This window comes from Streptomyces sp. NPDC030021 (assembly GCF_055574035.1).
This window is the reverse complement of sequence record NZ_JBVIAH010000004.1, coordinates 1-54012: the sequence shown is the minus strand read 5'-3', so window position 1 is coordinate 54012 and position 54012 is coordinate 1. Positions and strand designations below refer to the sequence as shown.

Sequence of the window (54012 nt, the reverse complement as noted above, 5' to 3'; positions counted from 1 at the left end):
ACGGCTCCGGCGCTGGCTCCGGCTCCGACGCAGTCACGACCCTGGGGCCGAACTCGGCCGTCCCGGGCCCCCGGCACGGCGGAGCCGCCGCTTCCGGGGCGCCGGCCGCAGACGCGGCGGCGGCCGTCACCTCCTTCGTGCCGTACTCCTTCGACCTGCTCGACTCCCGTTCCGGGTACCCCGCCGGGATCCGGGACCCCCGCTGGCAGCAGGCCGTCCTCGAAGCCGGCGGTGACCCCGGCCGGGTCCGCGAGGCCGCCTCCGTCGCCGTCACCGGGCTCTGCCGGGAGCTGCGCCGCGCCGGGCACACCGCCGGCACCGGCGAGGCCGCCGAGACCCTGCGGCTCGCCTGCGACCTCGCCACCCTGCGCGCGCTGCCCGCGCCCGGCCGCGGCGAGCTCCTCGAAGCCGTCACCACCGTCCTCGGCCAGGGCGAACCGCTCGGCCGCGGCCGGGCGCTGGCCCGCGCCCTCGAAGCCGTGCTCGTCGGCACCGCCCGCGGCCGGATCACCCCGCACGCCCCCCGCTCCGGCCTCGGCCCCTCGGTCGAAGCCGAACTCGCCGCCCTGCGGCTGCCGTCCCCCGAGGACCCGGCGCCCCGCGAGATCCGCCTCGACCCGCTCCGCTCCGCCCTCGACGGCCGTCGCGAAGTCCTGCTGCAACGGCTCCTCGTGTGCGGCGCCTCCTACGGGGAGCCCCTCACCGTCGCCGCCACCGGCGACGGCACCGCCCTCGGCACCAAGTGGCGGCTGTCCTGGACGCCTTCCGTCCCGGCCCGGCTGGATCTCGCCGGGGTGCGCGGAGTCACCGCCGCCCAGGCGGCCGCGGGCACGCTGCGGGACACCGCCCGCCGCGCCGCCGCCGACGGCGGGCCGACCCCGGCGCAGATCCTCGCCGGGCTGGCCGCCGCCGCGCGGTGCGATCTGCCCGAGCTGGTCGGCGTACGCCTCCACGAGGCGGCCACCGCCCTGCCGCAGACCGCCACCCTGCCCGAACTCCTCGACGCCCTCGACCTCCTGGAGGCCCTGCACCGCGGTCACCTGCCCGGCACCTCCGCGGCGGCCCGGACCGCCGCCGCGGACCTCGCCGGAGACCTCCTCGAAGCGGCCGTGCGCTGTCTGCCCGGCCTCGCCGGGAGCGAGGACCCCGCCGACGCGGCCGCCCTCGTGGCCCTCGCCGACCGGGCCGCCGCCCACCACCTGGGCCTGCGCACGGACGACGCCCTCGCCGAACTCGCCGCCGCCGCGGCGCCGATGATGCAGGGCGCGGCCCTGGCCGTACGGGTCCTGCTCGACCTCGACGCGGCCGCCGAGCTCGGCGGCCGCGCCGCCGGATGGATCGACGGCGCGGGCACCGCCGACAGCCGGCGCGCCCTGACGCGGCGGCTCGGCGGACTCCTCACCGCCGCAGGGCCCCTGCTGCAGTCCTCGCCCGCCGCCCTCACCCCGCTCCTCGACCGCGTCGAACACCTCGCCGACCAGGACTTCCTCGACCGGCTCCCGGCACTGCGCGGCGGCTTCGACACCCTGTCGCCCGCCGCCCGGGACCGGCTGCTCGACACCGTCACCGAGCGGCTCGGCGACCGGATCGATCTCGCGCTCGACGCGTCACCCGCCCTGCTCGCCCTCTGGGCCGCGGCCGACGCGGCCGGACTCGCCGCCCTCAAGGCCCTCCCGCTGCCCGGGACACAAGCGCCGGCGCCGGTTCCGGCCGCCGAGGCGTTCGAGGCCCCGCGCGCGCCGTCCGCCCGGGCCGACGGCCCGCGGCTCGCCCCCGCCGACCGCTGGCGGCTGCTGCTCGGCCGCGAGCGGGACCGGCTCCCCGCCGGCGCCCGGCGCTACGCCCACGCGCTGGACGAGCTGTATGGAGCGGGGCGCGGCGAAGGCGCCTCCGACCTCGACCTCGGCCAGGGGCGCGGCCAGGAGGCCTCCTTCCCCACCGCCCGGGAGTGGTCGCAGGAGCTGGAGGCGCTGTTCGGCGCCGACGTACGGGAGGAGGTGCTGGCGGGAGCGGCCGAAGCGGGCCGCACCGACGTCCTCACCCAGCTCGATCCGGCGGCCGTGCGGCCCTCGGTGGAACTGCTGAGCTCGGTACTGTCCCTCGCCGGCGGGCTGCCGGAGGCCCAACTCGCCCGGCTGCGCCCCCTGGTCAGGCGGCTCGTCGACGAACTCGCCAAGGAGCTCGCCACCCGGCTGCGCCCGGCCCTCTCCGGCCTGGCCACGCCGCGCCCCACCCGGCGGCCGGGCGGCAAGCTCGACCTGGCCCGCACCCTGCGCGCCAACCTCGCGCACACCCGGCGCCGGGCCGACGGCAGCGTGGTCGTGGTCCCGGAGCGGCCCGTCTTCAGCACCCGGGCGAGCCGCGAGGCCGACTGGCGGCTGATCCTGGTCGTCGACGTCTCCGGCTCCATGGAGGCCTCGGTCATCTGGTCGGCCCTGACCGCGGCCGTGCTGGGCGGCGTACCGACCCTGTCCACCCACTTCCTCGCCTTCTCCACCCAGGTCGTGGACCTCACCGACCAGGTCGAGGACCCCCTCTCCCTGCTGCTGGAGGTCCGGGTCGGCGGCGGCACGCACATCGCCGCCGGTCTCGCGCACGCCCGCTCCCTGATCACCGTCCCGAGCCGCACCCTGGTCGTCGTGGTCAGCGACTTCGAGGAGGGCGCGCCGATCGGCGGGCTCCTCGGCGAGGTCCGCGCGCTGGCCGCCTCCGGCGCCCACCTGCTGGGCTGCGCCGCGCTCGACGACGAGGGGACGCCCCGGTACTCGGTCCCGGTCGCGCGGCAACTCGTGGCGGCCGGTATGCCCGTGGCCGCCCTCAGTCCCCTCGCCCTCGCCCGCTGGGTGGGCGACCGCCTCCGTGGAGAGTCCCGTTGAGCACCGAACTGCCGCCTGTCGCCCCCGAGGTGCTCGCCGAAGCCGTCGAGCACCTCACCCCCCGCCTGCGCAAGAAGCTGGACGCCGCCACCGAGGCCTGCGCGACGGGCGCCGTCCTCGCGGCCGACGGCACGGTCACCCTCCGCTTCGGCGAGGACGCCCTCGTCACCCTGAGTCCCGGTCCGGCGGGCACGATCACCACGGCGGAACAGGCCACGTGCAGCTGCCTGCTGGCACCTCGCTGCCTGCACCGGGCCGCCGCCCTGGGCGCGGCCCCGCTCGCGGACAGCCCGCCGGAGCCGACCCCAACGGCCGATCCCGCCGATCCCGCCGATCCCGCCGATCCTGCCGGTCCTGCCGATCCCACCGGGACCGCCGATCCCGCCGATCCCACCGGTTCCGCGGAACCCGTCCGGCCCGTCGGGACCACCGCGCCCGCTCCGGACCTCACCGCGGCCCAACTGCGCGCCGCCGGCGCCCTCTGGCACGCGGCCGCCGAAGCCCTCGCCGCCGGGGTCACCGCCGGGGGAGCGGTGGTCCAGGCCGAGCTGCTGCGCGCCGCCCACACCGCCCGCCTCGCCGGGCTGCCGCGCGCCGAAGCGGCCGCCCTACGGGTCGTACGCGGCCTGCGCGCCGCCCGCGAACGCCGGGCCGGCCAGCGGCTCGGCGACCTCACCGGGGCCTTCCGCGAGCTCCTCCACACCGCCGGGATGCTGGCCTCCGGCGCGGCCGACCCCGCACTGACCGGCACCGCCCGCCGCGCCTACACGCCCGGCGGCAGCCTCCAGGTGCACGGCCTGTGCCGGGAACCCGTCCTCTCCGCCACCGGATACGGAGGCGTGGTCACCCACCTGCTGGCCCCGGACGGCACCCCCTACTCGGTCTCCGACGTCCGACCGGGCGGCCTGGCCCGCGCCCGCGGCGCCGGTTCGGCCTCCGTGGCCCTCGGCGGCGCCACTCTCGACCATGCCGGCCTCGCCCGCGGTGGCCTGCGCGTCGTCGGCGCCACCGTCTCTCCGGAAGGCCGGCTCGGCGCCGGACGCGGGGTCAGGGCGACCCCGCTGCCCGGCATCTCCTGGACCGAACGGCCCGCCGCGCCGCTCTTCGCCCGGCCGGCCGCCGAGGCCGTCGCCGAGCTGCTCGCCGCCCCGGACGCAGCCGAGTCCGCGCTGCTCGGCTGCGACGTCACCGTCGTCGGCGCGGCCGGTGAACACCTCCTCGTGCGCGAGACGCGCCCGGACGCGCCCCTGCTGCGGCTGCTGCCCGCGCATCCGCATCCGGAGCTGGCGCACACGGAGAACCTGCGCCGCATCGGCTCGTACCCCGGGCTCCTGCTGCGCGTCCTGGGCCGCCCCGACCTGGACCGCACCGCCACGCTGCGCCCCCTGGCCGTGGGCCCGGTGCCGGACGCGGAGCACACGCTGCGGCTGCCCGAGGAATGGCTGGGCCGGGCCGACCTCGGCTACGACCGCCTCCAGGGAGCGCACTTCCCGCAGGGCGCCGCCGCCCCCGTACCGCCCCCGGCGGCCGAGGGCCCGGACCCGCTGGCCGACTCCCCGCTGTGGCGGGTGCGCCGTCTCCTGGAGACCGGGGTCGCCGGCGGCCGCCGCGCCGTCGCGGAGGCGGCCCGCGGCACGGAGTCCCTGGCCGCCGCCTCGTACGGCCCGCTGCGCCGGGCCGGGCTCACCGGGGCGGCGGACCTGGCCGCCGCGCTCGCCGCCGAGGCCGACCGCCGTCCCCGCGATGTGTTCGGCCGGCTGGCCGACCCCTCGCCCGACGGTTACGCCTGGGCCTGGCTGGCCGCGGCCACCCACCTGGCGGCGGCGGAACGCTGCCTGATCGCCGCGTCCTGGGCGGCGGTCCAGTGCGTGTCTCTTTGACCGGTGAGTCAGTTGATAGGACGTATCCGTCCGATTAGTGATCACTGATGCGATGCGGGACCGGATCGAGCCGCTGATGCCGGCCGATCCGGTCCGCGGTCGGCCATGGGCCGATCACCGCCGAACCTTGGAAGCCATCGCGTGGAAGTACCGCACCTGCTCTCCCTGGCGGGACCTTCCGGACGAGCTCGGCCCGTTCCAGACCGCCCGCCGACCAGATCGGCCACCGTCTGCGGCGAGGCCGCGCCGGCGGCCGACCGCCGGCCTTCGACGCCGAGGCCTGCAAGCAGCGCAACGCGGTCGAGCGATGCATCAACCGGCTCAAGCAGTGGCGCGGCCTGACCATGCGAACGGACAAGCTCGCCATCGCCTACCAGGCCGCACTCCACCTCGCGAGCATCCTCATCTGGGCACGGCGATAGCCCGCTCAGCGATCGACCACCCAGCGCGCGTCCGTCGGCCAGGATCCCGTGCCCACGATCTGCTTCACGAGCCTGAACGCCTCGTGCATGGGGACTGTGTCCTCATCCGGGTACTCGTCGTCCTGCCCGTTGGAGAGGACGAACCCGTCGCCCGAGCCGTGAGCCCCGGGGTCCACGGCATGCTCGCCGGGATCACACTCGTCTGTCTTCGAGCAGCATCACCATCGCGCGCTCGGTATTCGTCACGAAGGCCAGCGATCGTCCGGAAGAGCTGGTCAGCCACGTCTCAAGCTGACCGCTGTCGATCCTCGACCGAAGGGCCTCCAGCACCATCTCGGACGACACAGGCACAGGGCTGTCGTCACTGATGACCCAGGACTCGATCACGAGCACGACGATCTCACGGACGGTTCAAAGAGACAGTCCCCAGAGGAGTTCGTCGCCAGCCACCGGGATCGGGCCGGCTACCGCTCCGAAGCACTTCAGGACGCGCGTACCGGCTGGTGCGCGTTCGACCCGTACCGAGCTGTGCGTGGCGTCGTCGCTCTGGAGGCCACCGCAGCGGCCATGCTCGCCACGGCGACCGTGACCGGCTCTCTGCTCGGCGTCACAGTGGCGGTCTGGATGGTGCTGTGCGCTGGGGTCGTGGCCTTCCGATGATCCTCAGGAAACGGCCTCGTTCAGAGAAGTGACCGGCCCGCACGATATGGCCCCTTTCCCTGTCGCCCTCACGCCACGCTCCGGGCCACGGATATGCGTGGCGGAGGTCGACTTGCCGGTGCTGCGGGCTCTGAGTTCGGGGGTGCCGGTCGGTGCCGGCCCGGTGGGACCCGGCGGAGGACGCCGGGATGCCGCTGCCGTTCGTCGGCCGTGCGGCGGGAGTGGTCCGGGGGAACGGTGGTGGCCTGGCGACGTCAGCGCCAGTGCCGCTTCACCTGGGCGAGAGACCGCGACCACACGCCGTCGGCCCCGCACCTGCGGCGCTCTCCGGCGACCTGAGTCAGCCGGTCATCCTCGTCACCCATCGAGTGGTCTTCTACGAATTTCGGCATCGGTCCGGGGTCCCTCACAAGGACATCGTGCCGAGCTGGCGGGCTATGCGGACGAACGACCGGACCATCGGGCTGTCGTTGTCCGAACGCCAGACCAGTCCCCACCGCAGGACGGGCATGTCACGAACGGACACGTACGTGACGTCGGGGCGGACGTAGAAGCGGGTGACCTGATTGCCCAGGAGGTGGATGACCTCCCCGTCGGCCACGAGCGTGTACAGCTGGTCCAGCGTCGTGACCGGGAACTTCCGTTCGATGGCACGACCGCTGGCCGCGGAGAACGGGACGAAGGCGTCCTCGAAGTACTCGGGCTGGAGTCCGTCCGGCCCCACCACGCCGTGGTCCGCGAACGCTTCCAGGGTCACGGACGAGCGCCCGGCCAGCCTGTGGTCGGAGGCCACCAGTGCGACCCTGGGCTCCACGAAGAGCACCGGCCCCACGGTCAGATCGGGTTCTTCCACCGGAAGCCATGACAGCAGCAGGTCGATCTCTCCGTTGCGTAGCGGCGCGAACGGGTCGATGTAGCCGTTGTGGTTCAGCCGCAGTCCCCACTGCGGATGCTGCGAACGGAAGGCGTCCCAGAAGGGCCGCAGTTCGTGGCCGTTGGTGACCATGAGGCCGATCCGCAGGATGTCCGTCTGGCCCCGGGCGGTGAGCCGCGCCCGGTCCATGCTCGCCTTCAGGCTTTGGAACACCGGCCGCAAATCCCCGAGCAACTGCTCACCCACCGGCGTCAGCCGTACCCGCCGGCTGGTCCGCTCGAATAGTTTCGCCCCGATCGACCGTTCCTGCTTCTTGATCGCCTGGCTGATCCGTGCCGACGAAACGTGCAGCCGTTCCGCTGTCCTTCCGAAGTGCAGCTCCTCCGACAAGGTCAGGAAGATCTCGATGTCGCGCAGTTCCACGCGCCCCCACGCCCACTCTCGTTCGTTACCCCTGCTTGACCGGCGTTGCATGATCAGCCGTCGGTCATCATCTTGTCCAACCCGGATGCTCAGTGGATGAACGTCGTCACTGCCAAGGTGTCGCTGACCGTGGAGGACCTGACCCTCACGGATCTCGCGACCGAGTACGAACGGCTGCGCCGCGAGGGGGCCCTCGTCAAGCCCACGATCTGCTCCACGAGCCTGAACGCCTCGTGCATGGGGACTGTGTCCTCATCCGGGTACTCGTCGTCCTGCCCGTTGGAGAGGACGAACCCGTCGCCCGATCCCTGAGCCCCGGGGTCCACGGCATACTCGCCAGGATCACACTCGTCTGTCTTCGAGCAGCATCACCATCGCGCGCTCGGTATTCGTCACGAAGGCCAGCGATCGTCCGGAAGAGCTGGTCAGCCACGTCTCAAGCTGACCGCTGCCGATCCTCGACCGAAGGGCCTCCAGCACCATCTCGGACGACACAGGCACAGGGCTGTCGTCACTGATGACCCAGGACTCGATCACGAGCACGACGATCTCACGGACGGTTCAAAGAGACAGTCCCTGGCGCTGTCCCGGTCAGCGGGCGGTGACGGACGGGATCAGCCTGCGGGCCAGGAGGTCCAGGGCCGCCGTGACCTCGCGGACGGTGTCCGGGTCCGGGGCGGTTCCGTCGGGACCGGCCAGCGCCGTGGCAAGAGCGTCGTCGATGGTGGTGGCCCGGACCTCGGCGACCCGGGCGGACGGTTCGGCGGCGGGCCGGATGAGCCGGCGGCGCCGGTCGGCGGGGTCGGGCTCCGTGTCGACCGAGCCCGCCTGCTCCAACCGGGCGACGGACGTGGAGACCTGACTCTGCGGCAGGCCCGTCCGCGCGGCGATCTCGCCGACCGTGGTCCCGGGGTGGGAGACGATGTCGCCGAGGACGACGACCACCGAGCGGACCGATCCCGGTGGTCCGGACTTCGGCTGGGGCATCGCCTGTTCGCCGATCTTCATGAGGGCGCGTCCCAGGAGGAACGCTTCGACTCCGTTCATGAGCAGCAGAGTACATCTCAATAGATGCATCTATCTTGATGTATCTATTGAGATGGATTACTGTCGTGTCGTCAGCCGGACCTACCGGTGACACCTCAGCAAGGGGGACTCACCATGCCCACGACCGCCGCCTCCACCACCGCTGTCACCCGCACCCTCGCCGTCCCGGGTGCCACCCTGCACTTCCGGGTGGAGGGCCGCGGCCCCGTCCTCCTCCTCTCCCAGAGCGGCGAGGGCGACGCGGACCGCACGGTCGACCTCGTCCCGCACCTGACCGACACCTTCACCGTCGTCACCTACGACCGCCGCGGCCTGTCGCGCAGCACCCTCCACGACCCCGCCGGGCCCGTCACCATGGCCGAGCACGCGGACGACGTCGCCCGGCTGCTCGCCGAGGTCACCGACGGGCCGGCGCTGATGGCCGGGTTCAGCATGGGTGCCGCGATCGGCCTCCAGGCCGTGGCCCGCCACCCGGGCCTGCTGAGCACCCTGATCGCACATGAGCCCGTGATGCCGAGCCTGCTGGCCGAGGCGGACCGCGCCGAGCACCTCGCCGAGCTGAGGGTCATCCAGGACGTCTACGCGGCCGGGGGCCTGACGGCGGCGTTCCCGGCGATCGCCCGGCACCTGGGCATCGACCCGGCGCACGACGAGAGCGAGAGCGGCCTCACCCCCCAGCCGCTGACCCCGCGCCGACGTGCCAACTTCGGCTTCTTCATCGGAACGGAGTTCACGGCCGTCACCACGGACGCCCTGGACCCGGCAGGGCCCGTACGGGCCGCGGCCCGGGTCGGCGCGAGGATCATCGCAGCGACGGGACGGACGACCCGGCCGGCGGTCCACACCTACCGCTGCGCTCTGGCGCTGGCGGCGCGACTGGGCACGGAGCCGGTCGAGTTCCCCGGCGGCCACAACGGGAACACTGCGTTCCCCCGGGCCACGGCGCAGACGCTGAAGACCGTCCTCGGCCGGTGATCCCCTGCGATGCCCCGGTGATCTCCTGGCGCGGCGCGGGGGAGCTCCGGTCGGCTACTGCGAGCCCAACCAGGCCCGCAGCACGCCGAGGTCGCCCTCGGTCAGGCCCCGCCCCGGATCGACCCGGTGCAGGAGCGCCCGGCCGGGGTGGCGGGCGGCCACCCAGGCCCGGTCGGCGCCGGTGATCTCGTCGTCGACCCAGATGAAGGTCCGCCCGGCGGCGTGGTCGAGGAGTGCGGGGGTCTTCCAGTGGACCCCGCCCCGCCCGTCCTCCTCGGAGGGCTCCGGCCAGAGCACCACGGGCAGTTCCGGCAGGCCGAGCCGGGGCGCCACGCACGCGTTGGCGTCCGCCATCCAGGTCGTGGCCCACACCAGTTCGCAGGGCAGCGCCGCCAGCCGGGGCCCGAGCGTCGGATCGACCCGCGAGAGCAGGGGATTGGCCTCGTCGTCCGCGCCGGACGGGTAGGGGCCGGCCCCGAAGGGGATGAGCGGTCCGTCGACATCGAGGTAGAGCAGCACAGGGCGGGGGGAACCGGTCATGAGGCCAGGGTAGTCCTCATGTGCATGAAGAATGATCTTGATGGGCGGACGTCGGGGCGGTGGCGGGGAACGTGGGCGTGATCGAGCGGCTGTGGCGGTACCCGATCAAGTCGACCGGCGGCGAACGGCTGTACAGCGTGGACGTCGACGAGCGGGGCCTGGTGGGCGACCGGCTGTTCGCCGTACGCGACGCGGAAGGCAAGTTCGGCTCGGGCAAGAACACCCGGCGCTTCCGGCGGATGGACGGCCTGCTCCAGCTGAGCTCCCGCTACCCGCGCAACACCCCGGAGCCCGGTCCCCCTGAACTGCTCGACCCGCACGGGAACGTGGTGGCCGACCCCACGGCGTACCTGCGCACCCACCTCGGCCGTGACGATGTGGAACTCGCCCGCGAGGGGGAGATCTCACACTTCGACCAACTGCCGCTCAGCGTCCTCACGACGGCCACCCTCGACTGGATCCGCCGCGAGGTGCCGGGCGTTCCGGTCGACGAGCGCCGGTTCCGCCCGAACATCCTCGTGCGTACCCCGCCCGGCACCCCGCCCTTCGTCGAGGACGAGTGGATCGGGCGCGGGGCCACCGTGGGGGACACCCTCCGTATCGAGTTCCTGCGCTCCAGCGAGCGGTGCGTGATGACCAACCAGGCCCGGCAGGACCTGCCGCACTCGCCGCTGATCCTGAGGACGATCGCCAGGGCGCACGACAACCGGCTCGACGCGCTCGCCAGGATCGTCACACCGGGAACGGCCCGGGTCGGGGACCGCGTCGTGCTCGGCTGAGAGCGCCGGCCCGCGCCCGCGCCCGCGCCCGCGCCCGCGCCCGCGCCCGGGCCCGGGCGCGACGTAGCTGGAACTGGTAGTAGTTGCCGAAGTCGACACCGGCGATGTTGAAGGCGCTGTCGTTGCTGTCGCACTTGTAGAGCTTGATCTCGGCGCCGACCGCGCCGCCGCTGGTCCAGTTGTTCAGACAGCACTGCGGCCACGCGGCGCTCTGGATCTTGAAGTGGTGGGCGCCGGCGTCGACGTGGTTCCACTTCTGGGCGTTGGTGCCGTTGCACCACCACTGCTGGACGACCTGCCCGTTGTAAGGGTTGCTCTGCGGGATGTCGAGGCAGAGACCGTCCCCGATGTTGATCGTGATGTTGTTCTGCGTGACGGCCTGGGCCGGGGCCGCGTGACCGCGAGGTGGAACCCGGACCGCCGCGATCGCCTCTTGCTGGCCGAAGGGGGGATGGACATGACGAAGACAGCGGTGTCCGTGACCGGGCGGCTGGTGGTGGCGGGGCTCCTGTGCGCCGCCCTGGCAGCGTGCGGCACCACACGGGCGGGACAGGCCGCGCCACCCGCGGGCGTACCCACGCTCGCAACGGCGGAGTGCGATCTCGACGTGCCGACGGATGAGGAGACGGGCGGGTACGCGGGTCCGCCGACGGATGAGGAGACGGGCGGGTACGCGGGTCCGCCGACGGATGAGGAGACGGGCGGGTACGCGGGTCCGCCGACGGATGAGGAGACGGGCGGGTACGCGGGTCCGCCGACGGATCAGGAAACCGGCGGGTACGCCGGTCCGCCCACCGATCAGGAGACCGGCGGGTATGTGGGCCCGCCGACCGACGGTCAGATGGCCAACGGCGGTGGCCCCTGCGGCCCGGCGGACTGGTTCGACATGACCCGCGACTTCACCGCCTACTACGTGAAGCACCGGGCCGACGACGGGTACGCGGGCTCCGAGGTGATCAAGGAGGTCCGCGTCCGCAAGGTGCGCACGGTCGGCGAGGCGAGGATCACCTTCACCACCAGGGAAGTGGGCAAGGGCCAGGGTGATGCCGCACGCGCGATCGCCAAGGTGTTCGCCGCCTGGCGGCACGAGGTCTACGGGGACACGGGCACGGTGACGCTCCAGACCTCGACGGGGCCGCGGCTGAACATCACCGAGTCCTGGTGATCCCGGGCCACCGCGCGTCCCAGAGCGCGCAGTGGTGCTCCGCCCGGGCGTCCACCGTACGGATCCCGCCCGCCCCCGGCGCCAGCGACAGCACCGAGGCCGAAGTCCGGTCGCGCGGCCACCGCGGTGCTCCCGGCGCCGCCGGAACCCCCGTGCGGGCGAATCCGGTCCAGTAGCCGGTCATCCGGTCCGCGAGCTGCCGCTGCGGTCCCGTCAGCGGCGCGATCGTGAACAGGTAGGGCAGTTCGAAGCCGTGGGCCGCGCCGTACGGCAGGTCCGCCGGCTCCGGCTGCCCCGTGAAGTCGGGCGCGCCCCGGTCGCTGAACCGGTACGCGTACACCGGCACGTGCCGGCCCAGTGCCGCGCCGTCCCGCAGCGTCGGGCAGGCGAACGACGCATCGGTCAGTACGGTGGCCCACGCCACCGCCGGGGTGGCGAAGGCGGACACCGGATAGTCGGCCTCCACTGCACGGGCGGTCGGCGCGTCGAAGGACAGCTCCAGCCGGGCCCGGTAGGCGGCCTCGTCGGGGATCGGATACGCCGCCAGGGTCTGCGCGAGGAAGAGGCGCATCTCGTCCTGGGTGGTGCCCTGGACGACCGGCACCCGGTGGAACCGGCCGGCCTCCAGGGCCCGCCGGGGCTCCAGCGGCAGCACGCTGTTGCCGTAGGAGACCAGCGAGAAGCGCTGCATCAGTTCGGCGGTGGCCAGGGCGTCGGTGTCCAGTCCGCGCAGGCAGTCCAGCACCGCGCCGGGCCGGCCGCAGCCGAGCCGGGCCGCCGCCAGGGCGCCGTCCGCGACCGTGCGCCGCTCCGGCACGAAGGGCTCGTACGTGCCGAGGCCGGGCAGCAGGGACCACGGCGGCGCCGTGGTCGAGCACGATCCGCTCTGCACGATCGCCCGGTGGAACAGGCCCGCCGAGGCCGGGGAGGTGAGGTGCGCGCAGACGCTGAGGGCTCCCGCCGATTCGCCGAAGACGGTGACGTTGCCCGGGTCCCCGCCGAAGCGCGCCGCGTTCGCCCGCACCCAGCGCAGCGCCGCCCGCTGGTCCGCGAGGGCGAAACCGGGCGCCCCGCCGAGCTCCGGATGGCCGAACAGGCCGAAGACGCCGAGCCGGTAGTTCACGGTCACGACCACGACGCCGCCCTGCGTGGCCAGCCGGTCGGGCCGGTACGCGTCGCCCGCGCCGCTGAAGAAGCCGCCGCCGTGGAACCAGACCATGACGGGCCGCGGCCCGCCTCGGGCGGTGCGGCCCGCCGGAGCCGTGACGTTGAGGTACAGGCAGTCCTCCGAGCCGGTCGGCCCGGCCGGCCAGCTCGCGGGCAGTTGCACGCAGCGCGAACCGGGCGCCCCGGCATCGCGTACGCCCTTCCAGCGCGGCGCCGGCTCCGGCAGCCGCCAGCGCAGCGGACCGGTCGGGGGAGCGGCGAAGGGGATCCCCTCGAACGTGTCGTACGCGCCGTGCCCGAGGCCCCGCACCGGACCCCGGTCGGTGTCCACGGCGGGCCGGTCCGGACCGGGCGCGGCGCCCAGCAGCAGCAACACGACGGGCAGCAGCAGGGCCCAGCGGCGACGGAACCGGCGAAAGTCGGTCACGGCCGACGCCCTTTCCCCTTCGGAGCCCGGGTGGAGACCCCCGTTTTGCCCGCCCCGAATGGCGCAGTGAGCGGAAGTGACACTCAATGTAACAAAGCGTGCGCTTCCCATGACGCACGATGACCGGCGCGCGATTGCGTAGACCCGCGCGTCGGCGAACGGAGCTTTCCATGAATGACCCCATACCCCTCGCGGCGGAACAGCACGAAGACCGCCACGGGGCCCCCGACCCCATAGCACCGGACGAGCCGGCCACGCCGCCCATGCGGACCCTGCTGGAGACGGCGGCCACCTGCCGTCCGGTCGAGGAGGTCACCGCACTCGTAAGCCTCCTGAAGGAGGGCGGTCCGCTGCCCGACGCCGGACACGACGCGCTGGGCACGGCCGCCGTGACCCGACCGGTGCAGGACGTACGACGGATGGTCGCCCTCCTGGGCGAGTCGCCGCACGAGGTGGCCGAGGCGGACCTCACGCTGCGCGCCGCCGCCGTCGGACGGTCCATCGAGGACGTCGCCCTGCTGGTGACCGTCCTCGGCAAGGAGGACGCGGCCGAGGCGGAGCGCCGGGGCCGTGCCGGGTCCGCCGGTCCGGCCGACCCGTACGCCGCCCCGTCCGACCCGCACGCGGAGCCCTCCGCCGAGCCTTGCGCGGAGCCGTGCGAGGAGAGGTACGAGGAGCCGTACGAGCCGCAGCCGCGGTACCCGGAGCTGTACGACGCCCCGTACCCGGAGCCGCCCCGGCGCACCGCTCCGCTGGACCCGCCCGCCGCGTCCCGCGCGCGGGCGCTGCGCCGCGTCCTGCGCTGGCCCGTGGCGATCGCCCTGCTGGTCAGCGGGGCCCTGCACCTGCCGAACGACCTGACGGCCCTGCGGTACGCGGCTCCCGTCGACTACCTGCCCCTCCTCGTCACCGTGCTCTGCCTGGTGAGCGGCGCGCTGGTGGCGCTCCGGGACACCACGGCCGTGTGGCGGGCGGGCGCGGCCACCGCGCTCGGCGTGGTCGCCCTGCACGTGCTGGGCGGATCGCTGGGGTACGACCCGCTGGCGGGCGCGGTGGGCGGCACCCTGGCCTGGGCCGATGTCACCGTCGTGCTGTGCGCGGCGGTCGGCGCGGTCCTCGCCGGCCTGGCCCTGAGGAACCGCCGGGAGCCCTCGGCCTGAGCGGCCGCGGGCTCCACCGGAGCGGCACCCCGCGCCCCGTGCGCGGGGTGCCGCTCCGTTCGCGGTCGGGCGCGATCCTTCGCTGTCGTTCCCTGCCGTTCGCTGCCGTTCGCGGTCGGCGCGGTCACGCGAGCAGGTTCACCGCCCGGGTGAACACGCGGGGGAGCCGGGCGGCCAGCGGGACGATCCGTGGCGCGAGCCGCGGCTGGTGACGGGCCCACAGCAGGGACGCGGTGAGCGTGCGGTAGCTGCGCGACAGGTCCCGCCAGGCCTGCTCGTAGGCCTGCGGACGCCCCGCCCGGACGCACCGCACCAGCTCGCCCGCCGCCGTCACGGCCAGGGTGAGTCCCTCACCGGTCAGCGCGTCCACGTACCCGGCCGCGTCCCCCACGAACAGCACGCGCCCCGCCACCCGTACGCGGGCTCCCTGGCGCAGCGGCCCGGCCCCGCGCACCGGCGTTCCCGCCGCCGCGGCCAGGCGCGCCGACAGCACCGGGAAGCGGGCCAGCTGTACGTCGAACGGGGCCTGGTCGGAGGTCAGGACGGCCACGCCGATCCGGTCGGGAGCCAGCGGGGTGACGTAGGCCTCGCACCGCGCCGACCAGTGCACCTCGACGAGGTCGCTCCACGGTTCGACGGCGTAGTGGCGGCGCAGCCCGTAGCGTGCCGGGCGGCGGGGCGCGAGCGGCGCCGACAGGCCGAGCCCGCGCCGGACGGGGGAGTGCAGGCCGTCCGCAGCCACCAGGTAGCGGGCGGTGAGCCCGGCCGCGCCGACCTGGTGGACGTCCTGGCGCACCTGGCCGACGCGCCCGGGGAGCACCCGTACGCCGAGCCGCGCGGCGCGCTCGGCCAGCGCGGCCTGAAGTTCCGTGCGCCGGGCGCCGAGCCCCGGGCCGGACCGGAAGAGCCCCTCGGCGCGGTGGCCGCTCTCGGCGTCGACGTAGCGGATGCCGCGGAACGGCTGCCCGGCCACGGTGACGCCCAGCTCCCGGAGGCGGCGTACGCCCCCCGGCATCAGGCCCTCCCCGCAGGCCTTGTCGATGGGGGTGGGCCTCGGTTCCACGACCACCACCTCAAGGCCGGCGAGCGCGCCGTGGATGGCGGTGGCCAGTCCGGCCGGGCCGCCGCCCGCGATCAGCAGATCGATCACGAGGCGGCGCCCGCCGAGTGGACGGAGGCGGGCGCCCGCAGCCGGCCGCCGTCGGTGAGGGCGGCGTCCTCGCAGCCGATCCGTACGCGCAGCAGCACCAGATTGAGCACGGTGAAGCCGAGCGCCGTCATCCACGCGCTGTGCACCAGCGGCAGCGCGACGCCCTCCGCGACCACCGCCACGTAGTTGGGGTGGCGAAGCAGCCGGTACGGTCCCGCCTCCACCAGCGGCAGCCCGGGAACGACCAGCACCCGGGTGTTCCAGCGCTTCCCGAGGGTGGCGATGCACCACCAGCGAAGGCTCTGGGCGGCCACGGCACAGGCGAGGGCCGACCAGCCGAGCAGGGGGATGAACGGCCGCCCCGTCACCCAGGGTTCCACCACGCAGCCCACGAGCAGCGCGGTGTGCAGGGCGACCATGGCCGGGTAGTGGCCGCGGCCGTACTCGCGGCCGCCGCGGGCCAGGCTCCACGCGGTGTGGCGGCGGGCCGTGATCAGCTCGGCGAGCCGCTCGGCGGCGACGAGCCCGATCAGCAGCAGGTACAGGGTCAGGGAGGTGGGGGCGGTCAGGGCGGCGTTCGAGATCATCGGGGTCACCAGCGCAGGAGGACGAGTTCGGAGGCGAAGCCCGGACCGAGGCCGAGCATCAGCCCGACCGATCCGGGCGGGGGCGGTCCCGCGCTCTGGACGCCGTCCAGGATGTGCAGGACCGAGGCGGAGGAGAGGTTGCCCACGGCCGCGAGCGAGCGCCGGCTCGCGGCGAAGGCCGATTCCGGCAGCGCGAGGGCGTCCGAGAGCGTGTCGAGGATCTTCGGGCCGCCGGGATGGCAGATCCACGCGTCGACGTCCGCGGGCTTGAGGTCGTGCGCGGCGAGGAAGGACTCGACCTCCTCGGCCACGTGCAGCCTGACCAGGTCCGGGAGTTCGCGGCCCAGCACCATGCGCATCCCCCAGTGGCCGATGTCCCAGCCGAGGAGGTGCTCGGTGCCCGGGTACAGGCGGCTGCGGGCGGCGACCACCTCGGGTCCGGCGCCGGTGGCGTGCAGGGGATGGTCGCGGCCCACCGCCACCAGGGCGCCCGCGCCGTCGCCGAACAGGGCTCCGGCCACCAGGTTCGCCATCGAGGCGTCGGTGGACTGGAGGGTGAGCGAGCAGAGCTCGGTGGACAGCAGCAGGGCCGCGTGGCCGCTGCGGCCCGCCAGATGGTCGTGGACATGGCCCACTCCGGCGGCGCCGGCCGCGCAGCCGAGGCCGAAGAGCGGTACCCGCCGTACGTCGGGACGCAGGCCCGCGCGGGTGGCGAGACGGGCCTCCAGCGAGGGCGTCGCGAGCCCGGTCACCGTGGTCGACATGACCAGGTCGACCTCCTGGGCCGCCAGGCCGGCGTCGGAGAGGGCGAGTTCGAGGGCCCGGGTGCCGAGCTCCAGGGCCGTCTCGATGAAGAGGGCGTTCGTCGCGCCGAAGTCGTTCCCCGGACCGTACCGCTCCAGCGGCAGCGCGAGATGTCGGCTGTCCACACGCACCGAGCCGTGGACGCGGCGCAGCAGGGCGGTGTCGGAGCCCGGTGGCAGGAAGCGGGCGAGCGCTTCCGTGATCTCGGACTGGGGGTGGCGATGGGGCGGGAACACGCTGCGCACTGCCAGAACACGTGTCATTCGTTCACCATAGAAAACAACTGACACATCGTTATGAATCAGGCGAACCGGGCGCGGCGCCGCGTAGCGTGTCGCCGTGCCCGCGCGAACCACGCAGACCCGCGAGAACACCGGAGTCACCGGGACCGCAGCGCCCGGCGCCGGCCCCGGCCCCGGCGCCGTACGCGGCCTGGCCGCCGCGTGCCACCCGCTGCCCGCGGCCGCCGTGACGCTCTTCGCCGCCGCCCTGACGGCCGCCGCGGGGCAGGGCCCGGCACGGGCGGCCGTCACCGTGGGCGCGGTGGCCGCCGGACAGCTGTCGGTGGGGTGGTGCAACGACCGGGCCGACCTGCGGCGCGACCTGGCCACGGGCCGACGGGACAAACCGCTCGTCGCCGGTACGGTCACGGCCGCTGCCGTGACCCTGGCCGCGGCCGTGTCGCTGCTGCTCTGCGTCCCGCTGTCCCTGGCCGGCGGAGCGCTCGCCGGCACCGCACACCTCGTCGGCGTGGCGGCCGCCTGGGCCTACAACCTCCGGCTGAAGAGCACGGCCGCCTCCTGGGTCCCGTACGCCCTGGCCTTCGGCCTGCTGCCCGCCTTCGTCACCCTGGGCCTGCCCGGCGCCCCCTGGCCGCCCCCCTGGCTCACGGCCGCCGCGGGCCTCCTCGGCGCGGGCGCGCACTTCGCCAATGTGCTGCCCGACATCGAGGACGACCTGGCCACCGGAGTGACGGGGCTGCCGCAGCGGCTGGGCCTGCGGGTCTCGGCCGCCCTGGCCGGGCTGCTCGTCCTCGGCTCGACCGCCACCCTGGTCGTCGGACCACCGGGGCGGGTGACGGCGTACGGCTGGACGCTGCTCGCCGCGACCACGACGGGACTGCTCCTCGCGGCCCGCCGGCCCGCCGGAAGGCTTCCGTTCCTCGCCACGATGGCGGTGGCCGGAGCCGATGTGATCCTGCTGGTCGTCGAACTCCGCCCGTGAAGCCGCCCCGGACGCCCGCCCGGGACCCGGGGAGACGGCCTACGGGGTGCCGGGAAGCCGGACCGTGACGAGGAGACCGGGCCAGCACGGCGCCGGCGGCGTTGACCAGGACGTCGTCCACGGAGGACACCCGATCCAGCCGCAGGACGTCGAAGCAGCCGTGCCACCGCCCGGCCATGCACGCCGGAGCGGACATCGGGAGCGGCCGCCGTACGACGTAGGCGGCGCCCGCCAGGCCGAGGACCGCCGGGCCGAAGAGCACGATCGCGCGCGTGCGGCGGGGCGGTCCGGACAGGGGTGCGTCGTGGTTCATGCCGACATTGCAGGCGGAGGGACGTTGCGGTGGCGTACGAGGTTTTCGATACGCCCGCGATACGCGACATGCGGTACCTGCTCGGCCGCGGACCCCGACGGGAGTCCGTCAGGGCATCTCCCGGGTGCGGGTCCAGGCCAGGAGCGCGTCCGCCGGCCAGGTGTTGATGACGCGCCCGGCCGGAACCTCGCACTCCACGGCCCTTTCGCAGCCGACGATCTGCCAGTCCAGCTGGCCCGGGGCGTGCGCGTCCGTGTCGATCGCGAAGAAGGTGCCGGCCGCTACGGCGAGGCGCAGCAGCCGCCGGGGCGGGTCCAGCCGCTCGGGCCGGCTGTTGATCTCCACGGCGGTACCGCTCTGTGCGCAGGCCGCGAAGACCGCCTCGGCGTCGAACCGCGACTCCGGCCGGGTCCGGCCGGTGACCAGCCGCCCCGTGCAGTGGCCCAGCACGTCCATCAGCGGGTTGCGCACGGCCGCCAGCAGCCGCCGGGTCATCGCCGGCGAGTCCATCCGCAGCTTCGAGTGCACCGAGCCGACGACCAGGTCGAGCTGTTCCAGCAGCTCCGGCTCCTGGTCCAGGGCCCCGTCGTCGAGGATGTCGCACTCGATTCCGGTGAGCAGCCGGAAGGGCGCCCAGGTGTCGTTGAGCTCGGCCACCACCCGCAACTGCTCGCGCAGCCGCTCCGGGGAGAGCCCCCGCGCTACGGTCAGGCGTGGCGAGTGGTCGGTCAGTACGGCCCAGTCATGGCCCAGCGCGGCCGCAGCCCGCCCCATCGCCTCGATCGGACTGCCGCCGTCGGACCAGTCGGAGTGCACGTGGCAGTCCCCGCGGAGAGCCTCCCGCAGCGCGGTGGCGGCGGGCGTGACCGGCGGCCCTTCGGGGAGCGCGGCGATCTCGTCCTCCAGCGCCTGCAGATAGGCCGGGACGGCGCCGCCGTGTGCCTCCCGTACGACCTGGGCCGTTTTGGGGCCGATGCCCGTCACGGCCTCCAGGGAGCCGGCGGCGACCCGCTCCGCCACCTCGCTCTCGCCCATCCGCGTGACCGCGGCCGCCGCGGACCGGAAGGCGCGCACCCGGTACGTGGGGGCCTGCGCACGCTCCAGCAGGAAGGCGATCCGGTCCAGCGCCGCAACCGGGTCCATCGCGCACCTCCTGCCCGCTGCCCCACCGCCCCGCCACCCGCCTCCCGGACCCAGTGTCCGGTGCGGGAGGCCGCTACGCCTCTCCGGCCTCCCGGGGCACGGCGGCGTCGAGGGCGGCGGTGAGGCGGTTCAGCCGGGCCTGGAGGTCGAGGACCTCGGTGAGCTCGAAGCCGGTCGCGGCCGCGATCCGCCGGGGCACCTCCACCGCGCGGACGCGCAGCGCGGCGCCCTCCTCGGTCAGGTGGGCGTGCACGGACCGCTCGTCCTCGGTGCTGCGCTCGCGGCGTACCAGTCCCGCCGCCTCCAGCCGCTTGAGCAGCGGAGACAGCGTTCCGGAGTCCAGCCGCAGGTGCTGCCCGATCTCCTTGACCGGCATCTCGCCGTGCTCCCACAGCACCAGCATCACCAGGTACTGGGGGTAGGTGAGCCCCAGATCCTTGAGGACGACGCGGTAGAGGCCGCCGAAGGCGCGGCTCGCCGCGTTCAGCGCGAAGCAGATCTGGCCGTCGAGGCGCAGGAAGTCCTGGTCGGCGTGGGTCGCGGTGGGCTGCTCGGTCATGACGCCCAGTGTACCCGGGGCAGACTTGCGAGGCATTGAATTGTGCACAACTGAATTGTGTGCTCTAGTGGTGGAGCGCGGCCGACCACCGGCCGCCACCACGGTTCATTTCTGCGAGAGGACCTCTCATGGACGCGCTCTACACCGCTGTCGCCACCGCCAACGGCCGCGAGGGCCGTACCGTCAGCTCCGACGGTCAGATCGACCTCGCCCTCGCGATGCCCCCGGCGCTCGGCGGCAACGGGCAGGGCACCAACCCCGAGCAGCTCTTCGCGGCCGGCTACGCCGCGTGCTTCGCCAGCGCGCTCGGTCTGGTGGGCCGCCAGGCCAAGGCCGACACCAGCGAGGTCTCGGTCACCGCGGAGGTCTCCATCGGCAAGGACGGCGCCGGCTTCGGCCTCGGCGTCACCCTGCGCGTCGAGCTCCCGGAGTCCCTGGCCGGCGAGACGGGCGCCCTGCTGGTCAAGCAGGCCCACGAAGTCTGCCCGTACTCCCGCGCCACCCGCGGCAACATCGACGTGGACCTCGTGATCGAGTAAAGATGCCGGACACCTGGCGGGCGGCCACCATGGAAGGGCATTCACTTCCACGGGGCCGCACGCCAGGAGGCGTCAGTGGCGCACACCTACGCAACGGACGTCCTGGTCGCCGGCGCCGGCCCGGTCGGGCTGACCGCCGCCGCGGAGCTCCGCAGACGGGGTGTCACCTGCCGGATCGTCGACCGGCTGCCGGCCAGGCTGCCGTTCGCGAAAGCCGTCGGCATCCAGCCGCGCACGCTGGAGGTATGGGACCGCATGGGGGTGGTCCGCGCCGCGCTGGAGGCGGCCGTCCCGATGCGGGGGCAGTTCCTCTACGTCAACGGCGTCGAGAAGGCCCGCACCGAGCTCTCCCTGCCGCCCGAAGTGCCCTACGGATTCGCGGCGCTGCCGCAGTACGAGACCGAGCGCATCCTGGACGAGTTCCTGGGCCGCTTCGGAACGGCCGTCGAACGAGGCACCGAACTCGTGTCGTTCACCCAGGACGCCGACGGGGTGACCTGCCGGCTGCAGACTCCGTCCGGGGCGGAGGAAGAGCTGCGCACCCGGTACCTGGTGGGCTGCGACGGCGCGCACAGTATCGTCCGCAAAGGGCTCGGCCTCACCTTCGAGGGCGGGGCCTTCGCCGAGGAGTACATGCTCGCCGACGTACGCGTCGACTGGGACCTGCCGCCCGGGTACAACCTGCGCGCCATGCACCTGAACGACGACGGCGCGGTCGACGACGTGCTCGTCTGCATCCCGCTGCCCGGCCGGGGCCGGTACCGGATGTCGATGATGGTGCCGCCCGAACTCTCCGCCGCACGGCAGGACGCGACCGCCTCCGACGGCATCACCCATGGCCTGCAGAGCGGCCGGGGACCCGGACTCGCCGACATCCAGACTGTCCTGGACCGGCTCTCACCGCAGCCGACCACCGCCTTCGACATCCGCTGGACCTCGGTGTTCCGCATCAGCCACCGGATCGTGGACCGCTACGGCGACGGCCGGGTCTTCGTCGCCGGGGACGCGGCCCACATCCACCCGCCGACCGGCGCCCAGGGCATGAACACCGGCATCCAGGACGCCTGGAACCTGGCCTGGAAGCTTGCCCTGGCCTGCGCGGGCGCGGCCCACCCCGGCCTGCTCGCCGGCTACGACGCCGAGCGCCGGCCCGTCGGCGAGGAAGTCGTCGGCCGCACCGTACGGCACGCCGTCGAGGGAATGGAGAACGACCCCGACGACCCGGCGACGGTGATGATGCGCGAGGCCCAACTCCTCGTCGGCTACCGGGGAAGCCCGACCGTGGACCCGGCCGGCGAGGGCCGGGGCCCCCGGCCCGGCGACCGGGCACCCGACTGCGCGGGCCTCACCGGGCCCGGCACCGCCTACCCGATGCGCCTGTACGACGTCCTGCGCGAGCGGGACCACGTACTGCTGCTCTACGGAGCCGCGTTCGGCCCCGGGTCCGCAACCGGGTCGGGCCTCGACGCACTCGTCCGGACGGCCCGGGAGTCCTCGGGCGGCCGGATGGAGGTCCGCCTGGTCCTCGCGGCGGAAGCGGCCGCCGACGCCGACGCGCACGCCGTCATCGAGGCCGACGGGACGACCCTGCCGGTCTACGCCGACACCCGGGGCGAGTTCGCCCGCCTCTACGCGGCCGAGGAGCCCACGGCCTTCGTGATCCGACCGGACGGATACCTCGGCGCCCGGCTCCCGCTCTCCCCACCCGACCCGCATCAGCTGGCCGCCCACCTCGCGGCCGTCTTCGCCGCGCCCCCGCCGAACTGATCCGTCAGGCCTGGGCACCGGCCCGGGCGGCCTCGCGGCGCTGTCGCTTGCCCAGCGGGGCCAGCGACATGTCCTGGGCCTGCGACCTCAGCTGCTTGAAGCCGTACCCGCGCTCGTCCAGCCAGCTCTCCGCCGCCAGCTCCGCCCGGGCCGTCGCGTCGAGGATGTCCTCCTCGGCCTCACCCGTGTCCACGAAGCGGAAGGTGAAGAAGGGGCGGGCCGCGAGGTCGTACGTGAGGTGCCCCTCGGCGGTGAACTCCGCACGCAGCATGTCGTGCTCGGGCGCGGCTGCGAGTAGCTCGGCCGTCTGGTCGTCGGTCAGACCGTCGAACGAGCCGCGGACGGTGATACGGAAGGTACGGGTAGCACTCATCCCCGGAGCGTAGATCGGCTACCGCGCCCCCTGCATCCGGATATCCGCCGGTCCGCCCGCCCGCCACCTCGCGGACGGCCGCGCGCAGGACCGCGCGGGGCCGCGGACACCGCACGGACACCCCGAAAGCCCCGGCCGGGAGCCCGTTTTGGATTGCCGGACGATCCTCAATACGATCCGGCGATGATCACAAGAAAACGGCTTGCGGTCGGGGCGTGCGGCCTGCTCGCCGCCCTGGCCGTCGGGCTCTTCCCGGCGAGCGCCACCGCCGCCGACGAACCGACGGCGAAGGAACCCCCCAAGGTCGACCTCGTCCTCGACGTGAGCGGCTCCATGCGGGCCAACGACATCGACGGACAGACCCGCATGGCCGCGGCCAAGCAGGCCTTCAACGAGGTCATCGACGCGGTCCCGGCCGAGGTACGCCTCGGCATACGGACCCTGGGGGCCAACTACCCGGGGGACGACCGGGCCCTCGGCTGCAAGGACACCAAGCAGCTCTACGCGGTCGGCCCCCTCGACCGGACCGAGGCGAAGACCGCGGTGGCGACCCTCGCCCCCACCGGCTGGACGCCGATCGGCCCGGCCCTGCTCGGCGCGGCCCAGGACCTGGAGGGCGGCAACGGATCCAAGCGGATCGTGCTCATCACGGACGGCGAGGACACCTGCGCCCCGCTCGACCCGTGCGAAGTGGCGCGCGACATCGCCGCCAAGGGCATCCACCTGGTCATCGACACCCTCGGCCTGGTCCCGGACGCCAAGACCCGGGCCCAGCTGACCTGCATCGCCGAGGCCACCGGTGGCACCTACACCTCGGTGCAGCACAAGGCGGACCTCTCCGGCAGAGTGAAACAACTCGTCGACCGGGCCGCGGACCCGGTCGTCAACCCGGTGGCTACCGAGGGCGCGAAGCAGTGCGAGGGCGCCCCCCAGCTGAAGGCCGGCCTCTACAGCGACCGCGAGACCTTCGGCGAACACCGCTGGTACCGGGTCGACGTCCTCCCGGGGCAGGAACTGCGCGCCTCGGTCAGCATCGGCGCCGACCGCGCCGTCAACAACGACTACGGCGTCCTGCTGCGCGCCACCACCGTCCACGGGCGCGAGATCGTGCGCGGCTCGGAGGCGGGTGACGGGCGTACCGACGTCCTCTCGACCGGCCTGCGCTACCCGAAGGCCGAGATCGACGGCCAGGACTCGGACGCCAAGCCCGTGCCGGAGACCGTCTGCCTCCAGGTGAGCAACTCCTTCTCCGCTCCCGCCTCCGTCAAGACGACCCCGGGCATGCCCGTCGAGCTGACCATCGACCTGGTGGACGGACCCGACGAGGCCTCCGACGTCGCCGCGTTCGGCCTCGGGCGGGGCTGGTGGCTGCTGGCCGTGCTGGCGCTCGCCGGGCTGCTGGCCGGTCTGGTGTGGGGATGGACCTCCCGCTGGCACATCTCCGTCTGGAGGACCAACTGATGCGTAGAGTAGGCACACTGACCGCGTCCCTGCTGGCCGCGGCCGCTGCCCTCACGGTGGCGGGTACGGCCGTGGGCACGGCCGTCGCGGACACGCCCTCGCCGAGCACCAGCACGAGTGCGAGCGCGAGCCCGGGCGGGGGCGGGTCCAACGCCGAATCCGCCCCGACCGAGGCCGGCACCAGCTTCCGCACCGCAGCGGCGTTCCGCCCTGGTCAGAAGGCCACGGCCGGCGCGTCCAGCGGCGACTACCTCTACTGGGTGGTGCCGATCGACGCGCAGCAGCGCGCCACGGTGAAGGCCGCCGTCACCCTGCCCGATGCGGCGGCCCGGCACGGCTCCTCGACCTGGCAGCTCGACGTGTACGACGGACTGCGCCGCCGGCAGGCCTGCACCTACGGCACGCAGACCGCGGCCGCGGCGAAGGAAGCCGCCACGGTCGAACTGTCCTGCACCCTGCGCACCGTACGCGCCGGCGCCGAGCCGTGGGCCAACGATCCGCTGCCGGGCAGCTACTACGTACGCCTGACGGTCGTCGACCAGCCGGACGAGGACAAGGGCCTGCCGGTGCGCGCGGCCGTCGAGGCCGAGGTGAAGGAGACCGGCGGCGTTCAGGCCGTGGACGGCGCCCTCTCCACCCCGCTGGTCGCGGGCACCGTGACCGCCACCCTGCGCGAGCCGGAGGACGGCTGGTCCGGCGGCTGGTGGACGGACCGCTGGATCTGGACCGCCGCGGGCGGCGTGCTCGCCGCCCTCGGGGGCATCCTCGGGTACTCCCTGACGCGCGGCGCGGGCCGCCCGTCCAGGGTCCCGCCGGGCGCCTGAGAAACGGGGAGGCCGTGGCCCGCGGGCCACGGCCTCCCCTCACTCGTCCGCGATTCAGCGGCCGCGGGTGAGCCGGGTCCCGAACGAGGGCTCGGCCAGCGCGCCCTTGACCGCGACGGGCACGCTCTTGGCCCCCTCCCCGTTGCCGACCGTCAGCACGGCCACCTCGGAACCGGCCTTCGCGGTGTGCGGGAGCGGTCCGGCATCGGAGGTGCGGGCGAGGGACAGCTTCAGCTTCTGTCCCGGGACGCCGATCACGTTCAGGTCCTTGGTGGCCACCAGCGGCGTACGGCCGCCGAGCCCGTCGTCCACATGGCCCACGACGTCGCCCTTGCGGATCACCGGGGCCGACGCGAGCGCCGTCCGTACCCCCTCGATGATCGTCTTGCTGTTCGCCAGCACCAGCTTCAGGCTGTTCGCTCCGTCCTCGTCCGGCCCGTCCACATGCTGGTCCATCAACGTGCCGAGGATCAACTGGTCCTTGCCATCGATCGACTTGTAGGCCGCCCACATCAGGGCCCCGCCGGCGGGCGTGCTGGAACCGGTCTTGATCCCCCGGATGCTGAGCCCCTGGGAGGTGAGCAGGATGTTGTTGTTCTCGAGCCGCGTGGACAACCCCTTGATGCTGGCGTTCGGGAGCGCGACGATTGAGCGGAACACCTCGTCCTTCATGACGGCCTCGGCGAGCTTCAGCTGATCGGCGGCGGTGCTGACGGTGCCCGAGTCCAGACCGCTGGGGTCCGTGTACGTGGTGTTCGTCATCCCGAGCTCCTTGGCGGCGGCGTTCATCTTCGCGACGAACGCGGCCTCGGAGTCGGTGCCGGTGTCCCAGCGCGCCAGCAGGCGCGCGGCGTTGTTGCCCGAGGGGATCATGAGCATCTTGAGCACGTCCTGCTGGCTGAACTTCTGCCCGACGGTCAGACCCTCGACGCGGGACTCGTGGTCGGAGTTGCCGTCCGCCACGGTCTTCGCGTCGATCGTGATGTCCGGACCCGGGTCGGCCTTGCGCAGCGGGTGGCCCTTGAGGATCACGTAGGCCGTCATCACCTTGGCGACGCTGGCCGTCGGGACGGGCTTCTGCTCGCCGAACGTGCCGATGTCGCCGGAGCCAGAGATGCGAACGGCGCCCTGGCCCTTGGCGGGCCACGGGACGGAGAACTGCCCGTCGATGGTGCGGTCGGTCTCGGCGGCGACGAGCTGCGGGGCGGGCAGGGGGCGCAGCAGCTGGGCGCCGGCCCCGGCGCCCACGAGGAGCAGCAGGATCGGCGTCCATATCTTGACGCGGCGCAGCGCGGTCCGGCGCGGGGTCTCCGCCGGGGCAGGGGTGTTGGTGAGCTCGGCCAGCAGATCGAGCGGAGGCAGGGGAGCGGCGGGAGTCGGCGCGGCGACCTTGGCTTCGGCGGGCCGCGGCTGAGCCCGCGGCGCGACGGGGGCGGGCAGGTCGACGTCCTTGAGCGCGACGAACTGGCTCGTCCGCTCGGGGTCCGGCTCCACCTCCCGAGCCCAGGAGGGAGCCTTCCGCGGGGCGTCCGGTTCGGCGGGCTTCTTCTTGGGCAGGACGATGAGCATCGTCTCGTCGGACGGGGCTTCGCCCCCGGTCCCGGCCTCGTGCGCCTTCGTCTCGGCTTCGCCAGCGGCCCGCCACTCGTCGGCCTCGGGCCCGGCGCCGGCCTGGTCCTGTGCGACGGGTTCGCCGTCGCCGTCGCTACCGCCGGTGTCAGCTTCGCCCTCGGAGTCGGCCCCCGCTTCCGCATCCGCCTCGGAGCGGTCCGTGACGTCCGGCTCGGGGTGGGCTTCGCCGAGGGATCCGGCATCGGCTTCGCCTGCGTGCTCGGCCTCGGCCTCCGGCTCGGAGGACCCGGGCTCGGACTCGGCCTCGTGGTCGGCTTCCGCCTCGGGTGCGGTGTCCGTTTCGGTGCGGGCTTCGCCCGGGAGTTCGGCGTCGGTTTCGCCCTCGGGTTCGGCTTCCGTGCTGGTGTCGGCTTCGCCCGCGCGCTCCGGCTCGGCTTCCGCCTTGGGCTCGGCCTTGGGTTCGGCTGCGGCCTTGAGATCGGCGTCCGTCTCGGGGTGGGGCTCGCCGGGGAGTTCGGTGTCGGCTTCGCCCGCGCGCTCGGACTCAGCCTCCGCCTCGGCTTCGCCTGCGTGCTCGGCCTCGGCCTCCGGCTCGGAGGACCCCGGCTCGGACTCGGCCTCGTGGTCGGCTTCCGCCTCGGGTGCGGTGTCCGTGTCGGTGCGGGCTTCGCCGGGGAGTTCGGTGTCGGCTTCGCCCGCGCGCTCGGACTCAGCCTCCGCCTCGGCTTCGCCTGCGTGCTCCGCCTCGGCCTCCGACTCGGAGGACCCCGGCTCGGACTCGGCCTCGTGGTCGGCTTCCGCCTCGGGTGCGGTGTCCGTGTCGGTGCGGGCTTCGCCCGGGAGTTCGGCGTCGGCTTCGCCCGCACGGTCGGACTCGGCTGCGGCCTCCGCCTTGGAGGACCCGGGCTCGGCCTCGCCCGGGGAGTCGGATTCGGGCTCGGCGTCGGCCTCGCCCTGCGGCTCGGTCTGGGGGGCGGCTTCGCCCCCGGGCTCCGCGTCCGCCTCGGCGACGGCGTCGCCCTCCGGCTCCGCCCGGCCCTCGCTCTCGGCGCCGGCTTCGGCCTCCGCCGTCGCCTTGGGCTCCCCCTCCAGGACGGTGGTCTCTGCCTCGATCTCCGGGTCGTCCGAGGAACCGCCCGCCACCGTTACCGCCTTCATCCCAGCCCCGCCTTGCTGCTCACATCATGCCGATACGACCGGCGAGGCCCCAGAGGGCCTCGCCGCACTGCCAGATGCCCCCGGTACCCCACCCGTTCCATCCGCTGGATCTTGTGACCGTTCGGTCATATTCGCTGAGTACGCCTACTCATGACCCCGCCCGCCCCACCGGCCGACCATGGGACACATCGCACCGCACCACCACCTCACCGTCCGAACGGGGTCGTCCATGCTCAGCCGAATCGCCGCCGCCCTCGTACCCGCCTTCGGGCGGCTGACCGTCACCGCCGACCCCGGGGACCGCCCCGCCCCCGGCGCCATCCTGGTCGCCAACCACACCTCCCTCGCCGACCCGGCCGTCGTGGTCGCCGCACTGCGCCGGTACGGGATCGAGCCGGTCATCCTGGCCACCAGCGGCCTCTGGCGGGTACCGCTGCTCGGCTCCGCGCTCCGCCGCGAAGGCCACATCGCCGTCCACCGCGGAACCGCCCGCGCCGCCGACTCCCTCGATGCGGCGGCCGTCGCCCTCGCCTCGGGCCGCAGCGTGCTGCTCTACGGCGAAGGCCGGCTGCCCGTGTGCCGCGACGCGGGGGAGACGGCCCCCGGCCCCTTCCGTAGCGGCCTGGCCCGGCTCGCCGCCGCGACGGGCGCCCCGGTCGTGCCCGTCGGCCAGGCGGGTGCCCGCCGCCTCTGCTCCGGGAGCGGCGCCAAGCAGCTCGTCGGCGTCTTCACCGCCCCGCTGCGCAGGCCCTGCTTCCACGTTCACATCGGCTCGCCGCTGCACCTGCCCGACCGGGTGCCGGAGGCTACGGACCGGGCCCGCGAGGCGGTCACGGCCGCCTGGCGCACCGCGGCGTCCGCCCTTGGCGAGGCTGCTCGGGCGTCGGCCTGAGGCCGGCTCCGCGGAGGCGCGCCGTGGCACTGCGCGCTGCCTCGGAGGAAGAAGTTCGGCCCCTCGGACCGTGTCGCCGAGCCCGTCACCGGTCACGGCATGCGACCGTCTCCGCATGACCGAAGGCTCGACACCACACATCTCCTCGGCGCGGATCACCGTACTGGGGGTGCAACCCGGAAACCCGCCCTTCCGCATCGTGGAGGTCGACGGCGAGTTCGTCGGCAGGGCGACGTCGATGACGGACGTGCTCCTGATCGCCGCGGAGGCCGGGATCACGATCCACGACCTCGACGACCTCGAGGTGGTCCGGTGGCTCAGTGGCGGCAAGTTCACCTGGACGATTCCGAGCTAGGCACGGCACTCAGCGGGTGCTGTGCCCGAGGACCACATGGGCCGTGACCTCACCGTCGGCGTCCGTGTCGATGACGGACACCACCACCGGGCTGCTGCCCGTGGGTCCGCCCCCCGTGGCGCGCAGCCGGTAGCGCTCGGTGCGGACGGCCTCGCGGGCGAGCGGTGTGCCACCCGAGAACAGGGACGGCGGTTTGGCGTCGTTGGCGATACGGAAGTCGGCGGGCCGCCAGCTGCCCGAGGCCGGGTCGAAACGCTCCAGCAGGAACCCCGGCCCGACGCCCGCCCCGGCGCCGCCTTCGCCGACCAGGATCTCCATCTGGAAGGCGACCAGCACATGCCGGTACTCGGCGGAGTTGCCGTTCCGCAGGGTGACGGTGAACTCCTGCGGGGCGCCGCCCCGTACGAGGGCGAGCCGACCGCCCCGGGTGTCGACGGCGACCGTGAGCCGGGTCGGAGCCGGGGGAGGCGTCACGGGCCGGGTCACGGTCACGGCCGCGGTCGGGGTCGCCGATGCGGAGGGCCCGGGCGGCGAGGAGGCGGAGGTCGACGGCGAGGCGGAAACCGACACCGAGGCGGACACCGACGCCGACACCTCGGCGGACGGCGAAACCGAGGCCGCTGCCGGGGCCGTGCCGTTCTTGTCCCCGCACGCGGTGGCGCCCGCCAGCAGTACGGCGGTCACGGCCGCCGCGCCCAGTGCGCTGCGGGGGCCTCGGGAAACTGGCATGGGATCGGTCCTCCAGGAGGGTCGGCTTCGCCAGGAAGCTAGCAAGGCGGCGCCCCTGCCGACGAGGTCGATCACGCTTCGAGGCGGCGACGGTTCGGTCACGGTTCCCCTGGGGCCGGTCAGACGCGGAGCGTGGCGGCCAGGACGGTGACCGCGCGCCCGGTGAGGGCGGCGGCGCGGCCCGGCCCCGCCGCCGCGACGATGACCCCGCGCGCCCCGCCGCGCAGGGAAGGGGCCGCGATCGCCGCGAGGCCGGACCACAGGGACCGTACGGCGGCCTCGGGCCGGATACCCCGGGCGTCGGCGAGAACCTCGGGGACCGGAACCTCGGTTCCGGGGGCGGCCGGTAAGTCCACGGGCACGGTCAGGCGGGCTGCCACAGTTCGACCCGGTTGCCCGCAGGATCCGTGACCCAGCCGAAGCGACCGACACCTTCCATGTCCTGCGTCTCCTCGTCCACATCCGCGCCCTTGGCGCGCAGTTGCGCGAGCATCGCATCCAGGTCGCGGACCCGGAAGTTGAGCATGGTCTGCTGGGTTCGGGAGCCGAAGTAGTCGGTCTCGGACTCGAACGGCGCGAACACCGTCGGGCCGGCGCCCTGCTGCCACAGGCCGTGCTCGTCGGCGTCCAGGCCCAGGCAGTCGCGGTACCACGCACCGAGGGCCGCCGGGTCGGCCGCCCGCATGAAATACCCGCCGATTCCAAGCACACGTTCCATGCCGCCATGCTGCCAGGACGGCCACCCGGCGGGCGGGCACCACACCCACGCCCGCCCGACGCCCACGAGTCCCTCGCGGGTGAACGCGTCAGCCCAGCGGCTTCTCGAAGCTGAAGGCGGTCACGGCCATCCGCTCGCGGAAGTAGAAGCGGTGCGCGTCGGTCCGCTGGGTGCCGGATTCCAGCGTGAGAGCGGTGCAGCCGGCGGCCAGGGCGTGCTGCTCCAAGTGCGCGAGCAGCTCGTGGCCCACGCCGGTGGAACGGGTGGCCGCGGCGGTCACCAGGTCGTCGACGTAGAGCGAGCGGAGCGCCGAGGTGTTGACGACGATCCGCCAGCCGGCCGCGCCCACGCACCGGCCGTCCGCGTCGTAGGCGGCGGTGAAGCGCAGCCCCTGGCCGTGCCCCTCCGTGAGGATCCTGAGGAACAGCTCCTCGGTGAGGTGGGGACGCAGTTCGAGCAGCACGGGGAGCAGGTCGGCGGTGAGTCGGGGATCGCCGGGCTCAAGGTCGATGATCTTCATACGATGAGCCTACTGGGCCGTACGGGACGGCCCTGGGCCGAAGCCGTCGCGCGCGGCCGCGGCCGACGTGTCGAAATGGGAAGGACGGCTCCGACGTCCCCTGCGAAAGGCTCCTGATACCGATACCGATACCGATCCGCTTTCCGATCCCGGTCCCGGAGCCGCCGCGCAGCACAGAAGGAGTGGCACCCCATGAAGTACATGCTGATGGTTCTCGGCAAGCAGGCCGACTACGACGCCATGGGCGGCGCCGCGAACAGCGACAGCCCCGGATGGTCCGCAGCGGACCTCAAGGCGATGTTCGACTACATGGGCGCCCTCAACGACGACCTCGCCGAGTCGGGCGAGTGGGTCGACGGGCAGGGCCTGGCCGACCCCCGCCACGCCCGCCTGGTCACCGCGGCCGCCGACGGCACCCCCGTGATCTCCGACGGGCCGTACGGGGAGGCCAAGGAGGTGCTCGCCGGGTACTGGATCGTCGACGTCGCGGACTTCGACCGCGCCGCCGAGATCGCCGCTCGCGCCTACGCCTGCCCGGTGCCGGAAGGCGCACCCAGCTACCCGGTCGTCGTCCACCCCGTCGACAGCCGCTCGGGGACCGAGATGTGCTGACCGGATCTGGCTCCGGCCCCGAACGCGCACCCGCGAGCGAGGACCTGCTGCGCCGACTGGCGCCGCAGGTTCTCGGAGCGCTCGTCCGCCGTTACGGTCACTTCGACGCGGCCGAGGACGCCGTGCAGGAGGCCCTGCTCGCCGCCGCCCGGCAGTGGCCCGAGGAGGGCCGCCCGGCCAACCCGCGCGGCTGGCTGATCCGTGTCGCGTCCCGCCGGCTCACCGACCAGCTGCGCAGCGAGGAGGCGCGCAGGCGCCGCGAGGAGACGGCCGCCGCGCTGACCCCGCGCGACGAGCTCGTCGCTCCGCCGCCGGGGGAGGGTCGGGCCCCCACCGAGGACGACACGCTCGCCCTGCTCTTCCTCTGCTGCCGGGCCGAACTGCCTCCCGCCGGCCGGATCGCCCTCACCCTGCGGGCCGTCGGCGGCCTCACCACCGCGGAGATCGCCCGCGCCCTGCTGGTGCCCGAGGCCACGATGGCCCAGCGGATCAGCCGGGCGAAACGGCGCGTCAAGGCCTCCGAGGCCCCGTTCGGCATCAGGCCCGAAGGCACCGACGGCACCGACGGCACGGACGCCACCGACGGCTCCGCCGGCACCCATGGCACCGACGGGACCGCCCCGGAAGCGGCCGAGGACCGTGCCGCACGGCTCGCCGACGTGCTCCACGTGCTCTACCTGATCTTCAACGAGGGCTACACCGCCACCTCGGGCAGCGATCTGCAGCGCGCCGACCTCGCCGCCGAGGCGATCCGCCTCACCCGCGCCGTCCACGCGCAGCTCCCCGCCGACGGCGAGGTGGCCGGCCTGCTGGCCCTGATGCTGCTCACCGACGCCCGCCGCACTGCCCGCACCACACCCGACGGCGACCTGATCCCCCTTGCCGAGCAGGACCGCACGCGCTGGGACCGCGCGGCCATCGCCGAAGGGGTCGCCCTGGTCAGCGACGCCCTCACCCACGCGCCGCTGGGCCCGTACCAGCTGCGCGCCGCGATCGCGGCCGTGCACGACGAGGCGGCGAGCGACGAGGACACCGACTGGGCGGAGATCCTCGCCCTGTACGAGCTGCTGATCCGCCTGGTCCCCGGCCCCGTGGAGCGCCTGGGCCACGCGGTCGCGGTGGCCATGGTGCACGGGCCGCGGCCGGCCCTGGCCCTGCTCGCGGACCTGGACGAGGACGAGCGCCTGGCCGGCCACCACCGGCTCGAAGCCGTACGGGCCCACCTGCTGGAGATGGCGGGCGAGCGTGCGGCGGCGCGGGCCGCCTACGCGAAGGCCGCCGGTCTCACGCTCAGCGTTCCGGAGCGCCGCTACCTCCGGTTCCGGGCCGCCCGGCTCGCGGAATGAGCGTGCGGAGCCCCGCTCCGGGCGTCCGCATGACGGACACGGTCCACCGTTGTCAGAGGTGCCGCCTACTCTTGATCACGTGAGCCCGACCTCTGACGATCACCCCGTCCCCGAACGTTCCCTCGCCGAGATCAACGCCGACATCCGCTGCCTCTTCGCACGCGCCGAGGGCCGCCTCTCCGACGCGGAGCGGATCCGCCACGCCGCCCTGCTGGGCGAGTGGGCCTCGGCGATACGCGCGTCGGTGGTCCCGGCCGCGTAGCGGTCCCGCCCCGGTCGTGTCGGACCGATGAATCCGGCGGCCGGCGGCAGTCTCCTCTACGAGCATCCGCACGTACGAGAAGCGAGAAGGTGGACCATGAGCGACCTGCGCAGTCTCCTGGAGACCCACGTCGGTGACGGATCACTGCCCGGCGCGGTGGCCCTGGTGGCACACGGCGATGACGTCGAGGTCGCCGCCGTCGGCTCCCTCGACACGGCCGGCACCGCACCCATGGCCCGGGACTCCCTCTTCCGGATCGCCTCCGTCACCAAGCCCGTGACCGCCGCGGCCACGATGATGCTGGTCGAGGACGGGCTGCTGGCCCTCGACGTCCCCGTGGCCCGCTGGCTGCCGGAACTCGCGGCGCCGACGGTGGTCCGTACCCCGTCCGCACCGCTCGACGACGTGGTGCCCGCCGACCGTCCGATCACCGTCGCCGACCTCCTCACCTTCCGCGCCGGGTACGGCTTCCCCGCCGACTTCTCGCTGCCCGCCGTCGCCCCGCTGTTCGGCGAGCTGAAGCAGGGGCCGCCCAGGCCGCAGGAGGTGGCGGAGCCGGACGTGTGGATGGCGGCCCTGGGGCGGATCCCGCTCCTCCACCAGCCCGGCGAGGCATGGCTCTACAACACCTGCTCCGACATCCTCGGGGTGCTGATCGCCCGAGCGACCGGACAGCCCTTCCAGGACGTGCTCGCCGAGCGCGTCTTCGAGCCGCTCGGCATGCGGGACACCGCGTTCGCCGTACCGCCGGCGCAGCTCCACCGGTTCACCAGCTACTACCGGGCCGCCCCCGACGGCGGAGCCCTGGAGCTCGTGGACGCGCCCGACGGCGAGTGGAGCACCCTCCCCGCCTTCCCGTCCGGGGCGGGCGGCCTCGTCTCCACCGTCGACGACCTGTACGCCTTCGGCCGGATGCTGCTCGCGGGCGGCGCCTACGGGGGCGGCCGGCGGCTGCTCTCGGCGGACTCGGTACGGCAGATGACCACCGATCACCTCACCGCGCCCCAGCGCGCGGCGGGCACCCTGTTCCTGGAGGGCCAGGGCTGGGGTTTCGGCGGATCGGTCGACGTGGCCCGCCTCGACCCGTGGAACGTACCGGGCCGGTACGGCTGGATCGGCGGCACCGGCACCGCCGCCCACATCGTCCCCGCCACCGGGGCGCTCACCCTGCTCCTCACCCAGCGGGAGCTGGCCGGCCCCGCCTCGCCCGAGGTGATGCGGGAGTTCTGGACCTACGCCGCCACCCGTGCCTGACCACCCCACGCGCCTCACGCGCCCCGCCGCTCCTACGCCCGCCGGCCGGCGGCCCCCGCCGCCCGTTCCCGCAGCCGGCGCTTGTCCGGCTTGCCCCGCGCCGTCAGCGGGATCGCCCGTTCCCAGAACACCGCGGTGGGCCGGTGCGCCGGGGCCAGCTCCTTCTCCACCAGGTCACAGGCCTCGGCGGCGAGCCCGGCGCCGGGCTCGTACCCCGCAGCCGGAACCAGGAAGGCGCACACCTCCTCGCCGGTGAGGTCGCTGTGCCGCCCCACCACCACGGCCTGCGCGACCGCGGGATGCCGGGCGAGCGCGGCCTCCACGGGCACGCAGTACACGTTGTCCCCGTGGACCATCACCACGTCGTGGATCCGGTCGTCCAGGTACAGGTAGCCGTCCGCCCCGAAGTGCCCGAGGTCCCCCGTCCGCAGCCATCCGTCCCGCAGTACCCCGGCCGTCAGCCCGGGCAGGCCCCAGTACCCGGTCATCATCGCCCCCGACCGCATCCACACCTCGCCCGTGCGGCCGGCCGCCACCGCCCCGCCCCGCCCGTCGCGCACCTCGACCGCCACCCCCGCGACGGGCCGGCCCACCGATGCCAGGAGCTCCGGCCGCCCGCCCACCGCCGCATCGTGATCGTCGGGGGAGAGCCGGCAGATCACCGCCGTCTCGTTGGTGCCGTAGCCCTGCCGCCACCGGCCGCCCCAGCGGGTCACCGCCTCGCGCAGCCGTTCGGGGTGGACGGGCGAATCACCGTAGGAGACCGCCGCCAGCCCCGGTACACCGTGGGCGGTCGCCGGGTCGTCCAGCAGCCGGTACACCATCGAGGCCGTCAGGTACGTGGCCACCGGCCCCAGGCGGCGGCAGGCCGCCGCGAACTCCGCGGGCGCGAACGGTTCGAGGATCTCCACCCGGCCCCCGGCCCGCCACTGCTCCAGGCACCGTCCGCCCGACCGCTGCGCCAGCGAGGTCACCGACAGGTACACCGACTCCGCCCAGGCCGCCGGCCGTACGGCGTTCCGCGCGGCCATCGCCCCGAAGGTGAAGGCCACCCCCTTGGGCCGCCCCGTGGTCCCGCCCGTGTACGTCACCCGCGCCACGTCGTCCTCCCGCGCCCGTACCGGCACCGCTCCGGGCTCCCGCCGGCCGGCCCGGCGCAGCAGCTCGGCCAGTCCGAGCCGGGGCGCCCCGGTCGAGGGCACGGGCACATCGTGCACGACCAGGTCCGGCCGGCAGTCCCGCAGCACGAAGTCGAGCCCGTACAGGGCGGGTCCGGCGAGCACCTGGGTCAGCCGGGCACCCAGCAGGTGCGCGGCGATCCGTACCAGCAGCACCTCCGGCCGGTTCGAACCCGTGACGCAGGCCAGCCCCGAGCCGCGCCCGATCCCCGCCCCGGAGAGCACCCCGGCCAGCCGGCAGGCTCCGTCGAGCACCTCCCGGAATCCGAGGACGACCGGGCCGGCGCCGAGCGCGGGCCGTCCGCCGTACCGCTCCAACGCCCCTACCAGCGACGTGACATACCGCGCGGCCACCATGGGGGACTGCCTCTCCGCGCCGCTCCGGGACACCGGCATCATGGACGCCATGACGAACGAATCCCGTGCTCGTTCCTTCAGCTCCGCGGCCGCACGCTACGCCGCCCATCGCCCCGCGTACCCGCCCGCGCTCTTCGACACGCTGGCGGAGATGGCCGGCTTTCCGCTGGCCGGAGCACGGGTCGCCGACGTCGGAGCGGGAACGGGGATCGCCACCGCCCTCCTGGAGGCCCGCGGGGCCCTGGTGGTCGGGGTGGAGCCGGGCGAGGGCATGGCGCAGGAGTTCCGGCGCCGCAACCCCGGCACCCCGCTGGTCCGCGCGGACGGCAACCGGCTGCCGCTGGCCTGCGGCTGCCTGGACCTGCTGACGTACGCGCAGTCCTGGCACTGGACGGATCCGGCGCACGCCGTCCCCGAGGCCCTGCGCGTGCTGCGCCCCGGCGGGGCCCTGGCGGTGTGGCAGAACGACCCGGACACCGGGGTCGGCTGGATCGCCGATCAGCAGAACCGGATCGAGGAGCGGTTCGGCCCGGGCTGGTACATCAACGAGCGCGCCCTCTCCCAGGAGGGGCTGCGCTTCACCGACCGCCGGCTGGCGTGGTCGCGTCGCGTCCCGGTCGACACGCATCTGGCCAAGCTGTCCACCCACTCCCTGTTCCTCATCGGCGAGCCCGGCACGGATGCCTTCCTGGAGGAGGAACGTGCCCTCCTCATGGACCGGTTCCCGGACGGATGGGTGGAGGAGCACTACGTCGCCGAGCTGAGCGTGGCCGTCCGGGGGCGTGAGACGCGGTAGGGCTGTTCGGGTGAAGCGTCGCAACCTGCGCTCCCCGCGACCGTTGATCAAGGTGCTTATCACCGTGCACTCGTGCGACAGAAGGACCACTGATGATCAAGAAGTTCATGGCCACCGCCGCCGCCACCGCGTCGATCGTCGGCGCGGGCGCGGCCATGGCCGCCCCGGCCATGGCCATCGGCAACGACAACGGGGTCAACACCGTCCAGGGCAACGGCGCCTCGCAGATCTACGGCAACCAGGAGACCCACGGTGACCTGAGCCCGCAGCTCGGCGCGATCCAGGGAACCCTGAACAAGCCCTGCATCGGCCTGCCCGTCAAGGTCAACGCCCAGTCCCTGCTCGCGGTCCTCGCCAACATCGGTGTCCAGGACATCAACGTCCTGTCCAACCCGCAGAACCAGCAGTGCACCGAGAACTCCACCCAGGCCAAGGGCGACGAGTCGCTCTCCCACATCCTGGACAACATCCCGGTCCTGTCGGGCAACGTCTCGGCCGGCAGCTGACGCAGTCCCCTTGTGCGAGCCGGGGCCTCCGACGCCTGCGCGAGTGCCCACGGGGCCCCGGCTTGTTCCACCCGGATCCACCGTTCCCCGGATCCGCCTCCTCCACCGGCGCGCGGCGGCCGACCGGCCGCTGGGGTGGGCACCGAACCGTACGCCACAGAGCCTCCTGCCCGACCGGGCCGGAGGCTCTGTGCGTGTCCTTCCGCCCTTGTCAAGACACGAATGTTCGAGACATGACGGGCAGCGTTCCGATCATGCCCACTTGAATCTCCTGCTTCACCCGGACGGCGTGAGGCCCACCAGGTCCAGGAGGCGAGTGGCGATGAACCCGGAATGCGCAGAGGCGGACCGCTGGGCGGCCATCGGCCACACGGACGGGGAGGACGGAGAGCCGGACGGAATCCACCTGGCTCGTACCGTCACGCAAGAGGTCCGGCGGACCGGGAAGCATTTCCTGCCGCAGTCCCTCCTGTTCCGGCTCAGCGAGATCCATGCCCGCCAGGCCGCGCACCGCCGGCCCCACCTCCAGGCGTTCCTCGACTGCATGCTCGACAAGCACGAAGGGCGCTACGGGAACCGGACCTACCTCTCCCTGCCGCTGCTGGAGCTCCTCCTGGGCGACACGGATGACGCGCCGGACCCGAACCGCATGGCAACGCTGCTCATATCCGACGTCATACGCTTCGAGATCCGGACGCAGGCCGCGGCAGGGGAAGCGCGGGAACCGCAGGAATCGCGGGAAACCGTGCACCGGGATCCGCCGGACCCGGTGACCCTGCGCAAGCGGCTTCGCCACGCACTGCGATTCGTGGCACACGACCCCGGCGTCCCGGATGCCGACGACCTGACCTCCCGGGCGGCCCACGTGCCGTGGTCGCGCTGGGCGGACGTCGCCGAGCTCCTTCCCCGGCCCACGGCCAACGGGGCCGGCCACTGGTTCGACGTGACGGTCCAGCCCGTGTACGTGCTGCACGACGAGTACTTCTTCATCCGGGCCCTTCAGGCCCACGAAATGATCTTCACGGCGATCGGGGCGCTGCGCGCCGGCCGGCTGGACACGGCGGCCGGCCATGTGGACCGTGCGGCCGGTCTTTTCGACCGGGCCTCGGCGCTGTTCCGGATGGTGGCCACGATGCGGCCCGGACACTTCTCCGCGTTCCGGCAGTTCACCCAGGGCGCCAGCGCCATCCAGTCCGAACAGTGCAAGCGCTTCGAGATCCTGTGCGGCCTCCCGACCGCCCCGCGGCTGGGGTCGCAAGCCTTCACCAGCGTCCCCTCCGTACGGGCGGAGGCCGAGGGTGAGGCCCACGACACGGTGGTCCGGGCCTACCTCGACCTGCGCCGCTCGGCCCGTTTCGGCGAGGCCGAGTGGAACCGCTTCCGCAGCGCGCTCGGCGAGCTGGAGGAGCGGCACCAGCACTGGAAGTCCACCCACCGGAGCCTCGCCGCGCGCATGCTCGGCGGGGCCCGCGGATCGGGTTACACCGCCGGTGTCCCCTACCTGGCCGAGTGCCTGGACAACCGGCTCTTCTGGCAGCTCGGTCAGCAGCGCGGCGCGGGCGAGTGCGCCTGAATGATCGTCAGAAGGGGCGCGTCGGAAGGTACTTGCCATCCAGGGTGATGACGGCGCGCTCACCGCCCTCGGGGTCGGCGACCTTCCTGACGTCCAGCTTGAAGTTGATCGCGCTGATGATGCCGTCCCCGAACTGCTCGTGGACCAGTGCCTTCAGCGTGGTCCCGTAGACCTGCAGCATCTCGTGGAAGCGGTAGATCGTCGGATCGGTCGGGATGCCGCCGGGGAGGGAACCGCGGGTCGGGATCGTCTGCAGGAGCCGCACCGCGTCCTCGTCCAGGTCCAGCAGTCCGGCGACCGCCTTCGCGGCGGCCTCGGGCAGGGCGTGCTGGCCCAGCAGGGCGGCGGTGACGAAGGCGACCGACAGACCGGCCGCGTCGGCGAGCTGCTGCCAGGACAGGTCCTTGTGGGTCTTGGCGTCGACGGCGGTGACGGCCAGGGCCTGGCGGGCGGTGGGGTCGAACTGGGCGTGCAGCATCAAAGGTGTCCTTCGGAGCAGAGGGGTGAGGGGGAGGGGATGGGGTGAAACGGGGGCGGGGCGTCAGCAGTCCGCTGCGGCGCCGACGTCCGTGACACCGCCGGAGCGGATGTCGTAGACCCAGCCGTGCAGCGTCAGGGTCCCCGCGGCCCGTGCGCGGGCGACCGAGGGGTGGGTGGCCAGGTTCGCGAGCTGGGCGCGTACGTTCTCGCGGACCAGGGCGGGCAGCCGGTCGGGGCCGGCGGCACCCGCCGTACGGGCCACCGAGGCGTCCGCATGCCGCAGCCACCCCGCGACGGAGGCGGCGGCGCTCAGGTCGGCGCCCTCGGCCAGCGCGGTCATCGCCCCGCAGGCGGAGTGCCCGCACACGACGATGCCGGTGACCCCGAGGACCGCGACGGCGTACTCGATACTGGCCGCCACCCCGTCCGCACCCGGTGCGTGCGCGGGGACGAGATTTCCGGCGGTGCGGACGACGAACAGCTCGCCGGGCTCGCTATGGGTGATCAGCTCAGGCACCACGCGGGCGTCCGAACAGCCGATGAACAGGGTCGTCGGCCGGTGCACCTCGGCCAGGTGGGCGAAGAGGTCCGCCTTGGCCGGAAACACCTCGCGCTGGAAACGCGCGACGCCGTCCGCGAGGTCGTGCGGTCCGGGCATGGTCTGCAAGGTCTGCATGGTCACTCCCTCCTGGGATGCGCCCCGTACGGGGCTTGACGTGTTCCACCATGCATGACCTGCATCTATTGTGTCCAAGACGCAATATCCATGTCTGTCATCGATGCCATCTATAGTCGGGTCCATGGCTCTGGAACTGCGTCACCTGCGCTACTTGATCGCCGTCGCCGAACACGGCAGCTTCACCCGCGCCGCCGAAGAGCTGCGGATCTCCCAGCCCACCCTGTCCCAGCAGGTGAAGCAGCTCGAACGCACCGTCGGCGTCCAGCTGTTGGACCGGACCGGGCGCGCCGTGCGGCTCACCGACGCCGGCGCGACGTACGTCCACTACGCGCGCGGCGCCCTACGCGACCTGGCCGCGGCCGAGCGCGCCGTCCTGGACCTGGCCGACCTCTCCCGCGGCCACCTGCGCCTCGCGCTGACCCCCACCTTCACCACGTACCTCGTCGGCCCGCTCGTCGCCGGGCTCCACAGCGCGCACCCCGGCATCACCCTGGAGATCCGGGAAATGCCCCAGGATCGGATCGAAGCCGGGCTGCTCGCCGACGAGCACGAGCTCGGCCTCGCCTTCGAGGGGCCGCACCTGCCCGGGATCGCGGCGACCCCGCTGTTCACGGAGACCCTCGGCCTGGTCACCGCCGCCGGCGAGGATCCCGGACCGCTGCCCGTGAGCGACCTCGCGACGCGCCGACTGGCCTTGCTCAGCGGGGACTTCGCCACCCGCGAGCACGTCGACGCCTACCTCGCGGCGCACGGCGTACGGCCGCACATCGCGGTCGAGGCGAACTCCGTGCAGGCCCTCACCGAGATCGTCCGGCGCACCACACTGGCCACCGTCCTGCCCGACGCCGTCACCCACGACCACCCGTACCTGCGCCCCGTACCGCTCGACCCCGCCCTGCCGTCCCGGACGGTGACCCTGCTGCGCCGGGAGAGCGCGTACGAGAGCGCCGCGGCCCGCGCCTTCACCGAACTCACCGCCCGCCTGGTCCGCGATCGCGGCTACCGCCTCCCGCTGCGCGCGGACGCGCAGCGGGAGGCGGCCGGGAGCGGGGCCGATCACTTGCCGGGGCACTCCTTCCAGGCCAGGTGATAGATGGTGTTGATGCTGCCGTCGGTGGAGTCCATCGTCATGTAGCTGGTCGACGAGGGGGACGAGGTGCCTCTGGTCACGCGCAGCTCGGTGTTGATGTTGAAGTTCCGCTGCACCCCGCACGGCGCCCAGACCAGTTGGGCCCAGTCGGTCACGTCCGTGGCCTGCCAGTTGTCCTCCTGTGGTCCGCTGAAGTTGTGGGTGCGCGCGGCGGTGTCCGGTGAGCCCTGGAAGTAGTACGAGGCCTTCTCGGTGGCCTTGGCGCCCGGCGCGAGCGAGGCGTAGCCGCGGTAGTCGGCACTGGCGACCGCGTAGGTGAAGCCGTGGGGCACGTGGACGATCAGGCTGAGCTGGCAGTTCTTGCGCGCCGCGGTGGGCGGGGCGCCGCCGCCGACCTGGGCGAGGTACTGGCTGTAGGTCACCGTGAAGGCGGTGTTGTCCTGGGACACGGCGACCTGCGCGGTGTCCTTGGGGCATCCGGATCCGTTGACCGTGGCGACTTCGATCACGATGCGGTCGGGCGGCGGGTCCACGATCGTGGAGGGGGTGGCGTGCGTGGGCAGGGTGGCGGTGAGCAGGGCGCCGATCGCGCCGCTCACGAGGAATCCACCGGACATGTTTCTCCGATCCACTGCTTCGGTACCGGGCGGCGCGCAGGCGGGCATGCCTGTGTGCCGGTGGGTGGGGGGTGCGGCCGGCCAGAGCGGGGCCGGGTCGTCACAGACCGGTGTGCAGGGTGGAACGGGGGCAGGCCCAGGAAGGGGAATCTGGGCATGTCCCTGACAATTCCCGGTCGGTGAAGACCGGGTGCCCGAATCGTAGGAACCCCCGGCGGCCCGGACCAGGGCGATGTCCGGCCAATCGCGCCGCCCGGCCCGGACCGGCCGGATCCGGACGACCGGCCGGGGGCCCAAGAGCGGAATCAGGCCGCGGCCGGCCGGGCCAGCCGTTCGACGCGGGCCACGAACTCCGCCGGATGGAACGGCTTCGCGAGACAGTCGCTCACACCGGCCTCCAGCGCGCGCTCCGTGCACTCCGGATCCGCGGGCGGCAGCGCGAGGATCGGCACCCGCCCGTGATCGGGGTGCCGGCGGATCTCCTCGAACAGCGCCACCTCGTCCAGGCCCGGCCCGGTGCGCTCACAGATCACCAGGTCGATCGGGCCGGCGCTGCCCAGCAGGGAGACGGTGTCCACCCCGGTCCCGCCGTCGACGACGGTGAACCCCCGGGCCACGAGGAGGCGCTCCAGCAGGCCCCGGAGGGTCGTCTCCTTCGCCACGAGGAGGATCCTGCTCGGGGTGTCGCCGCTCATGTCGTTCCTCTTCATCCGTGTGGGGGGTCCCGCAGAGCCTACGAGGCGGGGCGTGTGCACACCCGCTCCGGGGCACCTCATCCGGTAGCTTCGGTCCATGAGCACAGAGCCGCAGAGCTTTGAGATCCTGCTGGTGCCCGGGCACATCGAGAACCTGCGCGGCGAGTCCCCCGCGGACCGGGCCTTGCGGTCGGCCACGGTCGAGGCGACCGGCGAGACGGGCGCCTCGGGCTACCCCCGCTACCGCGGGCAGGGCGTGGAGGCCGACATCGACCCGAGCACGCGCACGGTCGAGGCCCTGCTGGTCGACGGTGCGGAGCTGGACTACGGGCTGGTCGCCATGATCGCCCCCGAGCGGGGCCGCGGCAAGCACTGAAGGGGTTTCCGAGGCGCGGGATCCGGACCTCGCGAGGAGGCCCCGGCGACTCGCCGCTCCAAGTCGACATCGGCCATTTCGCACCCACGCTGCGTACGGTCGCGGTGCTGCCCCCGTAGCCTCGAAGTGCGGCCGCCCCCGTGCGGAGGGCCGCCGTACGCGAGCCACCTCCCTGCCCCGCCCACCCTCTGAGCGGAGAACCACAGATGGCACCCACCCTCGCCCTCAAGCCCGGTACCGCCTGGTCCGACGCGTGGCGGCGGTCCCTGGCCGCCGCCCCCGAGGCCTTCCGTGACGACCGCGTCCTCAACCTCTGGGCCGGCTCCTGGCAGCCCGACGGCCGCAGCCTGCCCGCCACCAGCCCGGTCGACGGCAGCCCCGTCGCGGGCCCGCCGCGGCTCGACCCGGAGACCGCCGGTGCGGCCGTACGGGCCTGCCTCGACGAGCACCGCGCCTGGCGGCACGTCCCGCTGCCCGAACGGCGGGCCCGGGTCACCGCCGCCCTCGACGCCCTCACCGAGCACCGGGAACTGCTCGCGCTCCTGCTCGTCTGGGAGATCGGCAAGCCCTGGCACCTCGCCCAGGCCGATGTGGACCGGGCCGTGGACGGCGTCCGCTGGTACGCGGAGCACATCGAGGCCATGACCGAGGGCCGGTCCCCGCTCGCCGGGCCCGTCTCCAACATCGCGAGCTGGAACTACCCCATGTCCGTACTGGTCCACGCCATGCTCGTACAGGCCCTCGCGGGCAACGCGGTCATCGCGAAGACCCCCACCGACGGAGGGCTCGCCTGCCTCACCCTCGCCGGCGCGCTGATCCGCCGCGAGGGCATCCCCGTCACCCTGGTCAGCGGCAGCGGGGCCGAACTGTCCGAGGCCCTCGTACGCTCCCCGGAGATCGGCTGCGTCTCCTTCGTCGGCGGCCGCGACACCGGAGCACGGATCGCCACCGCCGTCACCGACCTCGGCAAGCGCCACATCCTGGAGCAGGAAGGCCTCAACACCTGGGGCATCTGGGAGCACACCGACTGGCCCGCCCTGACGGCGGTCATCCCCAAACTCTTCGACTACGGCAAGCAGCGCTGCACCGCCTACCCGCGCTTCGTCGTCCAGCGCACCGCCTTCGACGCCTTCCTCGCCGCCTACCTGCCGGCCGTCTCCGCCATCCGGACCGGCCACCCGCTCGCCGTCGCGCACCCCGAAGACCCCCTGCCCGAGCTGGACTTCGGCCCCCTCATCAACGCGGCCAAGGCCAAGGAGCTCACCGACCACGCCGCCGAGGCGATCGAGCGGGGCGCCGTACCGCTCTACCGCGGCACGCTGGATCCGGCCCGCTTCCTGGAGGGCCAGGACACCTCCGCGTACATGGCCCCGCTCACGCTGCTCAGCCCGCCGGCCTCCTCCCCGCTCTACCACGCCGAACCCTTCGGGCCCGTCGACACGATCGTCCTCGTCGACACCGAGGCGGAGCTGCTCGCCGCGATGAACGCCTCGGGCGGCGCCCTCGTCGCGACCCTGTCCACCGACGATCCGGCCACCTTCGCCCGGCTCGCCCCACAGATCAGGGCCTTCAAACTCGGCCACGGCAAGCCCCGCTCGCGCGGCGACCGCGAGGAGCTCTTCGGCGGGTTCGGCGGCTCCTGGCGCGGTGCGTTCGTCGGCGGCGAACTGCTCGTGCACGCCGTCACCGACGGCCGGGACGGCGAACGGCTGCCGGGCAACTTCCCCGAGTACCAGCTGATGCCGTAGAGGCCCGGCTCCCCCGGGCGGGGGAGGCGGACGGTACGCGGGGAGGAGGTGGCGGCGGCGTCCGGGCCAGCAGGATGGGGCCATGACCCGATCACCGAGAAAGCAGCTGGTCGCCGCACTCACCGCCGGTGCCGGAGCGCTCGCCTACACCGTCAGCAAGGTGGACCTCGCGCGGGACGGCGAGCTGGGCATGCCGGGCTTCCCCGCCCCGCCCGAGGCCTACGCCCAGGTCGCCGACGTCACGGCCGCCCAGCTGGGCAATGCCGGCCTCGGCCTGCTCATGGCGGTCGTGTCCCTGCTGCTGGTCCGCCCGCCGGCCGCCCACTGGCTGCGGCGGACCGCGGTCGGCGTCTCCTGGCTGGGCGTCGCGATGGTCGGGGCCGGGGTCATCGGCTTCGGCGCCCGGGCGGCCGGGCTGGCCCCGGGCCTGGGGGACCCGCCTCCCCGCATGACGACGGCTGTCGCGTCCCTGGTGGTCGGCGCTCTCTGGGTGGCGGGCTGGTCCGTGGCCGCGGCAGGGGCCACGCGGAGCAGGCGGGGCAGGCGGGGCAGGCGGGGCAGGCGGGCCACCGGGGCGCGGTAGCCCATCGGACGGGCCCGGCCCGGCCCCGTGGTGCGGGGGCCGGGCCGGGTTTCGCTCCGGTCGGGAGCTCAGGTGGGCGTCAGCTCACCTGGAGGGTGACGTCGTCCACGACGAAGGAGGTCTGCAGGGACTGGTCCTCCGTGCCGTTGAACTGCAGGGTGACGGTCTGGCCGGCGAACTGCGAGAGGTCGTAGGACTTCTCCACGTAGCCGGAGTTCGCGTTCAGGTTGGAGAGGGTCTCCAGGGTCTGGCCGGCCACCGAGACGGTGAACCGGTCGTAGACGACGTTCTCGTCCTCGTCCGTGTCGATGTGGAGGAAGAAACCGAGCCGGTACGTGGAGCAGCCCGACGGGATGGCCAGCGTCTGGGCGGCGCTGTCCGTGTGGGTGGACCCGTACCCGTTCAGCCATGCCTTGTAGCTGCCGCCGTGCGGGGTCTGGCCGGACTGGTTGGTGATGACACCGGCGGTCGCGCTCCACGGGCTGGAGCCGTTCTCGAAGCCGCCGTTGGTCACGAGCTGGCGCGGTGTGCAGGTACCGCCACCGGTGACGGTGAGCGTGTAGGTGGTGGTGTGGCTGACGGTGCCGGAGCCGGTGATCGTCAGGCTGTAGGTGCCGGGCGCGGTGCTCGCGCCGACCTGGACGGACAGCGCCGAGGAGCTGCCGGACTGGACGGACGTCGGACTGAGCGTCGCGGTGACACCGGCCGGCGCGCCGGAGACGGAGAGCGCGACGGTCTGGGCGGCGCCGCTCACGGTGGAGGTGTTGACCGTGGCGGAAGCCGAGCCGCCGGGGGCCGCGCTGCCCGCGGACGGGCTGACGCCGACGGAGAAGTCCTGCGCGGGGGTCTCACCGCCGACCGCCTGCTTCCAGACGGCGTAGGCGACACCGTCGGCGCTGCGGTTCAGCACCGTGGCGTTGATGTTGTTCGTGGTGTCGCAGGAGCTGTGGTAGCAGGAGTCGTAGGCGGCGTTGGCCGTGCCGCCCCACTTCGTGGCCTGCGCCGAGGTCTTGCGGGCGCTGGCGCCGGCCGCGTAGCCGGAGGTGGGGATGCCGGCCTGCTGGAAGGAGTAGTCGTCGCTGCGGCCCTGGCCCTCGGTGTTCTCCTCGGGTGCCAGGTTCAGCGAGGTCCAGTACGCCTTCAGCGGGGCGGCGGTGGTGGAGTTGACGTTGTTGATGAAGTAGCCGCCGTTGGTGGAGCCGACCATGTCGAAGTTGTAGTAGCCCTTGATGGCGCTGCGCTGGGCGCTGCTCAGCTGGTTGACGTAGAACTCGGAGCCGTTGAGGCCCTGCTCCTCGTCGGTCCACCAGGCGAAGCGCACGTGCTTGGTCATCGTCGGGTTCTTCTGGGCGAGGACGAGGGCGTTCTCCAGCAGGGTCGCGGAGCCCGAGCCGTTGTCGTTGATGCCGGGGCCGGCCGAGACGCTGTCGAGGTGGGCGCCGAACATGACGGTCTGGTCGGCGGGGCCGCCGGGCCAGTCGGCGATCAGGTTGTTCGACGGGTAGGTGCAGGAGGTGCAGTTCTGCTCGGTGACGGTGTAACCGGCCGCCTGCAGCTTGCCCTTCACGTACGCCAGCGACTGGGTGTAGCCGGCGCTGCCCGCGCGGCGGTGGCCGCCGTTCTGGCTCGCGATGGTGTTGAACTGGGTCAGGTGCGCCTGCACGTTGGCGACGTCGATGTCCGGCGGGTCGTTGCCGGGCTGGGTCCCGCCCACGTTCAGCGAGTAGTCGACCGTGTGGGAGAGGGCCGCGCCCTGGCCCTTGACGACGACCGTGGACGCACCGGGAGCCGCGTTGGCCGTCGCGGTCAGGGTGAGCACCGAGGACTGGCCGGACTGCACGGTGGCCGGGTTGAAGGAGGCGCTCACGCCGGCCGGCAGGCCGGAGGCGGTCAGCGTCACCGACTGGGCGTTGCCCGTGGTGACCGTGGTGCCGACCGTGGTGGTGACGGAAGCGCCCTGCTGGACGGTGCCCGAGGACGGGCTCAGCGACATCGAGAAGTCGTTGTTCTGACCGCTCGGGGTGCAGGTCGGGTCGGCGGTCTGGGCGGGCACGCTGATGCCGTCCCAGGCGGCCTTGGTCCTGTTGAAGAGGTCACAGGTGGTGTCGAGCGACTTGGCGGAACTCAGCGTCGCCGTCCGGTACTTCTTGTACGACATGCTGCTGGTCTTGAGTAGCATGCCGCCGTAGAAGATCTTGCCGGCGTTCTGCACGCCCACCCCCGTCAGGGTGGTGCCGTTGCAGGTGCTGCTGTTCGGCTTGCCGCCGCCCGGGCTGGTGCCCTCGGCCAGCAGGTAGAACCAGTGGTTCAGGGGACCGGCCGCCGCGTGCACCTCGGTGCCGGGTATCGCGGAGCTGTAGCAGGCCGGGTCGTTGTTGACGGCCGGCGGGTTGTACATGTTCCGGATCGGGCCCCGGCCCTGGAGGTTGATGACCTCGCCGACCGTGTAGTCCGGGGTGTCGTACGGGGCCGGCTCGTTGGCGAAGGCCTCGGTCAGCGCGCCGAAGATGTCGCCGGTGGCCTCGCCGAGCCCGGACTCCTGGCCGCTGGTGCCGCCCGGGGTGTTGGAGTCGATGGCGTGCCCGTACTCGTGGGCCACCACATCGATGCCGGCGATCCACTCGTTGGCGCTGTTGCGCCCGATGGTGACCGAACTGCCGTCCCAGTAGGCGTTGAGGTCGCTCAGGCCCACCTTGGCGGGGAAGCTGCGCCCGTTGCCGCTGACGCCGTTGCGGCCCAGCCACTGGGAGAGCATGTCCCACTGCTTCTGCGCCGCGAACATCAGGTCGACGCAGCCGGTCTCCTTGCTCGTGGGGTTGCCCGTGCCCCAGGAGTCGGAGGACTTCGAGAAGACCGTGCCGGTGCTGTAGTCCGCACAGCTCAGGCCGGTCCGGACCGGGTCGCGCAGCGTGTACGTGGAACCCGAGCCGGTGGTGTCGATGGTGACCGGGCCCGGCCCGTTCCACTTGCTGTTTCCGGTGCCCGCGACCACCTCGTCGTAGCTGTCGACGAAGGCGCCGGTCCGCGCGTCCACGAACACGTGCAGCCTGCTGGGCGCAGTCTTCGTACGGCCGCTCAGCACGGTCTCCCAGGCCAGCACCGGCTTGTCGTCTTTGAGGCGGACCACGAGCCGGCTGCTCTCGACCTTGTCGACCGAGGCCAGCTTCGCCCGCGAGGCGGACTCGGCGTCCTTCGCGGAGACCGACGCCCGGGTGGAGACGTCGATGCGCACGGAGGAGGCGGACTGGAGGGCGCGCACCTTGCCGCTGCCGTCCGCGAGCACGACCGCGTCGCCGCCGACGACCGGCAGGCCGCGGTAACTGCGCTCGTACGAGACGGAGTAGAGGTCCTTCACCCAGGGGGTGACGAGACGCCGTTCGTACTGTTCCTGGGAGGAGTTGACCAGGGAGTCCAGGCCGCTGTCGACGGCCTGGTCGGCGGCCGCCACCGCACGTGCGGCCGGTGTGTCCTTCTGGGACGGGGAGGGCTGCGCCTGCTGCGCCGCCGATGCCGTCCCGGCCAGAGCGCCGGCAAGGCTCGCGGTCAGCGCCATCGCTGCCACGGCCGCCGTCCATCTGCTGGGATGCAACGTCCACTCCGATCGTGGGGGGTCGGGGATGAGTGTCGTTCGCGGCCGAGTATGAGCGTGAACATGACGAGATTGGGACATCTCGGGGGGCATAAGGTCCGCGTTATGGTGCCGTGGCGGCCCGGCTCGTACGCTGCCCGGATGCAGCTGGAGTTGAGGCATCTGCAAGCCGTCTGCCGGATAGCGGAGGCGGGCAGCCTGGGGGGCGCGGCGCGGCGGCTCGGAGTGTCCCAGCCCGCACTTTCCGCCCAGTTGCGCCGCATCGAACGGGTCACCGGGGGCGAGCTCTTCGTACGGGGCCGCAGCGGGGTGGAACCCACGGCACTGGGCCAGTTCGTGCTGGCCAAGGCGCGTCGCGTACTCAGCGAGATGGACGCTCTGGGAGCGCAGGCACGAGCCATGTCGACCGGCGGCCCGCTGCGGCTGGGCTGCATCATGCTCGTGCTGCTCGACGGCCTCCTCGCCCAGACCGACCTGTCCATGTCAGGCCGGGAGATAGCCGTGGACCTGGAGGATTCGGTCACCGTGCTGGCGCGGATGCTCGGCGCCGGACGCTACGACGCCATCGTGTACGGGGAGGTCAACGGCCACGAGGTGCCGCTGCCGGAGGGAACCCTGGCCAGGACGCTGATTCCGAAGGAGCCGTTCTGCATCCGGCTGTCCGCCGGGCACCCCCTCGCGGGTCTGGACCGCATCGAACTGGCCGACCTGGCCGGGGAGTCGTGGATGACCCTGGTGGAGGACGACGACGGCGGCCCCGAGGCACTCGTCACCGCCTGCGCGAAGGCCGGATTCAGCCCCTCACTGCGCTACCGGATCACCGACCGCAAGATGCAGCACGACCTGATCGCCGCGGGGCGCGCGGTCGCGCTCAGCCAGCCGACGGCCCCGTCCGGGGAGGGCACGGTGATGCGTCCGCTCGTCGGCACCCCCATCATCGGCCGCATCCGCCTCGCGTGGAGCCGCGCGGCGCTCTCGGCCGGGCAGGCGGAACTGCTCTACCGGGCCGCGGCCCGCGCCTACCTGGCCAATGTGGACAACAACCCCTTCAACAAGGAGTGGTGGGACGCCCACCCGGAGGTGCATCCGGCCCTCGACTGACCGGCGGGGCGTCGCGGGGGGTATGCGTGCCGCGGGGCCGGGCGGGGGTCAGCTCCGGCGGTGGGCCGTCAGCAGCAGGTACTCCCACTCCATGGCCCCGTCCACCGTGTACTCGGCGGCGAGGGCGTCGAGCGCCGCGTCCAGCTCGGCGACCCGGTCCGGATCGCCGGCGACGGCGCGGTAGACGGCCACGGTGGGCCCGTAGCAGGCCTTGAAGAACTCCCGGAAGTCCGTGGGCCCGGTGAAGCGGTCCACGCGAACCGTCCGGCGCCGCGAGTCCACGTCGGTGACCGCGTCGCCGAGCAGCTCGTGCACGTGTTCCTCGTCCCCCCACAGCGGGGGCGGCTGGGCCCCGGGCGGCGGCGGGGGAGCGTACGGCTTCATCGTGGCGAACATCCGGCCCACGAAGCCCTGCGGGGTCCAGTTGATCAGCCCGACCGTGCCGCCGGCCCGGCAGACGCGCAGCATCTCCTCGGCTGCGGGCCGGTGGTGCGGGGCGAACATGATGCCGACGCAGGACATCACGACATCGAACTCGCCGTCGGCGAAGGGCAGGTGCTCGGCGTCCGCCTCCCGCCACTCCAGGGTGGCCCCGCGTACGGCGGCCAGGTGCCGGCCGATCTCCAGCAGCTCGGGGGTGAGGTCGGACGCCACCACGTCGGCCCCGGCCAGGGCGGCCGGAATGGCGGCGTTGCCCGAGCCCGTCGCGATGTCGAGCACCCGGTCGCCGCGCTGGACGCCGCACTCCTTCACGAGCACGGCCCCGAGATCCGGAATGACGTGGGAGGCCACCGACTGGTAGTCGCCCAGCGCCCACATCGCGCGGTGCCGGGCCTTCAGAGTGCGGTCCGCCTGGGCCGCATCGCTCGCCTGGGTCATGACAGCCGTCCTCCAGGGCTCGGGGCAGCCCCTTCTCCGAGCATAGGTACGTTTCACGGCCCCGGCCCGTCGGCGGCCCCACGGGCGCCCACCGCTTCAGTCGCGGGAGGCCAGGCGGCCGAAGTCGCGCGCGAAGCCCTCGCGGAAACCGGGCCGCTCCAGCGCCCGCTCGAAGGCGAGCGCGGCCCGGGCGAGCGCGGCCTCGTTCTCCTGGGCGGTGGCGAGTTCGGCGAGGTACGCGCGCAGGCTCAGTCCGCGGTCCGCGGCGAGCACGGCGAGGCGGTCGTGCACATCGGTGTCGACCTCGACGGTGGTGGTGTCGGCCATGCTCCGAGTATGCGCGTCCGGTGACCGGCCGGGGGCCCGTTCGGGGCAGGCGTGCTGCCTGCGGGGAACGGGCCCCGGTACGGTCGTCCATGTTCTGCGGGGAACGGGCCCCGGTACGGTCGTCCATGTTCTGCGGTGGACCGGCGGCGGTCCGGCGGGCTCACAGGGCGCAGGTGTTGACCGTGCCGGCCCCGGGCGCCGCCGCAGCCACCGCACGGCTCGCGGGCGGGGCGACCCGCGCCCGAGGGGACGGCCTCAGGCGCGGACGCGGCCGGAGAGCCAGGGCGTGAGCGAGGGGCCCCCGACGCTCTCCCGGTACGTCTCGTCGCCGGGCAGGGGGACGGACAGCCAGTAGCCCGGCGGGAAGAACCGTCCCTTCACGAAGGCCAGTCCGCCGTAGACGGACCTCAGGAACGCGGGGACGGAGTCCCGGGGGACGTCGTCGAACTCCACCCCGTCGACGGTGATCTTCGCGTCGTCCTCCGGGAAGATCCGCACGCTGACGGCCGGGCTGCCGCCCAGTTCCACGAACGCCTCGTGGGGCAGGGATCCGTCGGGGTCGACGACGGCGAACAGGGGCGCGGAGGTCCGCCGCGACGTCTGGTCGGCGCCGATGTCGTCGGTTACGGACACGGCCAGCCGGTGCTCGGCCGCGATCGCCCGAATCGCCGCGACGGCCGACTCGGTGGTCGGCAAGGAGGGATGCGTCATGATCCAGATCATGCCGCACGACACCATGGCTCGCCGCCCGGTGTGAGGCGCCCGGATACGTCCGGCCGGCTCCGCTCTCGCTCAACGCGAGGGCGGAGTGCCGGATATGGTGCAAGCAGCACCAGGTCGCGAGCGCCGTGGTGCCGGTGGAGGCCTGAACCGTCGGAGGGGGAGGTGGCGGTGTGCACACCGTGCCCTGGGTGCACGTCGTTCCGGAGCAAGGCGCCCTGCCTGTCGATCTGTTGCTACCCGACACCGGCAGGACGTACGCAGCGCGCCTCGACGGCCGCGAGATGAGGGACTCGGACGCGGTCTTCCTGCAGTTCTACGACCGACTGAAGCTGCCGGACTACTTCGGGTGGAACTGGAACGCCCTCCTCGACTGCCTGCGCGATCTCAACTGGCTCCTGCCCGCGGACCGCTGCGTACTCGTCGTCGAGGCTGCGGATGAGGTGCTGCCGGACGATGCCGACACCCGGCGACTCCTCTTCAGGACCCTTCTGCGGGCAGGCCGGCGATGGTCCTGCACACGCCGGTCCGACGGCCTCGACGTGAGCAGGCTCGTGATCGTCATGTCCTGCGCGGCAGCATCCGTTCCGGACCTGCGGGAACAACTGCGCCTGTGCTGGGACGAGACGGTCTCGTCATAGGACCGGACCGGCGGTCGTGGTGCGTCCGGGCCGGACGAGGAGCCGTGGGTACCGTCATCCCGTCAGGGAGTTCCCGGGGGCCAGGGCTGCGGCGATCCGGGCGGCGATGGTCTGCGCCGTGTTGTTCTCCGGGGCCTTGGGGCCGACCGTGGTGGACACCGCGATGGCCAGGTGCTTGCCCGGCAGGTACGCCTGGATGGCCGCGTAGCCCGCGAAGGACGGGTTCGACTGGATCCAGCCGTTCTGGACGATCACGCCGTAGCCGAAGTGCCGGGCCGGAAGCTGGCGGAAGCAGTCCTTGGGCGCACAGCCGGGGGTGTTGCCGCCGAGGCCCACCGTGCCCGGGTCGAGTTGGACCTTGAAACTCTGCGGCGAGAGGAGCTCACCCGTACCCACGACCTCGGCCGAGCGGGCCAGATCGCAGATGTGGGTGTTCAGGACCGCACCGGGGGCGGTGGTCCAGGAGGGGTTCCAGAAGGTGGACTCCTCGTACATGCCGCGCTCCGCGTCGAAGGAGTGCAGGACGGGCTCCTCGATCTGGGGCGTGAAGCTGTTGAGGGTGTTGTCCAGCCCGGCGGGCCCCGTGATCTGCTGCTCCATCACCTTGGCCAGCGGCATGCCGGAGATCTTCTCCAGGGCCTGCCCGAGGAGCACGAAGTTCGCGTGGGAGTAGCTCCAGCTCGTCCCCGGCTCGTAGAGCATGGGGTGGGCGGCGGAGATGCCCACGAGCTCGTCGGGGGTCCACTGGCGGAAGGGGTCGGCGTACAGGGCCGCGAGGAACTTCGGGTCGGGCACGTAGTCGCGCAGCCCCGAGGTGGAGGCGCCGAGCATCCGCAGGGTGATCTCGTCGGCGTGCGGCGCGTCGGGAAGCCAGCGCGAGATCGGATCGTCCAGGCCGGCCTTGCCGTCCTCGACGAGTTGCAGCATGGCGATGCCCATGTAGACGATGGCCACCGAACCGGCCCGGAAGTGCATGTCCGCCGTGGCCGGGACACCCGTCATCGACTCGCCCAGTGCGCCCGTGACGACCTCTTGCCCGTCGCGCGTGACCCGCAGTACGACGGCGTTCAGGTCCAGCTCCTTCTGCGCCGCCTTGGCGATGTCCATGATCTGCTTCGCCTCGCCGCCCGAGGGCTCGGGGGACGCCACGCACGACGCCGGCGCGGACCCCTCGCCGGTCGCCGCCCACGCGCCGCTGGCCGGCAGGACCGTGCCGAGCAGCGCGGTGGCGCACAGCAGCGCCGTCCGGGCGCGGCCCGGCTGCACGCTCCTCGCTCCGGTCATGGCGATCTCCTGCCGCGAAGAGCCCCTCGGGACAAGGCCCACCCTTCGATGGAACGCCCACCGTGCGAGATGAGCCAGTCGGCGCATCGCCGGCGACGGCCGGACCGGCGGCGTCCGGCCGGGATCCGAATGAGGCGCCCTAGCTTGACTCTGTCGGGGATCTTGGAGTTGCCGAGGTCAGGTGCCCAGGGTGCGCCAGGATTTTGGCCGGGGGATTTCGCGCTGGTCGAGGTAGT

Annotated in this window: 56 protein-coding genes and 1 pseudogene (1 of these 57 only partly in view); 28 read left to right on the top strand and 29 right to left on the bottom strand. The window is 73.3% G+C overall.

Translation table 11 applies throughout. The features are described from left to right. The 3 genes and pseudogenes from ACZ4YL_RS09110 to ACZ4YL_RS09100 form a co-directional block, all read left to right on the top strand. A protein-coding gene (locus tag ACZ4YL_RS09110; RefSeq protein ID WP_468114933.1) for a vWA domain-containing protein crosses the window boundary here: on the top strand, positions 1 to 2876 show its 3' portion. 1006 nt of this gene lie to the left of the window's left edge; only the last 2876 of its 3882 coding nucleotides appear in the window; its start codon lies off the left edge, out of view; the stop codon is at positions 2874 to 2876. After that, a complete protein-coding gene (locus ACZ4YL_RS09105; protein ID WP_468114931.1) occupies positions 2873 to 4756 on the top strand; it encodes a hypothetical protein in 1884 nt (627 codons plus the stop codon). Before ACZ4YL_RS09110 ends, ACZ4YL_RS09105 begins: the two co-directional genes overlap by 4 nt. 52 nt (positions 4757 to 4808) lie before the next feature. Further along, positions 4809 to 5178 (top strand): annotated as a pseudogene (locus tag ACZ4YL_RS09100) (transposase). Between the two features lie 5 nt (positions 5179 to 5183). Here the strand turns inward: ACZ4YL_RS09100 and ACZ4YL_RS09095 are convergent. From ACZ4YL_RS09095 to ACZ4YL_RS09085, 3 genes are all read right to left on the bottom strand, one after another. Further along, positions 5184 to 5354 carry a hypothetical protein gene (locus tag ACZ4YL_RS09095; protein WP_468114930.1) on the bottom strand — a complete coding sequence of 57 codons (171 nt, stop codon included), beginning with the start codon at positions 5352 to 5354 and terminating at the stop codon, positions 5184 to 5186. A 16-nt stretch (positions 5355 to 5370) separates the two neighbouring features. Continuing rightward, a complete protein-coding gene (locus ACZ4YL_RS09090) occupies positions 5371 to 5565 on the bottom strand; it encodes a hypothetical protein (RefSeq protein ID WP_468114928.1) in 195 nt (64 codons plus the stop codon). A 679-nt stretch (positions 5566 to 6244) separates the two neighbouring features. Further along, positions 6245 to 7135, bottom strand: coding sequence for a LysR family transcriptional regulator (locus ACZ4YL_RS09085; RefSeq protein WP_468114926.1), 891 nt, complete (start codon positions 7133 to 7135; stop codon positions 6245 to 6247). A gap of 96 nt (positions 7136 to 7231) precedes the next feature. Between ACZ4YL_RS09085 and ACZ4YL_RS09080 the strand changes: the two genes are divergently transcribed. Then, positions 7232 to 7447, top strand: coding sequence for a hypothetical protein (locus ACZ4YL_RS09080; RefSeq protein ID WP_468114925.1), 216 nt, complete (start codon positions 7232 to 7234; stop codon positions 7445 to 7447). Between the two features lie 30 nt (positions 7448 to 7477). Here ACZ4YL_RS09080 and ACZ4YL_RS09075 read toward each other — a convergent pair whose 3' ends face one another. Both ACZ4YL_RS09075 and ACZ4YL_RS09070 read right to left on the bottom strand, forming a co-directional pair. After that, positions 7478 to 7672 carry a hypothetical protein gene (locus ACZ4YL_RS09075; RefSeq protein ID WP_468114923.1) on the bottom strand — a complete coding sequence of 65 codons (195 nt, stop codon included), beginning with the start codon at positions 7670 to 7672 and terminating at the stop codon, positions 7478 to 7480. Positions 7673 to 7726: 54 nt separating this feature from the next. Then, a complete protein-coding gene (locus ACZ4YL_RS09070) occupies positions 7727 to 8182 on the bottom strand; it encodes a MarR family transcriptional regulator (protein WP_468114921.1) in 456 nt (151 codons plus the stop codon). Between the two features lie 114 nt (positions 8183 to 8296). Here ACZ4YL_RS09070 and ACZ4YL_RS09065 point away from each other — a divergent pair, with 114 nt between their 5' ends. Then, on the top strand, positions 8297 to 9157 hold the full coding sequence (locus ACZ4YL_RS09065) for an alpha/beta fold hydrolase (protein ID WP_468114919.1): 861 nt from the start codon (positions 8297 to 8299) through the stop codon (positions 9155 to 9157). A 54-nt stretch (positions 9158 to 9211) separates the two neighbouring features. Here ACZ4YL_RS09065 and ACZ4YL_RS09060 read toward each other — a convergent pair whose 3' ends face one another. Continuing rightward, complete coding sequence (locus tag ACZ4YL_RS09060) at positions 9212 to 9697, bottom strand: HAD domain-containing protein (protein WP_468114917.1); 486 nt, start codon at positions 9695 to 9697, stop codon at positions 9212 to 9214. Positions 9698 to 9774: 77 nt separating this feature from the next. On the opposite strand from ACZ4YL_RS09060, the gene ACZ4YL_RS09055 reads away from it, so the two are divergent. Next, positions 9775 to 10476 carry an MOSC domain-containing protein gene (locus ACZ4YL_RS09055; protein WP_468114915.1) on the top strand — a complete coding sequence of 234 codons (702 nt, stop codon included), beginning with the start codon at positions 9775 to 9777 and terminating at the stop codon, positions 10474 to 10476. On the opposite strand, the gene ACZ4YL_RS09050 is transcribed toward ACZ4YL_RS09055, so the two are convergent. Continuing rightward, entirely contained in the window at positions 10430 to 10825 is a 396-nt protein-coding gene (locus ACZ4YL_RS09050) for an RICIN domain-containing protein (RefSeq protein ID WP_468115618.1), read from the bottom strand. The two genes, ACZ4YL_RS09055 and ACZ4YL_RS09050, sit on opposite strands and share 47 nt — an antisense overlap. A 108-nt stretch (positions 10826 to 10933) precedes the next feature. Between ACZ4YL_RS09050 and ACZ4YL_RS09045 the strand changes: the two genes are divergently transcribed. Continuing rightward, positions 10934 to 11641, top strand: coding sequence for a hypothetical protein (locus ACZ4YL_RS09045; RefSeq protein ID WP_468115650.1), 708 nt, complete (start codon positions 10934 to 10936; stop codon positions 11639 to 11641). On the opposite strand, the gene ACZ4YL_RS09040 is transcribed toward ACZ4YL_RS09045, so the two are convergent. Then, a complete protein-coding gene (locus ACZ4YL_RS09040; protein WP_468114914.1) occupies positions 11625 to 13235 on the bottom strand; it encodes a carboxylesterase/lipase family protein in 1611 nt (536 codons plus the stop codon). The genes ACZ4YL_RS09045 and ACZ4YL_RS09040 overlap by 17 nt on opposite strands. A 170-nt stretch (positions 13236 to 13405) precedes the next feature. Between ACZ4YL_RS09040 and ACZ4YL_RS09035 the strand changes: the two genes are divergently transcribed. Beyond that, positions 13406 to 14395 carry a hypothetical protein gene (locus ACZ4YL_RS09035; protein WP_468114913.1) on the top strand — a complete coding sequence of 330 codons (990 nt, stop codon included), beginning with the start codon at positions 13406 to 13408 and terminating at the stop codon, positions 14393 to 14395. 124 nt (positions 14396 to 14519) lie between these two features. Here ACZ4YL_RS09035 and ACZ4YL_RS09030 read toward each other — a convergent pair whose 3' ends face one another. From ACZ4YL_RS09030 to ACZ4YL_RS09020, 3 genes are read right to left on the bottom strand one after another with little or no spacing between them, the layout of a single operon-like run. Next, on the bottom strand, positions 14520 to 15545 hold the full coding sequence (locus tag ACZ4YL_RS09030; RefSeq protein WP_468114911.1) for an NAD(P)/FAD-dependent oxidoreductase: 1026 nt from the start codon (positions 15543 to 15545) through the stop codon (positions 14520 to 14522). Continuing rightward, positions 15542 to 16096 carry an isoprenylcysteine carboxyl methyltransferase family protein gene (locus ACZ4YL_RS09025; RefSeq protein WP_468115616.1) on the bottom strand — a complete coding sequence of 185 codons (555 nt, stop codon included), beginning with the start codon at positions 16094 to 16096 and terminating at the stop codon, positions 15542 to 15544. Before ACZ4YL_RS09025 ends, ACZ4YL_RS09030 begins: the two co-directional genes overlap by 4 nt. 41 nt (positions 16097 to 16137) lie before the next feature. Continuing rightward, complete coding sequence (locus ACZ4YL_RS09020) at positions 16138 to 17199, bottom strand: type III polyketide synthase (protein WP_468114909.1); 1062 nt, start codon at positions 17197 to 17199, stop codon at positions 16138 to 16140. A 76-nt stretch (positions 17200 to 17275) separates the two neighbouring features. On the opposite strand from ACZ4YL_RS09020, the gene ACZ4YL_RS09015 reads away from it, so the two are divergent. Next, the gene (locus tag ACZ4YL_RS09015; protein WP_468114907.1) at positions 17276 to 18160 is read left to right on the top strand and encodes a UbiA family prenyltransferase; all 885 of its coding nucleotides are present in this window, start codon (positions 17276 to 17278) and stop codon (positions 18158 to 18160) included. Between the two features lie 421 nt (positions 18161 to 18581). Here the strand turns inward: ACZ4YL_RS09015 and ACZ4YL_RS09010 are convergent, their stop codons facing one another. After that, a complete protein-coding gene (locus ACZ4YL_RS09010) occupies positions 18582 to 19616 on the bottom strand; it encodes a PHP domain-containing protein (RefSeq protein ID WP_468114905.1) in 1035 nt (344 codons plus the stop codon). Positions 19617 to 19689: 73 nt separating this feature from the next. Next, a complete protein-coding gene (locus ACZ4YL_RS09005) occupies positions 19690 to 20175 on the bottom strand; it encodes a MarR family winged helix-turn-helix transcriptional regulator (RefSeq protein ID WP_030771000.1) in 486 nt (161 codons plus the stop codon). 128 nt (positions 20176 to 20303) lie between these two features. Between ACZ4YL_RS09005 and ACZ4YL_RS09000 the strand changes: the two genes are divergently transcribed. Together ACZ4YL_RS09000 and ACZ4YL_RS08995 are read left to right on the top strand one after the other, a co-directional pair. After that, on the top strand, positions 20304 to 20714 hold the full coding sequence (locus tag ACZ4YL_RS09000) for an organic hydroperoxide resistance protein (protein WP_030770995.1): 411 nt from the start codon (positions 20304 to 20306) through the stop codon (positions 20712 to 20714). A gap of 75 nt (positions 20715 to 20789) precedes the next feature. Beyond that, complete coding sequence (locus tag ACZ4YL_RS08995) at positions 20790 to 22481, top strand: FAD-dependent monooxygenase (RefSeq protein ID WP_468114903.1); 1692 nt, start codon at positions 20790 to 20792, stop codon at positions 22479 to 22481. A gap of 4 nt (positions 22482 to 22485) precedes the next feature. Here the strand turns inward: ACZ4YL_RS08995 and ACZ4YL_RS08990 are convergent, their stop codons facing one another. After that, positions 22486 to 22854 (bottom strand): DUF6204 family protein, encoded by a 369-nt coding sequence (locus tag ACZ4YL_RS08990; RefSeq protein ID WP_468114901.1) that lies wholly within the window; start codon positions 22852 to 22854, stop codon positions 22486 to 22488. Between the two features lie 183 nt (positions 22855 to 23037). On the opposite strand from ACZ4YL_RS08990, the gene ACZ4YL_RS08985 reads away from it, so the two are divergent. Both ACZ4YL_RS08985 and ACZ4YL_RS08980 read left to right on the top strand, forming a co-directional pair. Continuing rightward, positions 23038 to 24315 carry a VWA domain-containing protein gene (locus tag ACZ4YL_RS08985; RefSeq protein WP_468114899.1) on the top strand — a complete coding sequence of 426 codons (1278 nt, stop codon included), beginning with the start codon at positions 23038 to 23040 and terminating at the stop codon, positions 24313 to 24315. Beyond that, positions 24315 to 25139, top strand: a complete 825-nt coding sequence (locus tag ACZ4YL_RS08980) for a hypothetical protein (RefSeq protein ID WP_468114897.1) — start codon at positions 24315 to 24317, stop codon at positions 25137 to 25139. Before ACZ4YL_RS08985 ends, ACZ4YL_RS08980 begins: the two co-directional genes overlap by 1 nt. Before the next feature lie 54 nt (positions 25140 to 25193). Here the strand turns inward: ACZ4YL_RS08980 and ACZ4YL_RS08975 are convergent, their stop codons facing one another. Continuing rightward, positions 25194 to 27869: a D-alanyl-D-alanine carboxypeptidase family protein gene (locus tag ACZ4YL_RS08975; RefSeq protein WP_468114896.1), complete on the bottom strand. Its 2676-nt coding sequence runs from the start codon at positions 27867 to 27869 to the stop codon at positions 25194 to 25196. 229 nt (positions 27870 to 28098) lie between these two features. On the opposite strand from ACZ4YL_RS08975, the gene ACZ4YL_RS08970 reads away from it, so the two are divergent. Continuing rightward, on the top strand, positions 28099 to 28761 hold the full coding sequence (locus ACZ4YL_RS08970; RefSeq protein ID WP_468114895.1) for a lysophospholipid acyltransferase family protein: 663 nt from the start codon (positions 28099 to 28101) through the stop codon (positions 28759 to 28761). Between the two features lie 115 nt (positions 28762 to 28876). Next, on the top strand, positions 28877 to 29116 hold the full coding sequence (locus tag ACZ4YL_RS08965) for a hypothetical protein (protein ID WP_468114894.1): 240 nt from the start codon (positions 28877 to 28879) through the stop codon (positions 29114 to 29116). 9 nt (positions 29117 to 29125) lie between these two features. On the opposite strand, the gene ACZ4YL_RS08960 is transcribed toward ACZ4YL_RS08965, so the two are convergent. The 4 genes from ACZ4YL_RS08960 to ACZ4YL_RS08945 form a co-directional block, all read right to left on the bottom strand. Continuing rightward, a complete protein-coding gene (locus tag ACZ4YL_RS08960) occupies positions 29126 to 29845 on the bottom strand; it encodes a hypothetical protein (protein WP_468114893.1) in 720 nt (239 codons plus the stop codon). 119 nt (positions 29846 to 29964) lie between these two features. Further along, the gene (locus tag ACZ4YL_RS08955; RefSeq protein WP_468114892.1) at positions 29965 to 30225 is read right to left on the bottom strand and encodes a hypothetical protein; all 261 of its coding nucleotides are present in this window, start codon (positions 30223 to 30225) and stop codon (positions 29965 to 29967) included. Then, on the bottom strand, positions 30210 to 30563 hold the full coding sequence (locus ACZ4YL_RS08950; protein WP_390799946.1) for a VOC family protein: 354 nt from the start codon (positions 30561 to 30563) through the stop codon (positions 30210 to 30212). Before ACZ4YL_RS08950 ends, ACZ4YL_RS08955 begins: the two co-directional genes overlap by 16 nt. An 88-nt stretch (positions 30564 to 30651) precedes the next feature. Beyond that, positions 30652 to 31083 carry a GNAT family N-acetyltransferase gene (locus ACZ4YL_RS08945; protein ID WP_468114891.1) on the bottom strand — a complete coding sequence of 144 codons (432 nt, stop codon included), beginning with the start codon at positions 31081 to 31083 and terminating at the stop codon, positions 30652 to 30654. Positions 31084 to 31275: 192 nt separating this feature from the next. Between ACZ4YL_RS08945 and ACZ4YL_RS08940 the strand changes: the two genes are divergently transcribed. The 4 genes from ACZ4YL_RS08940 (at position 31276) to ACZ4YL_RS08925 (ending at position 34557) form a co-directional block, all read left to right on the top strand. After that, positions 31276 to 31695: a YciI family protein gene (locus ACZ4YL_RS08940; protein WP_468114889.1), complete on the top strand. Its 420-nt coding sequence runs from the start codon at positions 31276 to 31278 to the stop codon at positions 31693 to 31695. After that, positions 31689 to 33041, top strand: coding sequence for an RNA polymerase sigma factor (locus ACZ4YL_RS08935; RefSeq protein WP_468114887.1), 1353 nt, complete (start codon positions 31689 to 31691; stop codon positions 33039 to 33041). Before ACZ4YL_RS08940 ends, ACZ4YL_RS08935 begins: the two co-directional genes overlap by 7 nt. A gap of 79 nt (positions 33042 to 33120) precedes the next feature. Further along, complete coding sequence (locus ACZ4YL_RS08930) at positions 33121 to 33303, top strand: hypothetical protein (protein WP_468114885.1); 183 nt, start codon at positions 33121 to 33123, stop codon at positions 33301 to 33303. A gap of 96 nt (positions 33304 to 33399) precedes the next feature. After that, complete coding sequence (locus ACZ4YL_RS08925; RefSeq protein WP_468114883.1) at positions 33400 to 34557, top strand: serine hydrolase domain-containing protein; 1158 nt, start codon at positions 33400 to 33402, stop codon at positions 34555 to 34557. Between the two features lie 32 nt (positions 34558 to 34589). Here the strand turns inward: ACZ4YL_RS08925 and ACZ4YL_RS08920 are convergent, their stop codons facing one another. After that, positions 34590 to 36143, bottom strand: coding sequence for an AMP-binding protein (locus ACZ4YL_RS08920; protein WP_468114881.1), 1554 nt, complete (start codon positions 36141 to 36143; stop codon positions 34590 to 34592). Here ACZ4YL_RS08920 and ACZ4YL_RS08915 point away from each other — a divergent pair. The 3 genes from ACZ4YL_RS08915 to ACZ4YL_RS08905 all read left to right on the top strand — a co-directional run bounded on the left by ACZ4YL_RS08915 (position 36142) and on the right by ACZ4YL_RS08905 (position 38967). Then, positions 36142 to 36888 (top strand): class I SAM-dependent methyltransferase, encoded by a 747-nt coding sequence (locus ACZ4YL_RS08915; RefSeq protein ID WP_468114879.1) that lies wholly within the window; start codon positions 36142 to 36144, stop codon positions 36886 to 36888. The genes ACZ4YL_RS08920 and ACZ4YL_RS08915 overlap by 2 nt on opposite strands. Before the next feature lie 92 nt (positions 36889 to 36980). Further along, positions 36981 to 37394 (top strand): rodlin, encoded by a 414-nt coding sequence (locus ACZ4YL_RS08910; protein WP_468114877.1) that lies wholly within the window; start codon positions 36981 to 36983, stop codon positions 37392 to 37394. Between the two features lie 322 nt (positions 37395 to 37716). After that, positions 37717 to 38967: a tryptophan 2,3-dioxygenase gene (locus ACZ4YL_RS08905; protein ID WP_468114875.1), complete on the top strand. Its 1251-nt coding sequence runs from the start codon at positions 37717 to 37719 to the stop codon at positions 38965 to 38967. Positions 38968 to 38974: 7 nt separating this feature from the next. Here the strand turns inward: ACZ4YL_RS08905 and cynS are convergent, their stop codons facing one another. Together cynS and ACZ4YL_RS08895 are read right to left on the bottom strand one after the other, a co-directional pair. Continuing rightward, the gene (gene cynS, locus ACZ4YL_RS08900; protein ID WP_468114874.1) at positions 38975 to 39445 is read right to left on the bottom strand and encodes a cyanase; all 471 of its coding nucleotides are present in this window, start codon (positions 39443 to 39445) and stop codon (positions 38975 to 38977) included. 63 nt (positions 39446 to 39508) lie between these two features. Beyond that, positions 39509 to 40123 carry a carbonic anhydrase gene (locus ACZ4YL_RS08895; protein WP_468114872.1) on the bottom strand — a complete coding sequence of 205 codons (615 nt, stop codon included), beginning with the start codon at positions 40121 to 40123 and terminating at the stop codon, positions 39509 to 39511. Positions 40124 to 40247: 124 nt separating this feature from the next. On the opposite strand from ACZ4YL_RS08895, the gene cynR reads away from it, so the two are divergent. Next, positions 40248 to 41216 (top strand): transcriptional regulator CynR, encoded by a 969-nt coding sequence (cynR, locus tag ACZ4YL_RS08890; RefSeq protein WP_468114871.1) that lies wholly within the window; start codon positions 40248 to 40250, stop codon positions 41214 to 41216. Here the strand turns inward: cynR and ACZ4YL_RS08885 are convergent. Continuing rightward, positions 41183 to 41833 (bottom strand): DUF4360 domain-containing protein, encoded by a 651-nt coding sequence (locus tag ACZ4YL_RS08885; RefSeq protein ID WP_373045202.1) that lies wholly within the window; start codon positions 41831 to 41833, stop codon positions 41183 to 41185. The genes cynR and ACZ4YL_RS08885 overlap by 34 nt on opposite strands. Positions 41834 to 42138: 305 nt before the next feature. Then, positions 42139 to 42528 (bottom strand): response regulator, encoded by a 390-nt coding sequence (locus ACZ4YL_RS08880; protein WP_468114869.1) that lies wholly within the window; start codon positions 42526 to 42528, stop codon positions 42139 to 42141. 97 nt (positions 42529 to 42625) lie between these two features. Here ACZ4YL_RS08880 and ACZ4YL_RS08875 point away from each other — a divergent pair, with 97 nt between their 5' ends. From ACZ4YL_RS08875 to ACZ4YL_RS08865, 3 genes are all read left to right on the top strand, one after another. After that, positions 42626 to 42904 carry a hypothetical protein gene (locus ACZ4YL_RS08875; protein WP_382512640.1) on the top strand — a complete coding sequence of 93 codons (279 nt, stop codon included), beginning with the start codon at positions 42626 to 42628 and terminating at the stop codon, positions 42902 to 42904. A gap of 206 nt (positions 42905 to 43110) precedes the next feature. Further along, positions 43111 to 44652 (top strand): aldehyde dehydrogenase family protein, encoded by a 1542-nt coding sequence (locus tag ACZ4YL_RS08870; RefSeq protein ID WP_468114867.1) that lies wholly within the window; start codon positions 43111 to 43113, stop codon positions 44650 to 44652. An 82-nt stretch (positions 44653 to 44734) separates the two neighbouring features. Further along, positions 44735 to 45235: a hypothetical protein gene (locus tag ACZ4YL_RS08865; protein WP_468114865.1), complete on the top strand. Its 501-nt coding sequence runs from the start codon at positions 44735 to 44737 to the stop codon at positions 45233 to 45235. Between the two features lie 79 nt (positions 45236 to 45314). Here the strand turns inward: ACZ4YL_RS08865 and ACZ4YL_RS08860 are convergent, their stop codons facing one another. Then, complete coding sequence (locus tag ACZ4YL_RS08860) at positions 45315 to 48788, bottom strand: M28 family peptidase (RefSeq protein WP_468115614.1); 3474 nt, start codon at positions 48786 to 48788, stop codon at positions 45315 to 45317. A 177-nt stretch (positions 48789 to 48965) separates the two neighbouring features. On the opposite strand from ACZ4YL_RS08860, the gene ACZ4YL_RS08855 reads away from it, so the two are divergent. After that, complete coding sequence (locus ACZ4YL_RS08855; RefSeq protein WP_468114863.1) at positions 48966 to 49925, top strand: LysR family transcriptional regulator; 960 nt, start codon at positions 48966 to 48968, stop codon at positions 49923 to 49925. Between the two features lie 48 nt (positions 49926 to 49973). On the opposite strand, the gene ACZ4YL_RS08850 is transcribed toward ACZ4YL_RS08855, so the two are convergent. From ACZ4YL_RS08850 to ACZ4YL_RS08840, 3 genes are all read right to left on the bottom strand, one after another. Next, a complete protein-coding gene (locus ACZ4YL_RS08850; protein WP_468114861.1) occupies positions 49974 to 50804 on the bottom strand; it encodes a class I SAM-dependent methyltransferase in 831 nt (276 codons plus the stop codon). A 96-nt stretch (positions 50805 to 50900) separates the two neighbouring features. Then, positions 50901 to 51131 carry an antitoxin MazE7 gene (locus tag ACZ4YL_RS08845; RefSeq protein ID WP_390170639.1) on the bottom strand — a complete coding sequence of 77 codons (231 nt, stop codon included), beginning with the start codon at positions 51129 to 51131 and terminating at the stop codon, positions 50901 to 50903. 255 nt (positions 51132 to 51386) lie between these two features. Continuing rightward, complete coding sequence (locus ACZ4YL_RS08840; RefSeq protein ID WP_468114859.1) at positions 51387 to 51842, bottom strand: hypothetical protein; 456 nt, start codon at positions 51840 to 51842, stop codon at positions 51387 to 51389. A gap of 182 nt (positions 51843 to 52024) precedes the next feature. On the opposite strand from ACZ4YL_RS08840, the gene ACZ4YL_RS08835 reads away from it, so the two are divergent. Then, positions 52025 to 52492 (top strand): barstar family protein, encoded by a 468-nt coding sequence (locus tag ACZ4YL_RS08835; RefSeq protein ID WP_468114858.1) that lies wholly within the window; start codon positions 52025 to 52027, stop codon positions 52490 to 52492. Positions 52493 to 52546: 54 nt separating this feature from the next. On the opposite strand, the gene ACZ4YL_RS08830 is transcribed toward ACZ4YL_RS08835, so the two are convergent. Continuing rightward, positions 52547 to 53776 carry a serine hydrolase domain-containing protein gene (locus ACZ4YL_RS08830; protein WP_468114856.1) on the bottom strand — a complete coding sequence of 410 codons (1230 nt, stop codon included), beginning with the start codon at positions 53774 to 53776 and terminating at the stop codon, positions 52547 to 52549. Between the last annotated feature and the right edge of the window lie 236 nt (positions 53777 to 54012).

What these genes read in the sequence shown, in the direction of transcription:
- ACZ4YL_RS09080 (WP_468114925.1), top strand. Translation starts at nt 7,232, where the DNA reads ATGAACGTCGTCACTGCCAAGGTGTCGCTGACCGTGGAGGACCTGACC.
- ACZ4YL_RS09070 (WP_468114921.1), bottom strand. Translation starts at nt 8,182, where the DNA reads ATGAACGGAGTCGAAGCGTTCCTCCTGGGACGCGCCCTCATGAAGATC.
- ACZ4YL_RS09065 (WP_468114919.1), top strand. Translation starts at nt 8,297, where the DNA reads ATGCCCACGACCGCCGCCTCCACCACCGCTGTCACCCGCACCCTCGCC.
- ACZ4YL_RS09060 (WP_468114917.1), bottom strand. Translation starts at nt 9,697, where the DNA reads ATGACCGGTTCCCCCCGCCCTGTGCTGCTCTACCTCGATGTCGACGGA.
- ACZ4YL_RS09045 (WP_468115650.1), top strand. Translation starts at nt 10,934, where the DNA reads ATGACGAAGACAGCGGTGTCCGTGACCGGGCGGCTGGTGGTGGCGGGG.
- ACZ4YL_RS09035 (WP_468114913.1), top strand. Translation starts at nt 13,406, where the DNA reads ATGAATGACCCCATACCCCTCGCGGCGGAACAGCACGAAGACCGCCAC.
- ACZ4YL_RS09020 (WP_468114909.1), bottom strand. Translation starts at nt 17,199, where the DNA reads ATGACACGTGTTCTGGCAGTGCGCAGCGTGTTCCCGCCCCATCGCCAC.
- ACZ4YL_RS09010 (WP_468114905.1), bottom strand. Translation starts at nt 19,616, where the DNA reads ATGGACCCGGTTGCGGCGCTGGACCGGATCGCCTTCCTGCTGGAGCGT.
- ACZ4YL_RS09005 (WP_030771000.1), bottom strand. Translation starts at nt 20,175, where the DNA reads ATGACCGAGCAGCCCACCGCGACCCACGCCGACCAGGACTTCCTGCGC.
- ACZ4YL_RS09000 (WP_030770995.1), top strand. Translation starts at nt 20,304, where the DNA reads ATGGACGCGCTCTACACCGCTGTCGCCACCGCCAACGGCCGCGAGGGC.
- ACZ4YL_RS08990 (WP_468114901.1), bottom strand. Translation starts at nt 22,854, where the DNA reads ATGAGTGCTACCCGTACCTTCCGTATCACCGTCCGCGGCTCGTTCGAC.
- ACZ4YL_RS08985 (WP_468114899.1), top strand. Translation starts at nt 23,038, where the DNA reads ATGATCACAAGAAAACGGCTTGCGGTCGGGGCGTGCGGCCTGCTCGCC.
- ACZ4YL_RS08980 (WP_468114897.1), top strand. Translation starts at nt 24,315, where the DNA reads ATGCGTAGAGTAGGCACACTGACCGCGTCCCTGCTGGCCGCGGCCGCT.
- ACZ4YL_RS08975 (WP_468114896.1), bottom strand. Translation starts at nt 27,869, where the DNA reads ATGAAGGCGGTAACGGTGGCGGGCGGTTCCTCGGACGACCCGGAGATC.
- ACZ4YL_RS08970 (WP_468114895.1), top strand. Translation starts at nt 28,099, where the DNA reads ATGCTCAGCCGAATCGCCGCCGCCCTCGTACCCGCCTTCGGGCGGCTG.
- ACZ4YL_RS08965 (WP_468114894.1), top strand. Translation starts at nt 28,877, where the DNA reads ATGACCGAAGGCTCGACACCACACATCTCCTCGGCGCGGATCACCGTA.
- ACZ4YL_RS08960 (WP_468114893.1), bottom strand. Translation starts at nt 29,845, where the DNA reads ATGCCAGTTTCCCGAGGCCCCCGCAGCGCACTGGGCGCGGCGGCCGTG.
- ACZ4YL_RS08950 (WP_390799946.1), bottom strand. Translation starts at nt 30,563, where the DNA reads ATGGAACGTGTGCTTGGAATCGGCGGGTATTTCATGCGGGCGGCCGAC.
- ACZ4YL_RS08945 (WP_468114891.1), bottom strand. Translation starts at nt 31,083, where the DNA reads ATGAAGATCATCGACCTTGAGCCCGGCGATCCCCGACTCACCGCCGAC.
- ACZ4YL_RS08940 (WP_468114889.1), top strand. Translation starts at nt 31,276, where the DNA reads ATGAAGTACATGCTGATGGTTCTCGGCAAGCAGGCCGACTACGACGCC.
- ACZ4YL_RS08925 (WP_468114883.1), top strand. Translation starts at nt 33,400, where the DNA reads ATGAGCGACCTGCGCAGTCTCCTGGAGACCCACGTCGGTGACGGATCA.
- ACZ4YL_RS08915 (WP_468114879.1), top strand. Translation starts at nt 36,142, where the DNA reads ATGACGAACGAATCCCGTGCTCGTTCCTTCAGCTCCGCGGCCGCACGC.
- ACZ4YL_RS08920 (WP_468114881.1), bottom strand. Translation starts at nt 36,143, where the DNA reads ATGGCGTCCATGATGCCGGTGTCCCGGAGCGGCGCGGAGAGGCAGTCC.
- ACZ4YL_RS08910 (WP_468114877.1), top strand. Translation starts at nt 36,981, where the DNA reads ATGATCAAGAAGTTCATGGCCACCGCCGCCGCCACCGCGTCGATCGTC.
- ACZ4YL_RS08905 (WP_468114875.1), top strand. Translation starts at nt 37,717, where the DNA reads ATGAACCCGGAATGCGCAGAGGCGGACCGCTGGGCGGCCATCGGCCAC.
- cynS (WP_468114874.1), bottom strand. Translation starts at nt 39,445, where the DNA reads ATGCTGCACGCCCAGTTCGACCCCACCGCCCGCCAGGCCCTGGCCGTC.
- ACZ4YL_RS08895 (WP_468114872.1), bottom strand. Translation starts at nt 40,123, where the DNA reads ATGCAGACCTTGCAGACCATGCCCGGACCGCACGACCTCGCGGACGGC.
- cynR (WP_468114871.1), top strand. Translation starts at nt 40,248, where the DNA reads ATGGCTCTGGAACTGCGTCACCTGCGCTACTTGATCGCCGTCGCCGAA.
- ACZ4YL_RS08885 (WP_373045202.1), bottom strand. Translation starts at nt 41,833, where the DNA reads ATGTCCGGTGGATTCCTCGTGAGCGGCGCGATCGGCGCCCTGCTCACC.
- ACZ4YL_RS08880 (WP_468114869.1), bottom strand. Translation starts at nt 42,528, where the DNA reads ATGAGCGGCGACACCCCGAGCAGGATCCTCCTCGTGGCGAAGGAGACG.
- ACZ4YL_RS08875 (WP_382512640.1), top strand. Translation starts at nt 42,626, where the DNA reads ATGAGCACAGAGCCGCAGAGCTTTGAGATCCTGCTGGTGCCCGGGCAC.
- ACZ4YL_RS08870 (WP_468114867.1), top strand. Translation starts at nt 43,111, where the DNA reads ATGGCACCCACCCTCGCCCTCAAGCCCGGTACCGCCTGGTCCGACGCG.
- ACZ4YL_RS08865 (WP_468114865.1), top strand. Translation starts at nt 44,735, where the DNA reads ATGACCCGATCACCGAGAAAGCAGCTGGTCGCCGCACTCACCGCCGGT.
- ACZ4YL_RS08860 (WP_468115614.1), bottom strand. Translation starts at nt 48,788, where the DNA reads ATGGCGCTGACCGCGAGCCTTGCCGGCGCTCTGGCCGGGACGGCATCG.
- ACZ4YL_RS08855 (WP_468114863.1), top strand. Translation starts at nt 48,966, where the DNA reads ATGCAGCTGGAGTTGAGGCATCTGCAAGCCGTCTGCCGGATAGCGGAG.
- ACZ4YL_RS08850 (WP_468114861.1), bottom strand. Translation starts at nt 50,804, where the DNA reads ATGACCCAGGCGAGCGATGCGGCCCAGGCGGACCGCACTCTGAAGGCC.
- ACZ4YL_RS08845 (WP_390170639.1), bottom strand. Translation starts at nt 51,131, where the DNA reads ATGGCCGACACCACCACCGTCGAGGTCGACACCGATGTGCACGACCGC.
- ACZ4YL_RS08840 (WP_468114859.1), bottom strand. Translation starts at nt 51,842, where the DNA reads ATGACGCATCCCTCCTTGCCGACCACCGAGTCGGCCGTCGCGGCGATT.
- ACZ4YL_RS08830 (WP_468114856.1), bottom strand. Translation starts at nt 53,776, where the DNA reads ATGACCGGAGCGAGGAGCGTGCAGCCGGGCCGCGCCCGGACGGCGCTG.